Below are 56,940 nucleotides of genomic sequence, written 5' to 3' on the forward strand. Positions count from 1 at the left end.
ACAACTCGACCTGCAGCAACGCCGCGAGGGCGACGTGTTGGGAGTCGCCCAGTCCGGCACGGCGTCGACGCTGCGGCTGCTCTCGCTCGTCGACGACGTGGAGGTCATCGCCGCGGCCCAGGCGTTCGCGCGGGCGGTCACCGACGAGGACCCGGGTCTGGACAAGCATCCCGGGCTCGCGCGGATGGTCACCGCGGCGCTCGACAGCAAGCGCGTCGAATTCCTCGAGAAATCCTGAGCCGCCGCCGTGTAACGTCCTGCGCACCGCGGGCACGGTCGGGCCGTGAGGTAACAGCGAGCACACCCGTCGTGTTACCCGTGAGTTACCGATCGGCGAACTGCATCGTTTCAGTCCGCTTTCCGGCCGCGCCGTCCCACAATGTGGAACGAGTCGGCAAATCGGCGTGTTTCGGCGCGGTACCGTCGTCCAATGTTCTCGAAAGTGCTTGTCGCCAACCGTGGCGAGATCGCGATCCGCGCCTTCCGTGCCGCCTACGAACTGGGCGCCGGGACCGTCGCGGTGTTCCCGTACGAAGACCGCAAGTCGCTGCACCGGCTGAAGGCCGACGAGGCGTACCAGATCGGTACGGAAGGCCATCCCGTGCGCGCGTATCTGTCGGTCGAGGAGATCGTTTCGGCCGCGAAGTCCGCGGGCGTCGACGCGATCTATCCCGGCTACGGCTTCCTGTCCGAGAATCCGGATCTCGCCGCGGCGTGCGCGGAGGCCGGCATCACCTTCATCGGACCGCCGGCCGAGGTGCTCGAGCTGACCGGCAACAAGGCCCGCGCGATCGCCGCGGCCAAGGCGGCCGGCCTGCCGGTGCTGGCCTCGTCCGAGCCCTCGTCCGACGTCGAGGCGCTGCTCGCGGCCGCCGAGAACATGGAATTCCCGGTGTTCGTCAAGGCGGTGGCCGGTGGTGGCGGACGCGGCATGCGCCGGGTCGCCGAGCGCAGCCAGTTGCGCGAATCCATCGAGGCCGCCTCGCGGGAGGCCGACGCCGCGTTCGGGGATCCGACCGTGTTCCTCGAACAGGCCGTCGTCGACCCCCGCCACATCGAGGTCCAGATCCTCGCCGACAAGCACGGCAACGTGATGCACCTGTTCGAGCGGGACTGCTCGGTGCAGCGCCGCCACCAGAAGGTCGTCGAGCTCGCGCCGGCACCGAACCTGCCGGAGGAACTGCGGCAGAAGATCTGCGCCGACGCGGTCGCATTCGCCGGGCAGATCGGCTACCAGTGCGCCGGCACCGTCGAGTTCCTGCTCGACAAGCAGGGCCGCCACGTGTTCATCGAGATGAACCCGCGTATACAGGTCGAGCACACCGTGACCGAGGAGATCACCGACGTCGACCTCGTGCAGGCGCAGATGCGCATCGCCTCCGGTGAATCCCTGTCCGATCTGGGACTGTCGCAGGACACCGTGGCGATCCGCGGTGCGGCACTGCAGTGCCGCATCACCACCGAGGACCCGGCGAACGGCTTCCGCCCCGACACCGGCCGGATCACCGGATACCGCACCCCCGGCGGCGCCGGCATCCGCCTCGACGGCGGCACCTCCGTCGGCGCGGAGGTCTCCGCACACTTCGACTCGATGCTCGTCAAGCTCACCTGCCGCGGCCGCAACCTCGAGGCCGCGGTCGCGCGGGCCCGGCGCGCGGTCGCCGAGTTCCGAATCCGCGGCGTCGCCACGAACATCCCGTTCCTGCAGGCGGTGCTCGACGACCCGGATTTCCGGGCGGGCAACGTGACCACCTCGTTCATCGAGGAGCGTCCGGAGCTGCTGACGCTGCGCTCGTCCGCGGATCGTGGCACCAAGATCCTGCGGTATCTCGCGGACGTGACGGTCAACAAGCCGCACGGCCAGCGCCCCACCACGGTGTACCCGCACGACAAGCTCCCCGCGATCGACCTGACGGCCCAGCCGCCGGCCGGTTCACGGCAGCGGCTGCTCGAACTCGGCCCCGACGGCTTCGCCCGGGCGCTGCGCGAGCAGAAGGCCCTCGCGGTCACCGACACCACCTTCCGCGACGCCCACCAGTCGCTGCTCGCGACCCGCGTCCGCAGCAAGGACCTGCTCACCGTCGCCGGGCACGTCGCGCGGATGACGCCCGAACTGCTGAGCATCGAGGCGTGGGGCGGTGCCACCTACGACGTGGCGCTGCGCTTCCTGCACGAGGACCCGTGGGAGCGGCTGGCTGCGCTCCGCGAGGCGATTCCCAACATCAACCTGCAGATGCTGCTGCGCGGCCGCAATACCGTCGGCTACACGCCGTACCCGGAGGCGGTGACCCGGGCGTTCGTGCAGGAGGCGGCGAGCACCGGCATCGACATCTTCCGGATCTTCGACGCGCTCAACAACGTCGACCAGATGCGCCCGGCGATCGATGCGGTCCGCGAGACCGGCACCACGATCGCCGAGGTCGCCCTGTCCTACACCGGCGACCTGTCGAACCCGAACGAGACGCTCTACACGCTCGACTATTACCTGAAGCTGGCCGAGCAAATCGTGGAGGCCGGCGCGCACGTGCTGGCGATCAAGGACATGGCCGGTCTGTTGCGCGCCCCCGCCGCCGCCACCCTCGTCTCGGCGCTTCGCAGCAACTTCGACCTGCCCGTGCACGTGCACACCCACGACACCCCCGGCGGTCAGCTCGCCACCTATCTGGCGGCATGGCACGCGGGTGCGGACGCGGTCGACGGTGCGTCCGCGGCCCTGGCCGGCACCACCAGCCAGCCCGCGCTGTCCGCGATCGTCGCGGCGGCCGCGAACAGCGAGTTCGACACCGGTCTGGACCTGCAGGCCGTGTGCGACCTCGAGCCGTACTGGGAGGCGCTGCGCAAGGTGTACCAGCCGTTCGAGTCCGGCCTGCCGGCGCCGACCGGCCGTGTCTACACCCACGAGATTCCGGGCGGGCAGCTGTCGAACCTGCGTCAGCAGGCCATCGCGCTCGGTCTCGGTGACCGTTTCGAAGACGTCGAAGCGGCCTACGCCGGTGCCGATCGGCTGCTCGGGCGACTCATCAAGGTCACCCCGTCGTCGAAGGTCGTCGGCGACCTCGCACTGCACCTCGTCGGTGCCGGCGTGTCCGTCGACGCCTTCGCCGCCGACCCGGGCCGCTTCGACATCCCGGATTCGGTCGTCGGATTCCTGCGCGGCGAACTGGGCACCCCCGCCGGCGGCTGGCCCGAACCGTTCCGCAGCAAGGCACTGGCCGGTCGCAGCGAACCGAAGGCCGAGCCGCAGCTCGCGCCGGAGGACGAGAAGTCGCTGGGAGGCGGCTCGCTCGAACGGCGCCGCACCCTCAACCGGCTGCTGTTCCCGGCCCCGACGCGCGAGTTCGAAGAGCACCGCGACGCCTACGGCGACACCTCCGAACTGTCGGCCAACCAGTTCTTCTACGGTCTGCGCCAGGGTGAAGAGCATCGCGTCAAGCTCGACAAGGGCGTCGAACTGCTCATCGGCCTCGAAGCGATCTCGGACGCCGACGAACGTGGCCTCCGCACCGTGATGTGCATCCTCAACGGTCAGCTGCGCCCCGTCTCGGTGCGCGACCGCTCCATCGCCAGCGAGGTTCCGGCCGCGGAGAAAGCCGACCGGAACAACCCCGGTCACGTGGCCGCGCCGTTCGCCGGCACCGTCACCCTCGTCGTCGGTGAAGGCGACAAGGTGGCCGCGGGCGACACCGTCGCCACGATCGAGGCCATGAAGATGGAAGCGGCGATCACCGCGCCGCGCGGCGGGCAGATCACCCGCCTCGCGATCGGTGGCGTCCAGCAGGTCGAGGGTGGCGATCTGCTGGTGGTCGTTGCCGCCGAGGAAAGCGCCGAGTGACACGGATAGTCGCGGGGCGGGCCGGGGGGCGGCGCCTGAAGGTGCCGCCCCGCGGTACCCGGCCTACCTCCGAACGTGTGCGCGAGGCACTGTTCAGTTCCCTCGACGCGCGCATGGACCTGGAGGGCGCCGCGGTCCTGGACCTCTACGCGGGATCCGGTGCCCTCGGCCTCGAAGCCCTGTCTCGCGGCGCCGCGCAGGTGCTGCTCGTCGAATCCGACGCCAAGGCCGCGGCCGTGATCCGGCAGAACATCGCCGAGATCGGCCTGCCAGGCGCGGTGCTGCGCGCGGCACCGGTGTCCACCGTGCTGGCCGGCACCCCGGACCGCGTCTACGACCTCGTGCTGGCGGATCCGCCGTACGCGATCGGTGAGGACGCGGTGTCCACCGTGCTGGCCGCTCTCGTCGACGGTGGATGGGTCGGTGACGGCTCGGTGGTCGTGCTCGAACGGTCCTCGCGGTCGCCGGAAACGGTGTGGCCGGACGTCCTCGAGGCGGGGCGGGTCCGCAAGTACGGGGAGACCCGGATCGAGGTCGCCACCTGCTACGGTGCTGAATCATGAGCAGCGCCGTCTGTCCCGGATCCTTCGACCCTGTCACCAACGGACATCTCGACGTCATCGGCCGAACCGCCCTGCAGTTCGACGAGGTCGTCGTCACCGTGCTGATCAATCCGAACAAGCAGGGCATGTTCACCGTGCCCGAGCGCCTCGAGATGCTCGCCGAGGCGACCTCGCATCTCGGGAACGTCCGGGTCGACGCCTGGCAGGGGCTGCTCGTCGACTACGCGAAGGCCAACGGCATCACCGCGATCGTCAAGGGCCTGCGCGGTGCCAACGACTTCGACTACGAGCTGCAGATGGCGCAGATGAACCACAAGCTCACCGGCGTCGACACCCTGTTCGTCGCCACCAACCCCGCCTACAGCTACCTGTCGAGCTCGCTCGTCAAGGAAGTCGCGACCTACGGCGGTGACGTCTCGGACATGCTCCCCGCGACGGTCCACAAGCGGCTGCTCGCGCGGATCGCCGAACGGGCCGCGGCGAAGTAGCGCCGGCCGTCCCGGGCAGGTAACGGTTTCGACAACTCGGGCACCGGTTCGCCGACACGCCCGCGAGCGTTGCGCCGCACCGCTCCGCCTGCGGCAGACTGGCAGCTGGCCGCGGCCGCACCGGCCGGGCCGGACGAGGATTGGGGTTGGGCGTGTACCGGGTATTCGAGGCACTCGACGAACTTGTGGCGATCGTCGAGGAAGCACGCGGTGTTCCGATGACCGCCAGCTGCGTGGTGCCGCGCGGGGACGTTCTCGAACTCCTCGATGACGTACGGGACGCGCTGCCCAGCGAGCTGGACGACGCGCAGGATGTCCTCGACCACCGTGACCGCCTGGTCGGCGACGCGCGGGCACTGGCCGACAAGACCGTCGGCGACGCCGACGACGAGGCGCGCGCCTTGCTTGAACGGGCCCGTGCCGATGCGGACCGCATGCTCGCGGATGCGAAGGACCAGGCCGACCGGATGGTGCAGGAGGCACGGGCGCATGCGGACGAGCTGGTCCGCAACGCGCGGGCCGAGGCCGAGGACACCGTCGCCGAGGGCAAGCGGCAGTACGAGGCCGTCACGGGCCGGGCCCGCGCCGAAGCGGACCGCATGATCGAGTCCGGCAAGGCGTCCTTCGAGCGGGCCGTCGCGGACGGCGAGGCCGAGCAGGCTCGCCTGGTGTCGCAGACCGAGGTCGTGCAGGCGGCTCACGCCGAATCGGCACGGGTGATCGACGGCGCACACGCCGAGTCGGACCGGCTGCGCACCGAATGCGACGAGTACGTCGACGGCAAACTCGCCGATTTCGAGGAGATCCTCAACACGACGCTTCGCTCGGTGGGGCGAGGTCGGCAGCAGCTGCGGACCGCCGGGGCCCCGGACTATGCGGAGGCGGACTGGCGCGCAGATCGGCGCCGCTGACGCTCGCCACCGGGCGGATTTCCCCCCAGCACGTCCCGTCGCGTACCATCGGGGGGTTGCCCAGTACAACTGGACGGCTACGTGCCGTCGATCCGAAAGCGAGTTCCAGTGTCTTCCCGTCATCGCAGTGCGCCTCGTCCCGCCCGGGACGAGGGATTCGTGCTGGACGTGATCTCTCTCGGTCGTCGGCCGGGGTCGATGCGTACGGTGAACCGGGTCGTCCCGTCGCCGTCACGCATCGGTCTCGACCTCGTCGCGATCGAGGAGGGCGCGGATGTGGAACTCGATCTGCGACTCGAGGCTGTGTCGGAGGGGGTGCTCGTGACGGGCACCGTCCGTGCCGGCACCGTCGGCGAGTGCTCGCGGTGCCTCGAGCCGTTCACCGGCTCGGTGGACCTGTACCTCACGGAGTTGTTCGCCTACCCGAACAGCGTCACGGAACAGACCACCGACGAGGACGAGATCTACCGGATGGTGGACGACGAGATCGATCTCGAACCGGTCATCGTCGACGCCGTCGGACTGGAGCTTCCGCTGCAGCCGTTGTGTAACGACGACTGCGCGGGACTGTGCCCCGAATGCGGCATTCGCCTGGCGATTGCGGAATCCGGGCACGGGCATGAAATAATCGATCCTCGCTGGGCTGGGTTGGCAGCTGCCTACGGCGCAGGATCCGAAGAACCCAGCAGTGCACCTGACAGCAAGATCAACGAGGAGAAGTAGACGTGGCCGTCCCCAAGCGCAGAATGTCGCGTTCCAACACCCGGTCGCGGCGCAGCCAGTGGAACACCACTGCGCCGACCCTCGTCACCTGCCCGAACCGTGGCTGTGGCGAGAAGAAGCTGCCTCACGTGGCGTGCCCGTCGTGCGGCACGTACAACGGCCGTCAGGTGACCGCTGCCGTCTGATCCGGTTGGCATCGTGACGAACGAATCGATGAATACATCGTCCGTGGGCGGCGAGGAGGATCATGCGTCTCTCCTCGCCGCTCTCGGCGTGACTCTGGACCAGGGACTTCTGACGCTGGCGCTCACGCACAGGTCGTACGCCTACGAGAACGGCGGGCTACCGACCAACGAGCGCCTCGAGTTCCTCGGCGACGCCGTTCTCGGCCTCACCGTCACGGAGAAGCTGTACCTGACGCACCCGGACCGGTCCGAGGGCGAACTTGCCAAGATCCGTGCGAGCGTGGTCAACATGCACGCCCTCGCGGAGGTCGCGCGAGGCCTCGGCGACGGGGGTCTGGGTGTACACCTGTTGCTGGGTAAAGGTGAGGAACTGACCGGCGGCCGCGACAAGGCGAGCATCCTCGCCGACGGTATGGAATCGCTGCTCGGCGCCGTCCACCTCGAACACGGCATCGACGTCGCGCGTGGCGTCGTGCTGCGATTGTTCTCCGAGCTCCTCGAGCGCGGTCCGCGACTCGGAGCCGGACTGGACTGGAAGACCAGCCTGCAGGAGCTCACCGCAGAACGCGGCGCGGGTGTGCCCGTCTACGAGATCTCCGCGACGGGCCCGGACCACGACAAGGAATTCACGGCGACGGTGCTCGTTGCCGGTTCCGCGCTCGGAGTCGGTGTCGGCCGCACCAAGAAGGAAGCCGAGCAGAAGGCTGCGTCCACCGCGTGGCAGACGCTGACGGACGGCACGGCGACCGACCGGACCGCCGCCGACGAGACCGGCACCGAACAGAACTGATCCGCGGTGCCGGAACTCCCCGAAGTCGAGGTGGTCCGTCGCGGCCTGCACGAGCACGTGCTCGGTGCGACGATCGAATCCGTGCAGGTGCTGCATCCGCGTGCGGTGCGGCGGCACGAACCCGGCCCGCGCGATCTCGCGCTGCAATTGACCGGTCAGACGGTCGCGGCCGTGCAGCGGCGCGGCAAATACCTGTGGCTCGTGCTGGAACCGGCCGATGTGGCACTCGTCGTGCACCTGGGTATGAGCGGTCAGATGCTCGTGCAGCCCCCGTCGGTGCCCGACGAGAAACACCTGCGCATCCGCGCCGTGCTCGACAACGGCGCGGATCTGCGGTTCGTGGACCAGCGGACCTTCGGAGGCTGGGCGCTGGCGCCGCTCGTCGAGGTCGACGGCGATCTGCTGCCGGTGCCGGTCTCGCACATCGCCCGCGACCCGATGGATCCCCGATTCGATGCCGACGCGGTCGTGAACATCCTGCGGGGCAAGCACACCGAGATCAAACGCGCGCTGCTCGACCAGACCGTCGTCTCCGGCGTCGGCAACATCTACGCCGACGAATCCTTGTGGCGCGCAGAGCTTCACGGCAATCGGATCACCGACACGCTGTCGCGTCCCAAACTGAGGGCGGTGCTCGCGGCGGCGCGGGAGGTGATGGGGGAGGCGCTCGCCCAGGGCGGCACCTCGTTCGACGCGCTCTACGTGAACGTCAACGGTGAATCCGGCTATTTCGACCGATCCCTCGACGTGTACGGCCAGGAGAATCGGCCGTGCTCGCGATGCGGCGCCGCGATCCGCCGTGAGAAGTTCATGAACCGCTCGTCCTACAGTTGCCCGAGGTGCCAGCCGCGACCGCGGGTCCGGCGCGCCTGAACGCACCGCGGGCCCGCTCGAGTTGGTCGCCGAGCCGCTCGGCATCGCTGAGGGTGTCCTCCCCGGCACGTGTCGAATCCACTGTTCCGATCTTTGCCCGAGTGGAAAGTCCGGTATCTGGATCGGGGGCACAATCGACGTATGGCGGTCTCCACCGGAGGCGAAGACCTGGGGAAGCGGATGGCCCAGCTCGCCCGAGAATTCGCTGCCCCCGACGAGGTCGACGATGTTCTGCGTCGGGTCACCCACGCCGCGGTCGAGCTGATTCCGGGTGCCGACTGTGCGGATGTTCTCGTCGTCGGCGGCCGCAGGCAATTCGAATCGAAGGCGGCGACCTCGGATCTGCCCGCCTACCTCGCCGCCGTGCAGATCGCACTCGGTGAGGGGCCGTGCCTCGACGCCGCCACCCGCGACGCGACGGTACGAGCCGACGACCTGCGCGGCGAAACGCGTTGGCCCCGATACGCGTGCGCCGCAGTCGAGGTCGGTGTGCTGAGCATGCTGACGGTCCACCTGTACAGCCACAGTTCGACTGTGGGGGCGCTGAACCTGTACAGCTTCCGTGTCGCCGGATTCGACCGCGGTGACGAAGCCACCGCCGAGATGCTCGGCACCCACGCCGCTCTGGCGACCGCGGCAGCATCCGCCCACCGGCAGATGACCTCCGCCCTGGCCAGCCGTGACCTGATCGGCCAGGCCAAGGGCATGCTGATGGAACGGTTCCACATCGATGCCATCCGGGCCTTCGAGCTGCTCCGGCGGCTGTCGCAGGAACGCAACACCCCGCTGGTGCGCATCGCCGAGGAACTCGTCGCCACCGGATCCCGCCTCGCTTCGTCCCGATCGGCCGATCGGCCGGCTGCCGACGATCCTCGGTGACGGCGTCGTCGGTGTGCCGTGGCAGGATTCGAGCCATGGCTGACCAGACACCCGACACCCCTCCCACCGAACTCTGGGTCGAGCGCACCGGCACCCGCCGCTACACGGGGCGCAGCTCGCGCGGCGCCGAAGTGCTCATCGGCTCCGATACCGTCGAAGGCGTGTTCACCCCCGGTGAGCTGCTGAAGATCGCTCTTGCCGCCTGCTCCGGCATGAGCTCGGACTTTCCGCTGTCGCGCCGGCTCGGCGACGACTACGACGCCACCATCAAGGTCTCGGGCGCCGCGGACCGGGAGAACGAGGTGTACCCGCATCTCGAGGAGGAGCTGATCCTCGACCTGTCCGAACTCGACGCCGACGCGCAGCAGCGCCTGCTCACGCTCGTCGAGCGGTCCGTCGACAAGGTGTGCACCGTCGGCCGTACGCTCAAGACCGGCACGAAGGTGAGCCTGACGATCACCTCGGACGCCTGATCGACCGCAGGCAGTAGACCGAAGGGGGATCGATGGGGACAGGCACTATTCGGGTCGCAGTCGGGGCCGCGGCCGCGGCCGTGCTGGGGATGGTCGCGGTTCCGTCGGCGCACGCCGGAGCGACGCGGCCGGCGACCGCCGCACCCACGGCGTGCGCACCGCGCACCGTGACCACGGTGACGTCCGGGCTCGGCGTGCTCGAGAATCTCGAATTCGACGGGCGCGGTGGGCTGCTCGTCTCCGAAGGCACGCTCGCCGGCGACGGCGCGTTGCGGCGTGTCACACCCGACGGCGCGATCGGCACGGTTCTGGACGACGTCACCGGTCCGGGTGGCATCGTCGTCGACGGTGACACCGTCTATCTCAACGTTGGTAACACCACCGCGTCCGGCGTGAACAACACGCCGGACGGCACCGTCGACACGATCGACCTCGACACCGGGGAACGCCGCACCGTCGCGACCGGCATCGTCATGCCGAACGGTCTCGGTGTGCTGCCCGACGGCTCACTGCTCGTCTCCCGCGACGTCGGCGCCGTCGGCCTGACTCACGCGGCCGGCGACGGGGGTGAGGCCACCGTGCTGCGCACGGATCTCGGCTCCGTCAACGGCATCGAAGTCGACGGCAGCACCGTCTACACCGTCACCACGTTCGAGCCGGTGAACCGGCTGCACGTGCTCGACGCCGCGGACCTCACCGGGCCCGTCCGCAGCATCGATCTGCCCGGCCCGGGCCTGCTGCAGGCACCGGACGACCTGACGCTCGGCCCGGACGGCGCGCTCTACGTCGCGCTGAACCCGGCCGGTGCGATCCTGCGCGTCGACCCGGAGACGGGCGAGACCTGCCGCGTCGCCGAGGGCATTCCGCTCATCTCGTCGGTCGCATTCGGGGCGGGACCGGGCTGGGATCCGAACACGATCTACACCACCGGGTTCGACGGCACCGTCCGGGCGGCACATCCGGTGACCGAACAGCAGACGGCCGAATAGAGGAGGCACCGTGACCACTCCTGCATCCGGCTCGGTCGAACGCCTGACCGCATGGGTCCACGGCCGCGTGCAGGGTGTCGGATTCCGGTGGTTCACCCGCGCCCGGGCGCTCGAACTCGGGCTGGTCGGGCACGCGACCAACCATCAGGACGGGCGTGTGCTCGTCATCGCGGAAGGCCCGCGCCCCGCGCTCGAACAACTCCTCGCGTGGCTGCGTTCGGAACAAACCCCCGGCGAGGTGCGATTCGTCGTCGAATCGTGGGATCCGGCGCGCGGAGATCTGACCGGGTTCGTCGAACGGTAGCGCGCGGGTAGGGTTTTTCCTCATGTATTTGAAGAGTCTGACGCTCAAGGGCTTCAAGTCCTTCGCGTCCGCGACGACTCTGCGTTTCGAACCCGGCATCACCTGCGTCGTCGGCCCCAACGGTTCGGGGAAGTCGAACGTCGTCGATGCCCTCACCTGGGTGATGGGGGAGCAGGGCGCCAAGGCGCTGCGCGGCGGCAAGATGCAGGATGTCATCTTCGCCGGCACCGCCGGCCGTCCGCCGCTGGGTCGCGCCGAGGTCACGCTGACCATCGACAACAGCGACGGTGCGCTGCCCATCGAATACTCCGAGGTGTCCGTCACCCGCCGCATGTTCCGCGACGGTGCCGGCGAGTACGAGATCAACGGCACCTCGTGCCGCCTCATGGACGTGCAGGAACTGCTGTCCGACTCCGGTATCGGCCGGGAGATGCACGTCATCGTCGGGCAGGGCCGGCTCTCCGCGATCCTCGAGTCGCGTCCCGAGGACCGTCGCGCGTTCGTCGAGGAGGCCGCCGGAGTTCTCAAGCACCGCCGCCGCAAGGAGAAGGCGGTCCGCAAGCTCGACGCGATGCAGGCCAACCTCGCGCGCCTGACCGACCTGACCGCTGAACTGCGCCGCCAGCTCAAGCCGCTCGGACGTCAGGCCGAGGTCGCCAGGCGTGCCCAGACCATCCAGGCCGACCTGCGCGACGCGCGGCTGCGCCTGGCCGCCGACGACCTGGTCTCCCGCCGCTCCGACTTCGCCGGACAGGACGAGCAGGAACGCATCGTGCGCGAACGCCTCGACCACGTGCTGGCCGCGTTCGACGATGCGAACGCCGAACTCGCCCAGCACGAACAGGCCGTGGCACGCCTGACACCGGGTGCCGAAGCGGCCTCCCAGACCTGGTTCCGGCTGTCCGCGCTCGCCGAAAGGCTCGGGGCGACCGTGCGCATCGCGCAGGAACGGGCCCGTCACCTCGACGAGGCACCGGCGGCCCGGCCCGGGCAGGATCCCGACGAGATGGAGGCGCGCGCCGACCGCATCGCGGAAGAGGAGGCCGAACTCCTCGAGGCCGTCGAGATCGCCCACGGCACCCTCGAGGCCGCGCGGGAACAGCTCGCGATGCAGGAGGACGCGGCGGCCACTGCCGAACGTGCACACCTGGCCGCGGTGCGGGCCGTCGCCGACCGCCGTGAAGGGCTCGCCCGGCTGTCCGGCCAGGTCGACACGATGCGCACCCGCGCCGAGTCCATCGACGCCGAGGTCGCGCGGCTCACCGTCGCCATCGAAGAGGCACGGCTGCGCGGCGTCGCGGCGCAGGCCGAGTTCGAGACCGCGCAGGCGCGCATCGACGACCTCGACGCCGGGGAAGTCGACGCCGACGCCCAGCACGAACGCGCCCTCGAGGCGCTGCGGATCGCCGACGAACGCGTCAAGGAACTGCAGGACGCCGAGCGTGCCGCAGGCAAGGAGGTTGCGTCCCTCGGCGCGCGCATCGAGGCGCTGTCGATGGGACTCGAACGCAAGGACGGCGCCGCCTGGCTCCTCGAACACCGGCCCGACACGGGTCTGCTCGGTCCGCTCGCGGAGCGCCTGCAGGTCGAACCCGGCTACGAGACCGCGGTCGCCGCGGCGCTCGGTCCCGCCGCCGACGCGGTCGCCGCCGAGTCGGTGCAGGCGGCGGTCGCCGCGGTCGCCGCCCTCGACGACGCCGACCAGGGCCGCGTCGCGTTCGTCGCGTTCGTCGCGGCCGGTGCCGGCGGACCGGGGGACGGCGGCGACCTGCCGGCCGGTGCGCGATGGGCCCGCGACGTCGTGCAGTGCGCCGCCGACCTGCGCGGCGGCGTCGATGCACTGCTCGCCCGCACCGTCGTCGTCGACGATCTCGCCGCCGCCACCGAACTGTGCGCCCGACGTCCGGAGCTGCGTGCCGTGACCCGCACCGGTGCGCTCGCCGGTGCCGGCTGGGTGCTCGGCGGCTCCGACCGAGTGCCCAGCACCCTCGAGATCCAGGCCGCGATCGACACCTCCGAACGGGGGCTCGAGCAGGCGACCCGCCGCTCCGAGGATCTCGCCGCGGCGCTGGCCGGTGCGCTCGCCGAGCAGGCGTCGCGCGCCGAGATCGCCGAACAGACCCTCGCGGCCCTCAACGAATCGGACGCCGAGATGTCCGCGGTGTACGAGCAACTCGGCCGGCTCGGCCAGGCCGCGCGCAACGCTCATGCCGAGTCCGACCGGCTCGCCGCGCAGCGCGCCAAAGCCGAGGAGGAGCGCGACGCGGCGCGGGAGAAGTTCGTCGAGCTCGAGGAGCGCCTGCGCCTGGCGGAGAACGAACGGTCCGGCAGCGGCGACGACACCGGCACCGACTCCACCGCCGTGGAACGAGAGGTCGCGGCCGCGGCGCTCGCCGAGGTCCGAGCCGTCGAGGTCGAAGCCCGGCTCGCCGCGCGCACCGCGGAGGAACGCGCGGAGGCGCTGCGCGGCAAGGCCGACTCGATGCGCCGTGCCGCGCAGGCCGAACGTGAAGCCCGTGCCCGCGCCGAACGCGCGATGCGCGCCCGGCAGCAGGCCGCGGCGGTCGCTGCCGCGGTCGCGGAGGCCGGCGCCCGGGTCGCCGCGCACCTCGACGAGGTCGTCGCCGGGGCGCTCGAGCACCGCGACACTCTCACCCGGCAGCGCGCCGAGCGCACCGAGCAGCTCGACCGGGTCAAGGAACTGGTCCGCGACCTGACGGCACAGCGCGACCAGCTCACCGATGCCGTGCACCGTGACGAGGTCGCCCGCGCCCAGGCCGCGTTGCGGATCGAACAGCTCGAGCAGACCATCCTCGAGCAGCACGGCATCGGCCTCGACGACCTGATCGCCGAGTACGGGCCCGACGTCCCGTTGCCGCCCAGCGCGCTGGAGATCGCCGAGTACGAGCAGGCCCGCGAGCGCGGCGAGCAGGTCGTCGCGCCCCAGCCCGTCCCGTACGACCGGCCCACCCAGGAGCGTCGCGCCAAGCGGGCCGAGAAGGACCTGACGACCCTCGGCAAGGTCAATCCGCTCGCACTCGAGGAGTTCGCGGCGCTCGAGGAACGCTACAACTTCCTGGCCACGCAGCTCGAGGACGTCAAGAACGCCCGCAAGGATCTGCTGTCGGTGGTCGCGGAGGTCGACGCGCGCATCCTGCAGGTGTTCACCGAGGCGTACGCCGATGTGGAACGCGAGTTCGAGCAGGTCTTCGCGAAACTGTTCCCCGGTGGCGAGGGCAGGCTCGTGCTCACCGACCCGTCGGACATGCTCACCACCGGCATCGAGGTCGAGGCACGGCCGCCGGGCAAGAAGGTCAAGCGGCTGTCGCTGCTGTCCGGTGGCGAGAAATCGCTGACCGCGGTCGCGATGCTCGTCGCCATCTTCCGTGCCCGGCCGTCCCCGTTCTATGTGATGGACGAGGTGGAGGCAGCCCTCGACGACACGAACCTGCGGCGCCTGATCGGCCTGTTCGAACAGTTGCGGGAGAAGTCGCAGCTGATCGTGATCACCCACCAGAAGCCGACGATGGAGGTCGCCGACGCGCTGTACGGCGTGAGCATGCGCGGCGACGGAATCACCCGGGTGATCTCGCAGCGGCTGCGAGGTCAGGATCTGGGTGGTCAGGACGTGAGCCGCACGCGGACGGACGCGGTCGAGGAGAACGCCGCCGACGGTGATCTCGTTCCCCGCGCCTGAAACCGGCGGTCGGGCCTGACAGTATGGGTGCGTGAGTACCGCAGCCTGGATAATCATCGCGGCCGTCTTGGCGGTCGTCCTCGTCGCACTCGTCGTCGGCCTGACCCTGTACCGGAGGCGGCAGGTGTCGCTGACGTCGGCGCCGACCCCGGAGCTCGAGGCCGAACCCAAGGACCGATCCGGTGGGTACAAGGCCCAGAGCGGATTCTCCTTCAGTCAGGGCTCGACCGCGACGGCACCGCCACCCGTCGAACGGCCCGCGCCCCGCCCCGAACCTCCGACGGTCAAGCTGCCGCAGGAGGTCACCGAGGCGCCGCCGGCACCGAGGCCGGCGCCGGCACCGGTGCCCGAGCCTGCGCCGGAAGAGGTCGCCGAGGAGAAGGTCGCCGAGGAGCAGGTCGCGGAGGAGGCACCCGCCGGGGTCGCGCCCGCACCCGAGGAAGCGCCCACACCCGAGGAAGCACCCGTCGCGGAAGTCTCGCCCGAGGTGGCTGCGCCCGAGCCGGAAGTGCTCGCGCCCGCACCCGAGACGGTGACGGTTCCCGAAGTCGAGACCGCGCCCGCGATCGAGGAGATCGCGCCGACCGCCGGTCGCCTGGACCGGCTGCGCGGCCGACTCGCCCGATCCCAGTCGGCGATGGGCAAGAGCCTGCTCGGCCTGCTCGGCGGCGGCGACCTCGACGAGGATTCGTGGGAGGAGATCGAGGACACCCTCCTCATCGCCGACCTCGGCGCCGCGACCACCACCAAGATCGTGGAGCGACTGCGACAGGAAATGGCGGCACGAAACGTGCGCACCGAAGCCGACGCGCGCGCGGTGTTGCGCGACGTGCTCGTCGCTGAACTGCACCCCGAGCTGGACCGGTCCATCCGGGCGTTGCCGCACGACGACCACCCGTCCATCCTGTTGGTCGTCGGTGTGAACGGCACCGGCAAGACCACGACGACCGGCAAGCTGGCGCGTGTGCTCGTCGCCGACGGGCGGCGCGTGCTCCTCGGGGCCGCCGACACGTTCCGCGCGGCCGCCGCCGATCAGCTCCAGACCTGGGCCGAGCGGGTCGGTGCGGAGGTCGTGCGCGGCAAGGAAGCCGGTGACCCCGCCGCCGTCGCGTTCGACGCCGTGTCCCGGGGCATCGAGAACGGCGTCGACGCCGTCCTCATCGACACGGCGGGCCGGCTCCACACCAAGACCGGCCTGATGGACGAGCTCGGCAAGGTCAAGCGGGTCGTCGAGAAGAAGGCCGGGGTCGACGAGGTGCTGTTGGTGCTCGACGCGACGATCGGCCAGAACGGGCTCACACAGGCCCGGGTGTTCGCCGAGGTCGTCGACATCACCGGTGTCGTCCTGACGAAGCTCGACGGGACCGCCAAGGGTGGCATCGTCTTCCAGGTCCAGCACGAACTGGGTGTGCCGGTGAAGCTCGTGGGCCTCGGTGAGGGCGCCGACGACCTGGCGCCGTTCGAGCCCGGTGCCTTCGTGGACGCTCTGCTCGGCTGAGAGCGGCGCAGCGCTCGTCGCCGTCGGCGGCGAGGCCCGGTGGACATGCCGCGCGACGACACCCACCGCCCCCGGCCGGGGGCGCGGAACACGTGTCGCGCGCGGCTTTTCCCATCTTTCGGACGCTTCGGACGAAGACCGCAAAGAGTGAAACAGAGCCGAAACACGGCGCGTGTTTCCGTTCACTCCACCGAAACAGGACGGCGCTTCCACGGAAACATCTCGGCAGCAAGCTTTCCTCAACCACGCGCTGACAGGCGCGGTACCTAGGGAGGTTGCAAGTGGAGGAAGTGGTGAACACCGGCGACGCGGCATGGATGCTCATGGCGGCATCGCTGGTGCTGCTGATGACACCCGGCTTGGCGTTCTTCTACGGCGGTATGTCGCGTGCCAAATCGGTCCTGAACATGATGATGATGTCGTTCGGCGCCATGGCGTTGATCGGCGTGATCTACGTCCTGTGGGGCTGGTCGATGTCCTACGGCACCGAAAGCGTCGGCGGCATCTTCGCCAACCCGTTCGAGTTCTTCGGTCTGCAGGGTGCGATCTACGACGAGGAGGGTGGATTCCTCCCCGGCCTGGGCAACTACCCGCAGATCATCGACATCGGCTTCCAGGTCACGTTCGCGATCATCACCACCGCGCTGATCAGCGGTGCCCTGGCCGAACGCGTGAAGTTCGGAACGTGGATGGTGTTCGCCGGTCTCTGGGTGACCTTCGCCTACTTCCCGCTCGCCCACATGGTGTGGGGTGGCGGTCTCCTGTCCGGTTCCGAGGACGGCATCGCGGCGAAGCTGTTCGGCACCGTCGACGACGGTGAGGGCGGCCTGACCGCCGCGGTCGCCCCGATCGACTTCGCCGGTGGCACCGTCGTCCACATCAACGCCGGTATCGCGGCTCTGGTCCTCGCTCTGGTCGTCGGCAAGCGCGCCGGTTTCGGCACGGTCGCGATGCGTCCGCACAACCTGCCGTTCGTGATGCTCGGTGCCGCGCTCCTGTGGTTCGGCTGGTTCGGCTTCAACGCCGGCTCCGCGTTCGCCGCCGACGGTATCGCCGGTCTGGCCTGGGTCAACACCACCACTGCTACCGCCGCCGCGATCCTCGGCTGGCTCCTCACCGAGCGCATCCGGGACGGCAAGGCCACCAGCCTCGGCGCCGCCTCCGGTGCCGTTGCCGGTCTCGTCGCGATCACCCCCGCAGCGGGTGCGCTCAGCCCCGTCGGTTCCATCGCGCTCGGCGCCGTCGCCGGTGTGCTGTCCGCTCTCGCGGTGGGCCTGAAGTTCAAGTTCGGCTACGACGATTCGCTCGACGTCGTCGGTGTGCACCTGGTGTCGGGCCTCTGGGGAACCATTGCGATCGGTTTCCTTGCCACCGACACCGGACTTTTCTACGGCGGCGACTACAAGCAGCTGGTCGTTCAGATCGTGATCGCCCTGGTCGCCCTGGTGTTCACCGCGATCGTCACCACCGTGATCGCATTCGCCCTCAAGCCGCTCGGCTGGCGGGTCTCGCCCGACGAAGAGGCTCGTGGTATCGACGAGACGGAGCATGCGGAGTCCGCATACGACTTCGTCTCGGCGCTCAGGTGATAAGAAGACGAACGTAGCGGCACGGCAGACTTGGGAAGGATGAGGAAATGAAGCTGATCACGGCAATTGTCAAACCGTTCACCCTCGAAGACGTGAAAGCAGGTCTCGAGCAGGCAGGCGTCCTTGGCATGACCGTCAGCGAGGTCCAGGGATACGGCCGGCAGAAGGGCCACACCGAGGTCTACCGCGGCGCGGAGTACTCGGTCGACTTCGTACCCAAGGTTCGCGTCGAGGTCGTCGTCGACGACGCCGCGGTGGACAAGGTCGTCGAGACGATCGTCGAGGCTTCGCGTACCGGGAAGATCGGTGACGGCAAGGTGTGGGTCACTCCCGTCGAATCGGTGATCCGAGTGCGCACCGGGGAACGAGGCACGGATGCACTCTGACCCCAAGGGGTCCGGAACTCGCGGCCCCGATCCCGCTGCTCGTGCAGCGGGATCGGGGCCGCCCGTGTCTTCCGGGCCGGAGACCTCGCCCGCCGCGTGCGGTGCTGCAGCCGACCTGGCCGTCGCGCGCGACCAACTGCTCGCCGGCGGCGTCCGCAACCGCCGCCTCGATTCCGCCGCGTTGCGGCACGCGCTGGTGGACCTGCACGAATTCTGGCTGACCACGAAGGGCGCCGAGGTCGGGATCGTCCCCGACTGCGGGTTCGCGATCGTTGCGGTCGGTGGCCTGGGCCGCCGCGAGATGCTGCCCTACTCCGATCTCGACCTCATCCTGCTGCACGACGACATGGAACCGGCTGCGGTCTCCGCGATCGCCGATCGTCTCTGGTATCCGCTGTGGGACGCGCACATCAAACTCGACCACAGCGTTCGTACGGTCCCACAGGCGTTGCAGGTCGCGGCGTCGGACGTGACCGCGGCGCTGGGAATGCTCGAGGCCCGGCACATCGCCGGGGACGTCGAGCTGAGCAACCTGCTGATCGGCGGGGTGCGCAGGCAGTGGCGGACCGGGATTCGAGGTCGGTTCGACGAACTCATCGAGCTCACCCAGACACGTTGGCAGCGCAGTGGACAGATCGCGCACCGTGCCGAACCGGACCTGAAGAGCGGCCGAGGAGGGTTGCGGGACGTGCAGTTGCTCAATGCCCTGTCCGTCGCGCAGCTCACCGACGGCATGCCGGGGTTGGGGCCGGAGGTGCCCGGCGGCGGACTCGCCGCCGCGCATCGGCGGTTGCTCGACGTGCGCACCGAGCTGCACCGTGTCGCGGGCCGCCCCCGGGACCAGCTGCGCGCGCAGGACGCCGACGAAATCGGTGCCGCGCTGCGCATCGGCGACCGGTTCGACCTGGCCCGGATGCTCACCGAAGCCGCGCGGACCGTCAGCTACTCCGTCGACGTCGGGATCCGCACCGCGGGCAACGCCCTGCCACGGCGCGGGTTGTCGCGGCTGCGCCGCGTCCCGGTGCGCCGCCCGCTCGACGAGGGCGTCGTCGAACACGCAGGAGAGGTTGCGCTCGCCCGGGACGCGCATCCCCGTAAGGACCCGGGCCTGATCACCCGTGTCGCCGCCGCGGCCGCGCAGGCCGGGCTGCCGATGTCGGCGTCGACACTGAACCGGCTCGCCGACAACGCCCCCGAACTGCGGGAACCGTGGCCACGGTCGGCGCTCAACGACCTGCTGGTTCTGCTCGGCTCCGGCCGGCGCGCCGTCGACGTCATCGAGGCACTCGACCGCACCGGGCTGTGGGGCCGGCTCCTGCCGGAATGGGGTGCGGTGCGCGACCTGCCTCCCCGAGACGCGGTGCACACCTGGACCGTCGACCGGCACCTGGTGGAAACAGCGGTGTACGCGGGCGGTCTCACGACCCGCGTCGCCCGGCCCGACCTGCTGGTGCTCGGCGCGCTGCTGCACGACATCGGCAAGGGACGAGGCGGGGACCACAGCGTCGTCGGCGCCGACCTGGCCACGCAGATCGGGCGGCGGATGGGACTGTGGCCGTCGGATCTCGCGCTCCTCACCGCGATGGTGCGGCACCACCTGCTGCTGCCGCACACCGCGACGCGCCGAGACCTCGACGATCCGGCGACCGTGCAGTCCGTCGTCGACGCTCTCGACGGCGACCCGGTGCTGCTGGAACTGCTGCACGCACTCGCCGAGGCGGATTCGCTGGCCACCGGTCCGGGGGTGTGGGGGGACTGGAAGGCGTCGCTGATCCGGGAACTGGTCCGGCGATGCCGGATGGTGATGGCAGGGGAGGAATTGCCCACCCCGGACGCGATCGATCCGGCACTCGCAGAACTGGCCGTCGACGGCGGCGTGCACGTGACGCTGCAGGCGGGCGAGGGCCCGCACTCGTACACGGTGTCCGTGGTGGCCCCGGACGAACCGGGGCTGCTCGCCGACGCCGCCGGTGTGCTGGCCCTGCACGGCTTACGTGTGCTGTCCGCCTCGCTCGGCAGCCACGCCGGCAGTGCCGTCAACACTTTCGTGGTGTCGCCGCGGTTCGGGACACCGCCCGAGGCCGGTTTGCTGCGACAGGAACTGATCCGTGCGCGAGGCGGCGACCTGGACCTGCCGGCCGCGCTGGACGCGAAGGAACAGGCCGCGCGGGACGCGCAGCTGCCGGAACAGCCGGAACGGGCCGTGCCGGTCGTGTATGCGCAGGCCCCGCCGCGAGTGATCTGGTTCGACGCCCCCGATCCGGGGCAGGTGATCCTCGAACTGCGCGCCGAGGACCGTCTCGGGTTGCTGTGCCGCCTCGCCGAGGCCTTCGAGTCCGTCGGCGCCGACGTGCGGTGGGCGCGGGTCTCGACCCTCGGCGCGTCGGTCGTCGACGCTTTCTGCATCGACCTCACCGGGACCGACACCCGGGCCACGCGGGAGCAGCTCGAGCAGGCCGTGCTCGCGGTGGTTCCGGGGGTCGAACCGAAGAAACCCGAGGCGACCGCCTGACCGGGTGCCGCCCGCCGTGACGTGACGGTCGCGGCGAGCGGCTACCCTGGATCGCAGCACTGTCCGTCTTTCGTCAGAACCCAGGAGCGCATTCGGTGTTCGAATCCCTTTCCGACAGGTTGACCGGGGTCCTGAAGGACCTGCGCGGCAAGGGGCGCCTCTCCGATGCCGACATCGACGCCACGTGCCGGGAGATCCGGCTCGCCCTGCTCGAGGCGGATGTCGCGTTGCCCGTGGTGCGCGCGTTCATCGCAAAGATCAAAGAACGCGCCAAGGGCGCCGAGGTGCACGGTGCCCTGAATCCGGCGCAGCAGGTCGTCAAGATCGTCAACGAGGAGCTCGTCGGGATCCTCGGTGGGGAGACCCGCCGGCTGCGGCTCGCGAAGAACCCGCCGACCGTGATCATGCTCGCCGGTCTGCAGGGTGCCGGTAAGACCACCCTCGCCGGCAAGCTGGCGGCCTGGCTCAAGGGCCAGGGGCACACCCCGATGCTGGTGGCGTGCGACCTGCAGCGTCCCGGCGCGGTCAGCCAGCTCCAGATCGTCGGTGAACGCGCCGGCGTCGCGGTTTTCGCACCGCACCCGGGCACGTCGATCGGGGGCGGCGACAACGCACTCGGTGTGTCGGCCGCCGACCCGGTCGCCGTCGCGAAGTCCGGCATCGAGGAAGCCCGCACGAAGCAGTACGACGTGGTCATCGTCGACACCGCCGGCCGCCTCGGCATCGACGAGGAACTGATGGCGCAGGCCGCGGGCATCCGCGACGCCGTGCAGCCGGACGAGACCCTGTTCGTGCTCGACGCGATGATCGGCCAGGATGCGGTGAGTACCGCCGAGGCGTTCCGCGCGGGTGTCGGCTTCACCGGCGTCGTGCTCACCAAGCTCGACGGTGACGCCCGAGGTGGCGCGGCGCTGAGCGTGCGTGAGCTGACCGGGCAGCCGATCCTCTTCGCGTCCACCGGTGAGAAGCTCGAGGACTTCGACGTCTTCCACCCCGAGCGCATGGCCAGTCGCATCCTCGGCATGGGCGACGTGCTCACCCTCATCGAGCAGGCCGAGCAGGTCTTCGACGCCGAGCAAGCCGAGCTCACCGCTTCCAAGATCGGTTCGGGTGAGCTCACCCTCGAGGACTTCCTCGAGCAGATGATGGCCGTGCGTAAGATGGGCCCGATCGCAAACCTGCTGGGTATGCTGCCCGGTGCCGGACAGATGAAGGACGCGCTCGCCAACGTCGACGAGAAGCAACTCGACCGCATCCAGGCGATCATCCGCGGCATGACCCCCGCGGAGCGCGCCGATCCGAAGATCATCAACGCGTCGCGGCGTCTCCGCATCGCGAACGGTTCCGGCGTGAAGGTTTCCGACGTCAACCAGCTCGTCGACCGGTTCTTCGAAGCGCGCAAGATGATGGCGGCGATGGCCGGTCGCATGGGTATGCCCGGTGCCCGCAAGAATCAGCGCAGCAACAAGAAGGGCAAGAAGGGCAAGAAGGGCGGTCGCGGACCGACCCCGCCGAAGGTCAAGGGCGGATTCCCCGGCGGACTGCCGGCCGGATTCCCCGGCATGGGCGGCGGCATGCCCGCCGGTTTCCCGGATCTGTCCAACATGCCGAAGGGGCTCGACGAACTGCCCCCGGGTCTCGAGGGCTTCGACCTGTCGAAGTTGAAGCTGCCGAAGAACTGACCCACCGCCTCCGCCGTCACCGTGTGTGACGGCGGAGTGCGTTTCGGGGTCACGCGTCGTGTTCGAGCTCCGTCCCGGCGGCTCGCCGCTCGAGGAGCGGGCCGATGTCCGCGGTTCCGCGGGCCAGTTCCACGGCGGTCGAGAGGTCCACGCGCAGTTCCGCATCCGGAGACGGTGCGTCGCCGTCCCGGTGGGTGATGCCCGCGGTCGTGACCACGATGTGGAATGCGGGTTCGGTGCCGATGCGAATGTTCACGGTGCGGACGGTCGGCGGGTCGAGCGCAAGGTGCGCGGCGATCGCACGTCCCAGCGGGAACGCGAGCCAGTGGGCGCGGACGGCATCCGTGTCGGCCCGGCCGTCGAGCCGGTCGGTGCCCCAGGCGGACAGGGCGTCGAGGACAGGCCGCAGGCGACGGCCCGATTCGGTCAGTTCGTACACCGACGCGCCGGCGCGCGGCCCGATCCTCCTGCGTTCGACGATCCCGTCCGATTCGAGGTCGCGGAGCCGGGCGGCGAGCATATCGGTGCTGATGCCGGGCAGGTCCGCGAACAGGTCGCTGTAGCGGCGCGGCCCGCCGCACAGTTCACGGACGACGAGCAGACTCCAGCGGTCGCCGACGCTGTCGAGTGCCTTGCCGACCGTGCAGTAGTGCCCGTAGCTGCGTCGTGTCATGCTGTGCATCCTAGCGGCTACTTGGAAAATCCAAGGACTTGCTTGGGTGATCCAAGTAAAGTGGTCGCGGACGCACGCGAGAAGGGACGTCGATGCAGGTCACGCAGTCGAGCAAGCTGGCAGGAGTGTCGTACGAGATCCGTGGACCGGTCGCCGAGCACGCCGCACGCCTCGAGGCCGAGGGGCATCACGTGGTCCGGCTCAACACCGGCAACCCGCTCGAGTTCGGATTCGACGCGCCGCAGGAGATGTTGTCGGACATCGTGCGGGCGTTGCCCACCTCCACCGGGTACACGACGTCGAAGGGGTTGCTCGCATCGCGACGGGCGATCGCGCAGTACTACGAGACCCGCGGCGTGGAGAACGTCGACGTCGAGAACATCTTCCTCGGCAACGGCGTCTCCGAACTCGTGATGATGGCGATGACGGCGCTGCTCGAGAACGGCGACGAGGTGCTCGTTCCCGCACCCGACTTCCCGCTCTGGACGGCCGCCCCGACGCTCAACGGTGGCAAGGCCGTCCACTACCTGTGCGACGAGGAATCCGAGTGGTACCCCGACCTCGACGACATCGCGGCGAAGATCACCGACCGCACCCGGGCGATCGTTGTCATCAACCCGAACAACCCGACCGGTGCGGTCTATCCGACCGAGGTCCTCGAATCGATCCTCGACCTCGCCCGCAAGCACCGGCTGATCGTGTTCTCCGACGAGATCTACGACAAGATCACCTACGACGACGTCGTGCACACGAGCACGGCGGCGCTCGCGCCGGACGTGCTGTGTGTGACGTTCTCCGGCCTGTCGAAGACGTACCGATGCGCGGGCCTGCGCTCGGGATGGATGGTGCTCACCGGCCCGACCTCGGGCGCCGCAAGCTACCTCGAGGGACTCACGATGCTCGCCGGCCTGCGATTGTGCGCGAACGTTCCCGCGCAACAGGCGATTCCGGTGGCGCTCGGCGGACGGCAGAGCATCCACGACCTGGTTCTGCCCGGTGGGCGGCTGCGTGAGCAACGCGACGCCGCGTGGGAGGCGCTCAACGCCATCCCCGGGGTCTCGTGTGTGAAACCGAAGGGCGCGCTCTACGCGTTCCCTCGCATCGACCTCGAGATGTACCCGATCCACAGCGACGAGAAGCTGGTGCTGGATCTGTTGCTGCAGGAGAAACTGCACATCGTCCAGGGAACCGGGTTCAACTGGCCGCGACCCGACCACTTCCGCATCGTCACGCTGCCGCACGCCGACGATCTCGAGGCCATCATCGGTCGGATCGGACGATTCCTGGCCAACTACCGGCAGCGTTGAGGGCCCCGGTGATTTCCGCCGGACCGGACGCTTCTGGCAGAATGGGTCGCTGTCGTCGCATCCGGTTCCGTACCGCGCGGCGGTCACAGGTTGGAGGCAAAACCGGGCGTGCCAGAAGGGCGCGTCGTCCGAATTGCACGTGACATGCGCGTTCGCGCGCTCGAAGGGAACACAGCAGTGGCTGTCAAGATCAAGCTCACCCGTCTCGGCAAGATCCGCAACCCCCAGTACCGCATCGTCGTTGCGGACTCGCGCACCCGCCGCAACGGCCGGGCCATCGAGACCATCGGCAAGTACCACCCGAAGGAAGAGCCCTCGCTGATCGAGGTCGACTCCGAGCGTGCGCAGTACTGGCTGGGTGTCGGCGCGCAGCCGACCGAGCCCGTTCTGAACCTCCTCAAGATCACCGGTGACTGGCAGAAGTTCAAGGGCCTGCCGGGCACCGAGGGCACCCTCCGCGTCAAGGAAGCCAAGCCGTCCAAGCTGGAGCTGTTCCAGGCCGCGCTCGCGCAGGCCGAGAACGAGCCGGCTGCCGAGGCCATCACGCCCAAGAAGAAGAAGGCCGCCAAGGAAGATGCCGCCGAGGCTTCCGCCGACGCTGCCGAGTCCACCGAGGCTGCCGAGTAATGAGTGCCGTTGTCGCCGATGCCGTCGAGCATCTCGTTCGTGGGATCGTCGCCAACCCCGACGGCGTGCGGGTCGAGCTGATCACCGGCCGTCGGGGGCGCACCGTCGAGGTGCACGTGCACCCCGACGATCTCGGCAAGGTGATCGGTCGTGGTGGACGTACTGCGACCGCCCTGCGGACCCTCGTCACCGGCATCGGTGGTCGCGGGATCCGCGTCGACGTCGTCGACACCGACCAGTAGGCGAGCGGCAGTGGAGCTCGTCGTGGGTCGTGTGGTCAAATCGCACGGCATCAAGGGTGAGGTGGTCGTCGAGGTTCGCACCGACGAACCCGGTGAGCGCTTCGCTGTCGGCGCCGAGCTGCGTGGACACAAGGCCCGCGAGCAGACCCTGCACACGTACACGGTGGAGGCCGCCCGGGAACACTCCGGGCGGCTTCTGCTGCGTCTGCGTCAGGTCGCCGACCGCACCGCCGCCGATGCCCTGCGCGGCACGCTGTTCGTCGTCGACAGCTCCGAGCTGACGCCGAGCGACGATCCCGACGAGTTCTACGACCACGAACTCGAAGGACTCACCGTCCGTATCGTCGAGGGGCGTCCCGACGCCGGCACCGAGGTCGGTACCGTCCGTGAGGTGCTGCACACCGCCGCGGGCGAACTGCTCGCGATCCGGCCCGCCGGCTCCGAGCGTGGCGAGCTGCTGATTCCGTTCGTGACGGCGATCGTGCCGACCGTCTCGATCTCCACCGGGATCATCGAGATCGACCCGCCGGAGGGGCTGCTCGATCCCGATTTCGGCGAGCCGCCGTCTCGCGGAAAAAGCAAGGGAGACAAGTAGTTCCGTGCGACTCGACGTCGTCACCATTTTCCCCGAGTACCTCGAGCCGCTGCGCGCGGCACTGCTCGGCAAGGCCATCGACAAGGGCCTGATCTCCGTCGGCGTCCACAATCTGCGCGATTGGACCCATGACGTCCACAAGGCTGTCGACGACTCCCCGTACGGCGGTGGACCCGGCATGGTCATGAAACCGACCGTGTGGGGACCGGCCCTCGACGACGTCCTCGCCGGACGTGGTGACGAACCGGGCTCCGGCGGCGAACCCGACCCCGATGTGCTGCTCGTCGTCCCCACCCCGGCCGGGGTGCCGTTCACCCAGGAAACCGCACACCGCTGGTCCGGCGAGAAGCGCATCGTGTTCGCGTGCGGCCGCTACGAGGGCATCGACCAGCGGGTGTTCGACGACGCCGCGCGGCGCGTCCGGGTCGAAGAGGTCAGCATCGGCGACTACGTGCTCATCGGCGGCGAGGTCGCCGTCCTCGTCATGGTCGAGGCGGTCGTCCGGCTGCTGCCGGGCGTGCTCGGCAATCAGCAGTCGCACCAAGAGGATTCGTTCTCCGACGGCCTGCTCGAAGGACCCAGCTACACGCGTCCGGCGAGTTGGCGCGGCCTCGATGTCCCGCCCGTTTTGATGTCCGGTGACCATGCGAAGATCGCGCAGTGGCGGCGCGAGCAGTCCCTGATCCGCACCCGGGAACGTCGTCCCGATCTCCTGCCGGACGACACCGGGGACTGAACTCGGCCCCGCCGGTTCCGATCAGTGCGCGGACCGGCCGAACGCCTCGTCGACCACCAGGGTGAGCGTGTCGCGGGCGTGCTCGGCACTCGTATCGCCGGTCACATCGACGAGCGCGGTGTCCGGCAACGGTGACCACTCGTTCGGTGCCGCGTCACCGTAGTGCACCTTCTCACGGGAGAGCACCGCAACGACGTACCGATGGTCCTCGCCGAAGAACCCGGTCGACAGATGGATCCAGCTGCCGTCCACGCAGCACATCCAGCCCTGCTTGACACCCAGTCCGGTCGCGTCGGGCAGCCCGTCGGGCAACCCGAAACGCTGGTCGTAACCGTCGGTGCCCAGCGATTCGAATTCGAGCAGGTATCCCACGATCGTCGCGGTGCCGCGCTCGTCCAGCCCCGAAGTGCCGCCCAGCACCCTGTCGTACCAGGTGAGCAGATCGGAGGCGGTGGTGACCGTGTTCCACCAGTTTCCGTCGGCCGGAGCTCGGGTGGCGGTGAGGCCGTGCCGTTCGACGACCCGATCGACGATATCGGTCTCGCCGTAGCGCGACCACAGATCGCTCGCCGCCGAATCATCCGAGCGCGACAACATCGCCGCGATCTCGTCGTACTCGCCCTCGCCGAGCGCGATCTCGCCGATACCCACGCGGAACAGCAGATCGTCGGCGATGAACAGCTTGACGACCGAAGCCGTTTCGATCGGCTCGTCCGCGCCGGCCACCGTGCGCGTCCCGGTTTCGCGATCGAGCAGCGCGACGGTCACTCGCGCGCCGCGCTCCGTCTCCGCCCGTGCGGCTGCGGCGACGATCCGCTCCGACAGTGCCTGGACCTTCGCCGCGTCGGACACCGGTTCGGGAAGGGGAAGGAACTGCGCGACCGGGTCCGGGGCGGTGATGCCTGCCATGACAACACCCGGCTCGGATACCGACGAGCTGCACGCCACCGCGGTCGCTGCCGCGAACAGCAACGAGACGATCGATCGGCGCGTGCCCCGAGGCCCGGACATCAGGTGCTCCTGCTTCCATTGTGCGGCGACACCGACGTCCCCGTATCCAGTTTCATCGCGCGTCGCACGAAGATGACGCGATGAGGATAACGGTAGGGTTCGACGGCGTGACGACTGCTCTCAAGACCGTTAACCAGCGCCTCGCCGAGGAACTCGACGTCCGGGAGAATCAGGTGGCCGCAGCGGTCGACCTGCTCGACGGCGGAGCCACGGTGCCGTTCATCGCGCGGTACCGCAAGGAAGTGACCGGAGCCCTCGACGACGCCCAGCTCCGCCAGCTCGACGAGCGGCTGCGCTACCTGCGCGAACTCGACGAGCGACGCGACGCGATCCTCGAATCGATCGAGGGACAGGGCAAGCTCGACGACAACCTGCGTGGACAGATCATGCTCGCCGACACCAAGGCGCGGCTCGAGGACATCTACCTGCCGTTCAAGCCCAAGCGGCGCACCAAGGCACAGATCGCGCGGGAAGCCGGGCACGAACCGGTTGCCGACGCCCTGTTCGACGACCCCAACACCGATCCCGCCGGATACACCGCCGAGCAACTCGACGGTGCCCGGGCGATCCTCGTGGAACGGTTCGCCGAGGACGCCGACCTCGTCGGGGAACTGCGTGAGGCGATGTGGGCGCGCGGCCGGCTGGTCTCGGCCGTCCGGCCGGGCAAGGAGACCGACGGTGCCAAGTTCGCCGACTACTTCGAGTTCTCCGAGCCGTTCGCGGACCTGCCGTCGCACCGCATCCTCGCGGTGCTGCGCGGCGAGAAGGAGGAAGTGCTCGGTCTCACCCTCCAGCCGGACAGCGACGAACCACAGCCGGGGGAGCGTACCTACTTCGAGGGCCGCATCGCCGCGCGTTTCGGCATCGCCGACCAGGGCCGCCCCGCCGACAAGTGGCTGCTCGACACTGTGCGCTGGGCGTGGCGTACCAAACTGCTCGTCTCGCTCGCCCTCGACACCCGGATGCGGCTGCGGCAGTCCGCCGAGCAGGACGCCGTCGACGTGTTCGCCGCGAACCTGCGCGACCTGCTGCTGGCCGCACCAGCGGGCACTCGCCCGACGATGGGTCTGGACCCCGGTTTCCGGACCGGCACGAAGGTCGCGGTCGTCGACGCGACCGGCAAGGTCGTCGACCACACGACGATCTATCCGCACCAGCCGCACAACAAATGGGATCAGGCGCTCGCGACGATCGCTGGTCTCGTCGCGAAGCACGGTGTCGAACTCATCGCGATCGGCAACGGCACCGCGTCCCGCGAGACGGACGCCCTCGCCACCGAGCTGATCTCCAAATCCGGTGCGGCGAACCTGACGAAGATCGTCGTGTCGGAGGCCGGTGCTTCCGTGTACTCGGCATCTGCCTACGCCTCGCAGGAGCTGCCGGACCTGGATGTCTCGATCCGTGGCGCGGTGTCCATCGCCCGACGCCTGCAGGACCCGCTCGCCGAACTCGTGAAGATCGACCCGAAGTCCATCGGCGTCGGCCAGTACCAGCACGACGTGTCCGAGACCCTGCTGGCCCGTTCACTCGGAGCGGTCGTCGAGGACGCCGTGAACGCGGTCGGTGTGGACGTGAACACCGCGTCGGTGCCGCTGCTTGCGCGCGTATCGGGTATCGCCGGGTCGCTCGCCGAGAGCATCGTCGCGCACCGCGACAAGAACGGCCCGTTCCGCACCCGCGCGGCCCTCAAGGACGTGGCGCGGCTCGGCCCGAAGGCGTTCGAGCAGTGCGCGGGCTTCCTGAGAATCCCCAACGGCGACGATCCGCTCGACGGTTCCGCGGTGCACCCGGAGGCGTATCCGGTGGTGCGGCGCATCGTCGACCGCACCGGCAGCACCGTGCGGGAACTGATCGGCAACACCACCGCGTTGCGGGCGGTGCGACCCACCGAGTTCGTCGACGACCGGTTCGGTCTGCCGACCGTCACCGACATCATCGCCGAACTCGAGAAGCCGGGCCGCGACCCGCGACCGGAGTTCAAGACCGCGACGTTCGCGGCCGGCGTCGAGAAGGTCGCCGACCTGAAGCCGGGCATGGTGCTCGAGGGCGTGGTCACCAATGTCGCCGCGTTCGGTGCGTTCGTCGATGTGGGCGTTCACCAGGACGGACTCGTGCACGTATCGGCGATGTCGCGCAGCTTCGTCAAGGATCCGCACGATGTCGTCAAGTCCGGTGAGGTCGTCAAGGTCAAGGTGCTCGACGTGGACGTGCCCCGTCAGCGCATCAGCCTGACGCTGCGCCTGGACGACGAGATCGCCGCCGGGGGTGCCGACGACGGAGCCGCACCGTCCGCGCGCGGGGGAGCCCGGCCCGGTGGTCAGCAGCGCCGTAACCCGAGCCAGGGCGGTGCGAACCAGGGCGGTGCGAGGAATCCGGGCGGTGCGAACCAGGGCGGCGGCGGCCGGCAGGGCGGGGGACGGCAGGGGTCGCGGGACCGTCGCTCCGATCCTGCTTCCGCCTCGGGGTCGATGGCCGACGCGCTGCGCCGCGCCGGATTCGGGAAATAGCCGGACAGTCTGCGGGCCGGGTCCGTGTCGGGTCACCGGCGCGGCCCCGGCCTGACATGCTGGGGGACATGCGGTCGACGGTGGCGCCATGAGCGACTGGCTCCGGCACGAGATCATCGAGAAGGGCCGGCTGCCCCTGCTGTTCTTCCTGCTGGGATTCCTCGCCGCGTTCCTGTTCATCCGGTTCAGCGTGCGGCTCATCCGCGCCCAGGTGAGCTGGTGGCCGGGGAACGTCACGCCGGGTGGTCAGCACGTGCATCACGTGGTCTTCGGCGTGGTCACCATGGTGATCTCCGGGGGTGCGCTCATCGCCGTCTACGAGAACGGCGGTCAGATCACCGGCGCCGTGCTGGCGACGTTGTTCGGGATCGGCGCCGCCCTCACCCTCGATGAATTCGCACTGATCTTCTACCTCAACGACGTCTACTGGGAAGAGGAAGGCCGGGTCTCGGTCGACGCAGTCTTCGTCGCGCTGGCCGTCACCGGCTTGGTGCTGCTGGGCCTGCAGCCGCTCGAGCTGGCCGATATCACCGATTTCCACGAGAGCACCTCGTGGGGTGTTCGTGCGGGCATCATCGCCTCGTCGCTGATCAACCTGGGGCTGGCCGCGATCGTACTGCTCAAGGGCAAGATCTGGACGGGCCTGGTCGGCCTGTTCTTCCTGCCGCTGCTGCTCGTCGGCGCGATCCGCGTGTCACGTCCGGGAGCTCCGTGGGCGCGGTGGCGCTACCAGGGACGCCCGCGCAAGATGCGCCGCTCCCTTGCCCGCGAACGCCGCTACCGGAGACCGGTGATCCGGGCGAAGATCTTCGTGCAGGACCTCGTCGCCGGGCAGCCGACGCTCAGTACTGTGCGGGACAGTGTGGAGCATTCGAGGGTCGCCGCCGAAGCCGAACTCGATCGCACCGTCCATGCGGCGCCACCACCGATTTCATCGACCGGGGTTGCGTCTGGCACAATTGACGGGTTGCCCGGATCGGGCACGCCTACCTGACCTGGGTACGAACCAGTCGAGCCCCGCCTCTACGGCGGCCGCCGCTCGGTTCCTCTGCTCGAGCGAACAAGAGGATGAACAACCGATGAACACCCTGGACTTTCTGGACGCCAAGTCCCTGCGCGACGACATCCCGGAGTTCCGCGCCGGTGACACGCTGAACGTGCACGTCAAGGTTATCGAGGGCTCGAAGGAGCGCGTGCAGGTCTTCAAGGGCGTCGTGATCCGGCGTCAGGGCGGCGGCGTCCGCGAGACCTTCACCGTGCGCAAGGTGTCGTTCGGCGTCGGCGTCGAGCGGACCTTCCCGGTCCACAGCCCCAACCTCGCCAAGGTCGAGGTCGTCACCCGCGGTGACGTGCGTCGCGCGAAGCTGTACTACCTGCGCGACCTGCGCGGCAAGGCCGCCAAGATCAAGGAAAAGCGCTGAGCGCTCACGCCTGATCTCCACAGGTACACGCGAAGCCCGGTCCGGACTTTCCCGGACCGGGCTTCGTGCTGCCTGTGGTGTCCGTGCGGTCGAGCGGATCCCAGACGCTAATCTGATCCGGTGGCAGAAACACCGCAGGATCCGGCCGTGCCGGAGTCTCAGGACCGCCCCGCCCAGCGGGGATCCGGGCACCGACTGAACACCGGTTCCCACGAGCGGAAGGAATCGGGGGACACCAAGAAGCAGAAGTCGTTCTGGCGCGAACTGCCACTGCTCATCGTCGTCGCGCTCGTCCTGAGCTTCCTTCTCCAGACATTCATCGCACGGGTCTACCTGATCCCCTCGGAGTCGATGGAACCGACATTGCACGGATGTCCGGGCTGCACCGGCGACCGCATCGTCGTCGAGAAGATCAGTTACCGATTCCAGGACCCGCAGCCCGGTGACGTCATCGTCTTCAAGGGACCCGATTCCTGGTCCACCGGGTACGTGTCGACGCGATCGGACAACGTCGTCATCCGTGGGATCCAGGAGGTCGGTTCGCTGGTCGGCCTCGTCCCGCCGGACGAGAACGACCTCGTGAAGCGTGTCATCGCGGTCGGCGGGCAGACCGTCGAATGCTGCGACGATCAGGGCCGGGTCCTCGTCGACGGAAAGCCGCTCGACGAGCCGTACATCAAGATGGACTACCCGTTCACCCCGGGCGTGCTCACCTGCGAGACCGAGATGAAGTCCGGCCGGTGCTTCGGCCCGGTCACCGTGCCCGAGGGCCACGTGTGGGTGATGGGCGACAACCGCAGCAACTCGGCCGATTCGCGTTATCACGTCGGTGACGAGAACCAGGGCACCATCCCGTTGGACAATGTGATCGGAAAAGCCCGCATGATCGTGCTGCCGCCCGGTCGCTGGGGCATGATCGACTCGCCGGAGATCCAGTAACCGTGAACCGTTGGCCACCCCGACCCGTTGTCCGCCGATCCTCGGGCCTCTGGACGATGGAATCGACGCTGATCCGCTGCGGACTCGGACCCGTCGCCGGTGTCGACGAGGCCGGTCGTGGTGCGTGTGCCGGGCCGCTGGTCATCGCGGCGTGCGTCCTCGGGCCGAAACCGCATCCGTCCCTTGCGCGGCTCGACGACTCGAAGAAGTTGACCGAGAAAGCACGCGAGGAGTTGTACCCGATCATCCGGCGCCGCGCGGTCGCGTCCAGCGTCGTCGTGGTTCCCGCCGCGGAGGTCGACGCCATCGGAGTGCATGTCGCCAACATCGAGGGCATGCGCCGCGCGGTCGCCGGACTGGCTACTCCGCTCGGGTACGTTCTCACCGACGGTTTCCGGGTACCGGGCCTGCCGGCGGCGTCGCTGCCGGTGATCGGCGGGGATGCCGCTGCCGCCTGTATCGCGGCGGCGAGCGTGCTCGCGAAGGTCACCCGGGACCGGATGATGATCGAACTCGACGACGAACTGCCCGGCTACGGATTCGCCGTGCACAAGGGTTACAGCACCGCCTTCCACATGGCTGCGCTGCACGAGCTGGGGCCGAGCCGCGAGCACAGGCGGTCCTGGGCGAACGTCGAGTCGGTCGTCGCCGCATGGGAGAACGCACGACGATTCGATTCCGACGAGGCAGATGCGGGATGATGGCAGGACACACCAGAGCGGGAGGACACCGAGACCGATGAGTGCCGAGGATCTCGAGAAGTATGAAACCGAGATGGAACTCTCGCTTTACCGGGAGTACCGGGACATCGTCGGTCAGTTCGCGTACGTGGTGGAGACCGAGCGTCGCTTCTACCTGGCGAACGCTGTCGAGCTGATCCCGCAGAACGTGGGCGGTGAGGTCTACTTCGAGGTGCGCATGTCGGACGCGTGGGTGTGGGACATGTACCGGCCCGCACGTTTCGTCAAGCACGTCCGGGTCATCACCTTCAAGGACGTCAACATCGAGGAACTGGACAAGCCGGAGCTGCGGCTGCCCGACAAGCTGGGCTGAGCCCGGCGTGCTTGCCGGTCCGGGGCGTGGTCCGGCCGGGGTCGACGAATTCGAGTGGGTCGGTGTTGTAGTGATCCCGGGGCCGGCGAGGGTCTGACCCAGGTGCACCGAGCGATGATGCCCCAACCGGCGTGCATTGTCCCGCGCAAGCAACGCCAGATCTCTGGCGACTGTTCCGTCCGCTTCGCCTCATCGGCGTTTCTGTCGGTGGGCCCCGCTATGATTCGAACATGCTTTCGAACTGGGTGGGCGGGGACACGATCGAGGCGGCTGACCGCCCTCGACGGCCTGCTCGTCGACGGCCTGCTCGGCGACGACCTGTCCGGCCTGTCGAACGACGACATCGTCTAGGTCCTGCAACGACTGGAAGCCGCGTTGCGCACGGCCACGGCGGTCGGGCACCGCCTCATCGTGGAATCGCCCGAACGGATGGTCCCGGGTCGTCTCGGCTGCCGGTCGACGGGCGACTTCCTCATCGGCACCCCGCGGATCTCCGCCGCCGACGCCGCCCGGCGGGTCACGGGCGCGAAGAAGACCGGCACCTGGCATTCCCTCGACGGCGAGCAGGTCGACCCGCAACTCCCGGCGACCGCCGCCGCCCAACGCGCCGGGGCGATCGGACCCGATCACGTCGCCGCGGTCGCCCGCCCGATGCGCAAGGTTCCGTACGGGGCCGGGATCGGCGAGAGCACCGTCGCCGAGAAAATCCTGGCCGACGCCGCCTGCTCCGTCACCCCCGAGGAGGTCACCAAACTCGGCGCGCATCTGCTCGCCTACCTGAACCCGGACGGGGACATCCCCGACGAGAAGGAACGCCGACGCCGACGCGGCCTGCGGATCGGCAAACAAGGCACCGACCTCATCACCCCGATCTCCGGGCTCCTCGACCCCGAGACGCGGGCGCTGCTCGAACCGATCCTGGCGAAACCGGCCCGGCCGGGCATGAACAACCCCGACGACCCCGACTCCCCGCGCGGGGATGTCGAACCCGCAACCCTGGACCGGGACGCCCTCGCGAAGGCCACGGCCCGCGACACCCGCACCGCGGGGCAACGCAACCACGACTGGAAGGACGGCGGCGCCCCACCGACATCACCAACGAGGACCTCGCCTGCGACGCCTGCCACGCACTCGTGTACGAGGGACCCGGCGGCTGGCAAACGAGAGTCGCACCAACAGAGTCGGAGTATCCGGGCCGCACCGACTGGATCCCGCCCCCGCACATCGACTCGGACCGGACACCGCGGGTCAACCACCGGCACCGCCTCGGGGATCTGCTGGCCGCGGCGTTGGCGCACCACCGCGCCCGCCGCGACACCGAGCTGCGCGAACACCGGCGACGGTGGCTGCGGGACGAGGCCGGAGAAACCGGTGGTGGCGACGGTCCGTTGTAGCACGAGGAGAGTGGCGGTCGCGGGGCATTCCTCCGCGCCGATCGACTCGCCACGGGGCGTGACGTGGGCAACGTCGCTGTGCAGCAGACTATCCGGGATGCAGTTGTCGGCAGCCGCTGGTCCTGCGCATCGCCGTCACCTGGCGGTCCCGAATGTTCGGACGAACACCGAGTTCAGTTTCGGCAATGTCGCGAGGCGCTGTCCTACATCGTCTTCGGGTACGAGGTGCGCGGTGCCGGAATGCTACCTGCCGTGATAGCGGGCTCGTACCCTCGGGTCGGCGACGGGGTTGCGGACGTAATCGGGGCTGGTTCCGGGGTTCGACACAATCCAGAACTCGGAACCGATGATGTAGCCGCCGAACGGGGTTCGCCGGACCGCGCCACTGCGCCGCCCGATGGTCTCGAGCATCGTCCGGTTGGGGAGGCGAGCCGCGACCGGATTCGTCAGCTACTTGTGCATCCAGTCGTCACAACGTCGTCTGAAGTCCCGCATCGACCGGCGGAAACCGGCTCTCATCCGTCGATCGTAGGCCGTCCCCCAGGGGTTGCCTGGAGTGCATACACGACATGACCGACAGTTTCCGGTCGGCGGCCTTCCTCGAATGGGGTTGTCCACAGATGGGTGATCCATCCACAGATTCCGCCGAATCCGGCGTCTCGGCCTCTGCGGCGCCTCCTGCTTCCGCACAGTGGACAACACGCAGGGAGGAGAGTGCGGATGGGACGCAATCAGCAATTGGGGGCGCTCGGGGAAGACCTGGCCGCCGAGTTTCTCGAATCCATCGGAATGACGGTGCTCGAACGTAATTGGCGGTGCCGCTACGGCGAACTCGATCTGATCGCGCGGGACGGTGCGGTGCTCGTGTTCGTAGAGGTCAAGACGCGCACGGGTCTCGGCTACGGCAGTCCCGCCGAGGCGGTGACACAGGCAAAGGCCGACCGGATCCGTCGCCTCGCCGGGCTGTGGCTGGCCGGGCAGGAGACACGATGGCGTCGCATCCGCGTCGATGTCGTCACCGTCCTGGTCGGCGAGTCCAGTGCGCCGATGATCACACATCTGAAGCAGGTGCTGTGATGGCGCTGGGCAGAGCATTTTCGGTCGCCGTCACCGGTGTCGACGGTCAGGTCGTGGAGATCGAAGCCGATATCGGCCGGGGACTGCCCGGCGTGAAGATGGTTGGCCTGCCTGACACGGCACTGCAGGAATCCCGCGACCGGGTGCGGGCTGCGGTCACGAATTCCGGTGGGGAATGGCCGGATTCGAAGGTGGTGCTGGCGTTGTCGCCCGCGACATTGCCGAAGGTCGGCAGTGTGTACGACGTTGCTCTCGCGTGCAGCGTGCTCAATGCCGCGAAAGCGCTTCCGCTGGAGGCTTTGGCGAAGACGATTCTGGTTGGGGAACTCGCGCTCGACGGACGGATCCGCCCGGTCCGCGGGGTGCTTCCGGCGGTGCTCGCGGCGGCTCGTGCGGGATGGGCGCGCATCGTCGTGCCCACGGCGACGATGGCCGAGGCCGGCCTGGTCGACGGCATCGACGTGTTCGGCGCCGACTCCCTCGCCGAGGTCGTGCTGTGGCTGCGTGGAGACGGGCCGCTGCACCGGCCCGATGCGAGGCCGGTGCTGAAACGCCCGGTGCGGGCGGATCTGAGTGAGGTGGTCGGGCAACTCGAGGCGCGCCGCGCCATCGAGGTCGCCGCCGCCGGAGCACATCACCTGATGCTCACCGGACCGCCCGGAATCGGGAAAACAATGTTGGCTCAACGTCTTCCGGGAATCCTTCCGACTCTGTCCGAGGAGCACGCACTCGAGGTCACCGCGATCCACTCGGTCGCAGGCACGCTCAGCGCGGATAGGCCCCTGGTCCTGGATCCGCCGTTCATCGCTCCGCACCACACGGCATCGGTCAGTTCACTCATCGGTGGCGGCACCGGCATGGCGAAACCCGGTGCAGTGAGCCGCGCACACCGCGGTGTGCTGTTCCTCGACGAGGTCGCCGAAATGGGTACCAAGACTCTCGAAGCGCTCCGTACTCCGCTCGAGGACGGGGAAGTGCGGATCGCGCGTCGCGACGGAGTTGCCCGCTATCCGGCGAGGTTCCAGCTGATCCTCGCCGCCAATCCGTGTCCGTGCGCGCCTCCGCGTGACGTGGATTGCGTGTGCGCCCCGACCGCACGTCGCCGCTACCTCGGCAGGTTGTCAGGGCCCCTGCTCGATCGCGTCGATCTGCGGGTGCGGATGGAATCGGTCGCGACCAGCGCGTTGATGGGCGACACGGGGGAGAGCACCGAGGATGTCCGCGCTCGCGTCGCGCAGGCCCGCGCGGCCGCCGCGGACAGATGGTCGGGGTTCGGCTGGTCCACCAATGCGGAGGTTCCGGGACCGGCGCTCCGGCAGCGCTTCCGCTTGTCCCCGGCGGCGCTCAAGCCCGTGGAATGGGCGTTGCGGAAGGGTGCGATCACCGCGCGGGGAGCCGACAGGGCAATCAGGGTGGCCTGGACCGTCGGGGATCTGGCCGGGCTCGACAGGCCAGGGGAGACGGAGGTCGCGGCGGCGCTCGACTTCCGGGATCGAGGTGTCGCATGAGCGCGCCGGACTCGCGTCGCCTCGCGTGGGCGTACCTGTCGACGGTGGCGCAGGGAGCGTCGCGAAGGCTGGCGGACGCGGTTGCGCAGCACGGACCCGAAGCCATCGCCGAGGCGGTGCGTGACGGAACGCACGGAGCGGAGGTCTCCCGGCGTACCCGGGCGCGGTCGCACCTGGACACCGCCGCCGCGGATCTCGAGATGGTTGCCCGGTTGGGTGGACGGCTGGTCACGCCTGATGACGCGGAATGGCCTGCGTGGCATCTCTTGTCGTTCGATTCGCTCGCCGGTCGCGCCGATTCGGACGCCGGTCCGTTGGCGTTGTGGGTGCTGGGTAGCCGTCCGCTCGACGAATTGTTCGAGCGTGCGGTCGCGGTCGTCGGCACGCGCGCCGCGAGTGGTTACGGCGAATACGTCACCTCGGAGATCGCCGGTGATCTCGCGGTCGACGGCTGGACCGTGGTGTCGGGCGCGGCATTCGGGGTCGACGCCGCGGCGCACCGGGCGGCGCTCGGAGTCGGCGGCACCACCGTCGCGGTACTCGCGTGTGGTGTGGACCGGGCGTATCCGTCGGCGCACACGGTGATGCTGCGCAGGATTGCCGAGCAGGGGGCGGTGATCAGTGAGTATCCACCCGGCACCACGCCGGCCCGATACCGGTTCCTGGCGCGCAACCGGTTGGTCGCGGGGACGAGCAGCGCGGTCGTGGTCGTCGAGGCCGGTTGGCGCAGCGGTGCACGCAATACCGCGTCGTGGGCCCGGCGGCTCGGGCGTCCGGTGCTGGCGGTGCCGGGGCCGGTCACGTCGGCGGCGTCGCAGGGATGCCACCGGATGATCCGGGAAGGGGAGGCGACGCTCGTCGGGAACGCCCGCGAAGTGGTCGAGGCGGCCGGTGCGATCGGCGTCGCCGACGACGAGGACGCGTCGTGGCGCCGGGCACTGGACGGAATGTCCGGCGACATGGAGGTGGTGTACGAGGCGTTCCCCGCGGTCGGGGCGTGCTCTGTCACGGAGCTGTCCGAGTCGTGCGGCCTTGACGTCGACCGGGTGCGCGCGGCATTGCCGATGCTGGAGATGGCCGGATTGGTCTCGCGCGACGACGTGGGGTGGTCGCGCGGCAGTGGGCGGAACGAGGTGGCCGGCATGTAATGTCGGTCGAGTTAGGTAACCCTGATTAATGGAGGTGGCAGGTGGCCCGAAAGGCACCGAAATCGACGGAACTGACCGTGTTGCGGACCGAACGATTTTCCGACCACCTGACGCGCGTGTACTTCGGGGGTCCAGGATTCGCACAGTTCGAACCCAGCGTCTTCACCGATTCCTACGTCAAGATCGAACTCGAATCCGCGGGCGAGACCGTCGTGCGCACCTACACGGTGCGCTTCGTCGACTCCGAGCAACGCGAGATCGCGATCGACTTCGTCGTCCACGGGGATCAGGGCGTCGCCGGTCCCTGGGCCGTGTCGGCACGGCCGGGGGACACCGTCGTCGTGCGTGGACCGGGCGGCGCCTACCGACCCGACCCGGATGCCGACTGGCACCTGCTCGCCGGCGACGAGACCGCGATCCCCGCGATCGCGGCCACACTCGAATCCCTCGCGCCCGACGCGACCGGCCGGGTGTTCCTCGAGGTCGCCGGGGCCGACGACGAGATCGCGTTGACCGCACCGGCCGGTGTCGAGATCACCTGGCTGCACCGCGGAACCGATGCGGGATCCGTCGGCGCGGGCTGCTCGGGGGCGAATGCACCGCTGGTTGCCGCGGTGACCGGTGCGCCGTGGCTGCCCGGTGAGGTGCACGCCTTCGTGCACGGCGAGGCCGAGACCGTGATGCATCACCTGCGCCCGTACATCCGCAGGGAACGTGGCGTACCCGCGGCGCGCGCGTCGATCTCCGGCTATTGGAAGCGCGGCCGCACCGAGGAGACGTTCCGCGAGTGGAAGCGCGAACTGGCCGCGAACGAAGCCGGCTGAGGCGTCATTCTCCGACGGTGCGGTCGCGGGGCTCGCGTGTCAGCGTCAGCAACGAGGTGAGCGCGAGTCCCCCACACACCACGATCGTGAGGGCCATCGGCACGGCGGTGTCCTCGCCGCCCAACCCGACCAGCGGGGAGACGAGCGCGGCGAGCCCGAACTGGGATGCGCCCATGACGGCCGAGCCGGTGCCGGCGGCCGAAGTAACTTGGGACTGACCCAGTGCGGTCGCGTTGCCTATGACGAAACCGAGGCTCGAGACGCACGTCCACAGCAGCGGCAGGATCACCCACCGTTCGGTGCCCGCGACGATCGCCGCTGTCAGCAGCAGGATCCCGGATGTGCAGAGCAGGGTCACGCCGAACCGCAGGAGTGCGCGCACCTCGATGCGCCCGATCAGTCGCGTGTTGACGACGTTGGCGCCGACCAGTCCGATCGAGTTGGCCGCGAAGACCATCGAGAACTGGCCCGGTGACAGCCCCAGCAGATCCTGGGTGACGAACGCCGACGCCGAGAAGTAGGCGAACATCGCGCCGAAACCCAACGCGAACGTGGCGGCGTAGCCGACGAAGCGGCGATTGCGGACGACATAGCTGAAGTTCCGGGCGAGCGCGCTCAGCCCGCCGCTGTGGCGCTTCTCCGGGGGCAGCGATTCGGGAACGAAGGCGAGCACGCCGATGGTCATCACCACGGCCACGGCTGCCAGAACCCAGAAGATGCCGCGCCACCCGATCGGGCCGAGCAGGACGCCGCCGAGCAGTGGCGCGACGATCGGTGCGGCACCACCGATGATCATCATGATGCCGAACAGTTTCGCGGCCGAATTGCCCCGCGCGCGGTCGGCGATGACCGCACGCGCGAGCACTATACCGATGCCGCCACCGAAGCCCTGGACCAGTCGAGCCGCCACCAGCACCTCGATCGTCGGCGCCGTCGCGCACAGGACACTGCTCAGTGCGAGTACAACGGTGCCGGACAGCAGCAGGCGCCGGCGTCCCCAGCTGTCGGACAACGGTCCGACGATCAACTGTCCTGCGCCGAGCCCGGCCATGAACGTCGTGAGTGTGAGCTGCACTCCGACGGTCGTGGTACCCAGGCTCTCCGACATGATCGGCAGGCCGGGCAGATACATATCCGTGGCCAGCGGCGCCGTCGCCGACAACAGCGCCAGCGCGAACAGCATCGGCAGTGGAATTGTTTTACTCACGAACTAACTCTAGTGGTCGGTCATCCACGCGCCGCGGTCCCCGTTCCACGGCGCGGGAACTTGCGTGCGCCCGCTCCGCCGAGCACCGTGGCATCATGACCGAGCTCCCGGCCCCGCTCGCGGTGCACCTCGAGGAATTCGCCGAACATCTCGAATTGCAGGGTGGTCGCTCCGCGAACACGGTCCGCGCCTACACCACGGATATCCGCTCCCTGCTCGAACACCTCGAATCGATGCACCCCGGTGCCCGGATCGCCGATCTGACCCTCGACGTGCTGCGGGCGTGGCTTGCCGCACAAGTCACCGCCGGCGCCGCCCGCACGACCCTGGCCCGCCGCACCTCGACCGCCCGGACGTTCACCGCGTGGCTCGTGCGGACTTCTCGCCTCGATCACGACCCAGCGGCGCGGCTCGTCGCGCCGCGCGCACATCGCGTCCTGCCCGCGGTGCTGCGGACCGATCAGGCGCGCGAACTCATGGAGGCCGCGGAATCCGGTGCCGCCGAACAAGACCCCGTGGCGATCCGCGACCGGCTGATAGTCGAGCTGTTGTACGCGACGGGAATTCGGGTCGGGGAACTGTGCGGACTCGACATCGACGACGTCGACGCGGACCGCCGTGTGCTTCGGGTGCTCGGCAAGGGCAACAAGGAAAGAGTTGTGCCCTACGGTGTTCCGGCCGCAGCGGCGATCGAGGAATGGCTGCTTCGCGGACGGCCCGCACTCGTGCGCCCGACCTCCGGCCCGGCGCTCCTGGTGGGCAAACGTGGCGGCCGGATCGACCAGCGCCAGGTGCGCACCGTGGTGCACGACGCCGTCACCGCGGTACCCGGGGCCCCGGATCTGGCGCCGCACGGGCTCCGACACAGTGCGGCGACCCACCTGCTCGAAGGTGGTGCCGACCTGCGTGTCGTCCAGGAAGTCCTCGGCCATGCGAGTCTGGCAACGACCCAGCTCTACACGCACGTCTCGGTCGCGCGGCTACGTGCCGCCCACGAGCAGGCGCACCCGCGTGCCTGATCCGCCCTGACGGCATCGGACGGATTTGGTAGCGTCCCCGCGTATTCGATCCGGGGGGAATCTGTGAAAAGCGACGAGTCGACGCATGCTCTTCCGGCCTGGCTTCAGGAGGAGCCGTCGCCGGAACCGGAAGCCACACCTGCCCGACGCGGCTTCCGCCGCTCGGGCCGGTCCGCGGGGCCGGCCGGCGCGCAGCCTGTTCCGCCCCAGCCTGTTCGGCCCGCCGATGCGGTGCCGCAGACGGCGGATGCGGCACCGAGTACCGAAGCACCGCCGGTCGTTCCGTCGACCCCGATCGCGTCCGTTCCGTTCGGGGCGCCGCCGGTGATGCCTCTTGCCGCGGCTGCTCCGACTGTCGGCGGTCCGGAGGAACCGGCTCCGAGTCCGGCAGATCGCGGTGGCTCTCCCGGCCCGGGCGAGGCGGTGCCTGTCGTGGAGTCGGGACCGCCCGTGCCCGCACCGGCTGAGCCGGTGTCGTGTCCGGTCCCGGATCCGGACCGGGCACCCGAGCCGAGTCCGAAGGGGGCGCGGGACGTTCCACCGGCGGCGCCGCCGATCGATCGGTCGCCGCAACCTTCGCGCCCACCTGTGGAGCCTCGGATGACGGTTCCGGTGGAACCGCGGGTGACGCCGCAGCCGGCCGGGCGCCGGCCACCGCAGGTCGAGCAGCAGGCACCGCAGGTCGAGCAGCAGCCGCCGTCGGCCGGGCAACCGCCGCAGCCGCTTGCGCCGGGGTTCGATCATCAGCCGTCGAGCCTCGACCTCGAATCGGGGGTGCTCGTCAAACGTTCTCGTCGGTCGCCGTCCAGCGGGTGGCGGCGCAGCGTGCACCGGCTGACCGGTGGCATCCTCAGCCCGGGTGAATCCGCCGGCGAATCCCACGAGCAGGACCTGGTCGATCGGATCCGCCAGCCGATCGGGGGCGACTACCGCATCGCGGTGCTGTCGCTCAAGGGCGGCGTCGGCAAGACCACGACGACCGTCGGGCTCGGGTCGACGTTCGCGTCGCTGCGCGGGGACTGCGTGATCGCCGTCGATGCCAACCCCGACTTCGGGACGCTGGCGCAGCGGTTGCCGCAGCAGACGCGCTCGACGGTTCGGGATCTGCTCGCCGCCGCGCCGAACATCGAACGCTATTCGGACGTGCGTGCCCACACGTCGCAGGCGTCGAGCCGTCTCGAGGTGTTGGCCAGCGAACGCGATCCCGCGGTGTCGGAGGCGTTCAGCGAGTCCGACTATCGGCAGGTCATCGAGGTCTTGCAGGTCTACTACAACATCATCCTCACCGACTGCGGGACGGGCATCATGCATTCGGCGATGCGCGGGGTGCTCGACCTGGCGAACGCCCTGGTGCTGGTCAGCTCGCCCGCGATCGACGGTGCCCGCAGTGCCGCCGCGACCTTGGACTGGCTCCAGCACCACGGTTTCGAGGACCTCGTCGCCCGCACCGTCGTCGTGGTCAGCGCGGCGCGCCCGGGAGCGTCGAACATCGACATGGAGGCGCTCACCGCGCATTTCCTCGCGCGATGCCGCGCGGTGCAGGTGGTGCCGTTCGACGAGCACCTCGCCGAGGGCGCCGAACTCGATCTCGAGTTGATGCGTCCGGCGACGCGACGGGCGTTCGCGGAACTCGCGGCGATGGTCGCCGACGACTTTCCGCCCGCGTCCGGTCGTCATGCCGTGGGGTGGTGAGCGGATCCCGGCCCTACACCGGTTCGAGCCGGATGACGGTGGGCCGGACCAGCGGTAGCGGATCGAGGTAGTCGTCGCGGTCGCGGCGCAGCCCCCAGTGCAGGCATGCCGCGACCCGACAACCTTCGTGCCCGGGCTCGAGGGTGCCGATCGGGTCTCCGCGTGCGATCCGCCGACCCGGCACCACGCTCGCGGTCACCGGTTCGTAGGTGGTGCGCAGACCGCCCTCGTGAGCGACCGACACCACCGGTTTGCCGCCGACGACCCCGGCGAACATCACCGTGCCGTCCGCGGCGGACCGCACCACCTGCCCGATGGATCCCGCCAGATCGACGCCGCGGTGTCCCGGCAGCCAGTCGTGTTCGGGCGGGTCGAACGGGCGGGTCACCGTCGGCCGCGGGTGCAGCGGCCAGTCGTAGTCGGCCGGTTCGCCGTGCGCGGCCGGGGCGCATGCCGGCGCCGCTGTGAACGCGACGACGAACGAGACGGCGACCGCCGGGACGATTCTCATTCGTCGAGCGTGGCCCGGTGGCGGTGGCCGGGACAGCCCGCTTCCCGTGATTGTGGACAACGTGTGCCCGGTCCACAGAGTCACCGCGCGGGAGTCGCTCACCGGCGGGTTTACGGTGCGGGCGGTGAAGGCCGTACACTTGTCGGGCGGTCTGCGTTCGCGGATCGACTTCGCGCGTCCGCGCGCCGATCGTGCTGCGAGTTTCGGGCACGTCGGAAGATGGCCATCGGCTGGTCCCGTAAGGGTTCGGTGGGCATGCGGGCGCCAGGGCGGGCATCGTGCCCGCAGCAACCGAAACGAAAGAAGAGAAACACCCATGCCTGTAGTGACAATGCGGCAGCTGCTCGACAGCGGCGCCCACTTCGGCCACCAGACCCGTCGCTGGAACCCGAAGATGAAGCGGTTCATCTTCACCGACCGCAACGGCATCTACATCATCGATCTGCAGCAGACGCTGACCTACATCGACAAGGCCTACGAGTTCGTCAAGGAGACCGTCGCCCACGGCGGCACGGTCCTGTTCGTCGGCACCAAGAAGCAGGCCCAGGAGTCCATCGCGGAAGAGGCGACCCGAGTCGGGATGCCCTACGTGAACCAGCGCTGGCTCGGCGGCATGCTCACCAACTTCTCGACCGTCCACAAGCGCCTGCAGCGCCTGAAGGAGCTGGAGTCGATGGAGCAGACCGGTGGCTTCGAGGGTCGCACCAAGAAGGAAATCCTCATGCTCACGCGTGAGAAGACCAAGCTGGAGCGCACGCTCGGCGGTATCCGGGACATGGCCAAGGTTCCGTCGGCCATCTGGGTCGTCGACACCAACAAGGAGCACATCGCCGTCGGTGAGGCTCGCAAGCTGAACATCCCGGTCATTGCGATCCTGGACACCAACTGCGACCCGGACCTCGTCGACTACCCGATCCCGGGCAACGACGATGCGATCCGTTCCGCGGCGCTGCTGACCAAGGTTGTCGCGTCCGCCGTCGCCGAGGGCGTGCAGGCCCGTGCCGGCCAGAGCGCCGACAAGGACGCCAAGCCCGAGGCCGGCGCCGGTGAGCCGCTCGCCGAGTGGGAGCAGGAGCTGCTCGCGCAGGCGACCCCGGCCGCCGAGACCGAGGCCCCCGCTGCGGACGCAGCCCCCGAGGCCTGATCCGTTGCACGGCCCCGACCGCTCGATCGCGAGATCATGGTCGGGGCCGTTGCACTGCGGGCGGTCCCGCGCCGGTGCCGCTCGCACCCGATGAACTTTTCCTTCACAGACACAGGAGGCTCGCTCACCATGGCGAACTACACCGCCGCCGACGTCAAGCGTCTCCGTGAGCTCACCGGCTCCGGAATGCTGGACTGCAAGAACGCGCTCGCCGACAACGACGGCGACTTCGACAAGGCTGTCGAGCAGCTGCGCATCAAGGGCGCCAAGGACGTGGGCAAGCGCGCCGAGCGCTCCACGGCCGAGGGCCTGGTCGTCGCCAAGGACGGCGTTCTGATCGAGCTCAACTCGGAGACCGACTTCGTCGCGAAGAACGACGAGTTCCAGGCTCTCGCGGACAAGATCGTCACCGCGGCTGCTGCGGCCCGCCCGGCCGACCTCGAGGCCCTCAAGGCCGTCGACGTCGACGGCAAGACCGTCGGCACCCTGGTCGAGGAGCTTTCGGCCAAGATCGGCGAGAAGCTCGAGCTGCGCCGCGTCGCCGTTGTCGACGGCCCGGTCGCTGTCTACCTGCACAAGCGCGCCACCGACCTGCCGCCGGCCGTCGGCGTGCTCGTCGCCTACTCCGGTGAGGGCGACGCTGCCGCAGAGGCCGCTCGTGCCGCCGCTATGCAGGTCGCGGCCCTCAAGGCCAAGTACACGACCCGCGACGAGGTTCCCGAGGACATCGTCGCCAACGAGCGTCGTATCGCCGAGGAGACCGCCAAGGCCGAGGGCAAGCCGGAGGCTGCTCTGCCGAAGATCGTCGAAGGCCGCGTCAACGGCTTCTTCAAGGACGTTGTGCTGCTCGAGCAGTCGTCCGTGACGGACTCGAAGAAGACCGTCAAGGCGATCCTCGACGAGGCCGGCGCCACGGTGTCCAGCTTCGTTCGCTTCGAGGTCGGCGCCAGCTAGATCCACCTGTTCCTCGACCCCGCCGGCCCGTGCCGCGCGGGGTCGAGGCACGTCACGGCCCGTCTTTGGCCGGTCGTGACCCTCGCGCCCCGGTCTCGGCCCCACGGCGGTGATGAGGCAGGATGATAGGGCCGATCCTCCGCGATCCGCGATCCGTCCCAACCAGAGGAGAGTCATGTCCGACCACGCCCACGACCGGCCCGGTTTCCACCGGGTGCTCCTCAAGCTCGGTGGCGAAATGTTCGGCGGCGGGAAGGTCGGACTCGATCCCGACGTCGTGACGACGGTCGCGCAGCAGATCGCAGAGGTTGTCCGCAGCGGCGTCGAGGTCGCGGTCGTGATCGGTGGCGGGAACTTCTTCCGCGGCGCGGAACTGCAGCAGCGCGGCCTCGAACGTGCCCGCTCCGACTACATGGGCATGCTCGGCACGGTCATGAATTCCCTTGCACTGCAGGACTTCCTGGAGAAGGAAGGCATCGACACCCGAGTGCAGACGGCAATCACCATGGGACAGGTGGCCGAGCCGTACCTGCCGCTGCGCGCCCGCCGCCACCTCGAGAAGGGCCGGGTCGTGATCTTCGGCGCCGGCATGGGTATGCCGTACTTCTCCACCGACACCACCGCCGCACAGCGCGCCCTCGAGATCGGCGCCGAGGTCGTGCTCATGGCCAAGGCCGTCGACGGTGTCTACTCCGCCGACCCGCGGGTCGACGCCGACGCGACGATGTTCACCGAGATCACCCATCGCGAGGTCATCGAGAAGGACCTCAAGGTCGCCGACGCGACCGCCTTCAGCCTGTGCATGGACAACGACATGCCGATCATGGTCTTCAACCTGCTGACGAAGGGCAATATCGCCCGAGCGGTCGCCGGTGAGAAGATCGGAACACTCGTACGGTCATGATTGGACAACGGAACATGGAGGAACTGCCGTGATCGATGAAGCCCTCTTCGAGGCCGAGGAGAAGATGGAGAAGGCCGTCACGGTGGCCAAGGACGACCTCGGTGGCATCCGTACCGGTCGGGCCAACCCCGGCATGTTCAATCGTATCGTCGTCGACTACTACGGTTCGCCGACGCCGGTCACCCAGATCGCCAGCATCAACGTGCCCGAGGCGCGCATGGTGATCGTCAAGCCCTACGAGGCATCGCAGCTGGGCGCGATCGAGACCGCGATCCGCAACTCGGATCTCGGCGTCAACCCCACCAACGACGGCAACATCATCCGCATCTCCGTTCCGCAGCTCACGGAGGAGCGCCGTCGCGAACTGGTCAAGCAGGCCAAGGCGAAGGGCGAGGACGCGAAGGTCGCGGTGCGTAACGTCCGCCGCAAGGCGATGGACGAGCTGAACCGCATCCAGAAGGACGGCGAGGCCGGTGAGGACGAGGTGAACCGCGCGGAGAAGGATCTCGACAAGACCACCGCAAAGTACGTGGCGCAGATCGACGATTTGGTCAAGCACAAGGAAGCCGAGTTGATGGAGGTCTGACAGTGGGTCGAGCCGACGGGCCCTCCGGCCCGCAGCTTCCACTCGATTCCGGTGACACCACCGGAGTCACACCCGCTGCTCCGGCCGCGGAACACTCACCTGCACCGGAGAAGCCCTCCAAGGCCGGCCGGAACCTCCCGGCCGCGATCGGTGTCGGCGCCGCACTCGGTGCGCTCGTCATCGGCATCCTGCTGTTCGCGCCGACCGCCTGGCTCGCGGTCGTCGCGTGCGCGATCGCGATCGCCACGTGGGAGGTCACCAAGCGACTGTGCGAGGCCGACGTCCGCGTGCCGCGGATCCCGCTGCTGGTCGGCGGGCAAGCGATGATCTGGCTCGGCTGGCCGTACGACACCACCGGGGTGCTGGCCGCGTTCGCCGGCACCGTCGTCGTCTCCATGCTCTGGCGGCTGTTCGAGCGGGGCCTCCACGCGCAGCCGCACAATTTTCTCCGCGACACCGCGGTCACCGTCTTCACGGCCGCGTGGCTGCCGCTGCTCGCGTCCTTCGCGACGCTGATGGTCCTCGAGGATCAGGGTGCGCAACGCGTGTTCTGTCTCATGCTCGTGTCCGTGTCGTCCGATATCGGTGGCTACGCTGCCGGGGTCCTGTTCGGCAAGCATCCGATGGCCCCGGCGATCAGCCCGAAGAAGTCCTGGGAAGGCTTCGCCGGCTCGCTGATCGCGTGCGTCGTCGCGGGTGTGCTCACCGTGACGTTGATGCTCGATGCAGCGTGGTGGATCGGGGTCCTGCTCGGTTTGCTTCTGGTGCTGTCCGCCACCGCCGGTGACCTCATCGAATCGCAGGTCAAACGCGACCTCGGCATCAAGGACATGGGAACCCTGCTGCCCGGCCACGGCGGAATCATGGACCGGCTGGACTCGATCCTGCCGTCCGCGTTCGTGACGTGGCTGGTCCTCGCGGCGTTCGTGTAGGCGCCGTGCAACGCGCCGGCCGTACTGTGAAGGGGCGCGGGGTGATCGCCAGCCCGAACATCTGGCATTGGCCCGCGGTGTACGAGGAGGAGAACCGCGCCCAGGACACCCGTGGTGCCGTGTACGCGGCGCTGCGGGAATCCGTCGACTGGTCCGGTGCCGACGTCGTCGACGTCGGGTGCGGCAGCGGGTTCCACCTGCCGATGTTCGCGCAGGAGGCACGCGCGGTCACCGGTGTGGAACCGCATCCGCCGCTCGTCGACCTCGCCCGCCGCCGCACCGCAGCCGACGGGACGATCACCGTGCTTCAGGGCGACGCGGAACAACTGCCGCTCCCGGTGAGCAGCGTCGACCTGGTGCATGCCCGCACCGCCTACTTCTTCGGACCCGGCTGTGGAGCCGGGATCGCCGAGGCCCTGCGAGTGCTCAGGCCCGGCGGGGCGCTGGCCGTCGTGGACCTCGACGCGACCGCTCATCCCTACGGTCGGTGGATGCGCGAGGACCTCCCGCACTACGACCCCTGCGCGGTGGAGGCATTCTTCGCGGCGCAGGGCTTCGACCTGCGCCGCATCGATACCGAATGGTCCTTCCCCGACCGGGACGGCCTCGAACGCGTCCTCGGCATCGAATTCTCGCCGCGCATCGCCGACCGGGCAGTGCGCGAAACCCCGGGTACCACCCTCACCGTCCGCTACCGGCTGCAGATCCGCCGCAAACCGCGGGGCCTCGAGCTGTGACGGCGCGACCCGGCGGGCCGACCTATCCGGAGATCGGTGCGACCGCGGGAATCCTCCCGGACGGCTACGGCCACACGGTGCGCTCCCGCATCCTCGGTGCCGGTGAGGGCACCTTCCAGCGGGCAGCCGACCGGATTCTCCGATGGGAACTGCATCGTCGCGCCGGCATGGGGGTGCGGGCGGACTCGGCGACGGCGGTGCCCGGGGCCCGGGTGAACGTGCGGATCGGGTGGGGTCCCGTCGGCATCACGGCACCCTGCGAGGTCGTGTACGTCGTCGACGAGCCGCGACGGCGAGGCTTCGCCTACGGCACCCTGACCGGCCATCCCGAGCGGGGCGAGGAGTACTTCGGGGTCGAATGGCGGGCGGACGACACCGTCGTCCTCACGATCCGGGCGTTCTCCCGTCCCGCCGCGTGGTGGGCGCGTGCGGGCGCCCCCGTTGCCCGGCTGGTTCAGCGGCGCATCACCGACCGCTACCTGCGTTCCCTCGACGATTGACCGCGATACCGAATGCCCGCGCCAACTTCGTGATCTTCTTCGCCTTGGCCAGTTTCGGTAGGTCGCTGCCGTCCTGGACCCCGCTCCCATCCTCGCCGAGCCGGTCGATTACCTCGTGTGCCCAGGTCACGTCGTCGGGGCTCGGGCTCAGCGCGGCATTCGCGTAGGGGGCGCGCTCCGGCGTCATACACAGCTTCCCGGTCATCCCCATCGATCGAGTCAGCTCGGCCTCCCGCTCGAGAGCGCCGGGGTCGTCGGTGAGGGACGGGCCGTCGATGGGCCCGGCCAGGCGCGCGGCCCGGCTCGCGATCACCAGCCGCGAACGCGGATACGCAAGAGCGAGCGGCGAGTCGCCGACCCCGGTATCCCGGCGGAAGTCGCCGCTGCCGAACACCAGCCGGAACGTGCCGTCGGCACGGGCGATCTCCGGGGCCGCCTCGAGGCCCATCGCGGATTCGATCAGCACCAGGATCCGGGTGTCGTCCGGCAGCCGGTCGGCGGTCGCGTCGACCTGTTGCCCGCTCTCGGTCTTCGCGAGCATCACGCCCTCGAGGCCGGGTAGCCCCGCCACCGCTTCCAGGTCGTCGGCCCAGTAGACGGTGGTGGCATCGTTGATCCGTATCCACGCCTTGCCGCCGCCACGCATCCAGTCGACGACCCCAGCGCGCGCGCCCGGCTTGTCGGCGGCCGGCACGGCGTCCTCGAGATCGAGCACGACCGCATCGGCGGGTGAGGTCACGGCCGCGTCGAATCGGTCCGGTGCGTGCCCGGGCACGAGCAGCCAGGATCGGGCGAGTTCGGGTCGGATTCGGGTGGACATCCTTCGATGGTCTCGCGGTTCCGGACGCCGCGCGGCGAACCGGGCACAATCGGGTTACCGATCGCACACCGGGGCACTGCCCGCATCATGGGATAATCGGTGATTATGGCTTCTTCCCTGCCCCTGGTGTTCGACGCGCCCAAGCGCGGCATGCCCCCGCGTCACCTCGCCGACCTCGACTCCGAGCAGCGGCGTGAGGCGGTGCGCGAACTCGGGCTGCCCGCGTTCCGCGCCGACCAGCTTGCCCGGCAGTACTACGGGCGGCTCGAGGCGGACCCGGAGAAGATGACGGATCTGCCCGCGGCGATGCGGGACAAGGTCGGTGAGGCGTTGTTCCCGACGCTGCTGACCCCGGTCAAGCACATCGCCTGCGACGGCGGCGAGACCCGTAAGACGCTGTGGCGGGCCGGCGACGGCACGCTGCTCGAGAGCGTGCTCATGCGCTACCCGGAGCGAGCCACCCTGTGCATCTCCAGCCAGGCCGGCTGCGGCATGGCCTGCCCGTTCTGCGCGACCGGGCAGGGTGGCCTGAACCGCAACCTGTCCACGGCGGAGATCGTCGACCAGGTCCGGGCCGCGGCGGCTGCCCTGCGCGACGGCGACGTGGCCGGAGGGCCGGGCCGGCTGTCCAATGTGGTTTTCATGGGGATGGGGGAGCCGCTCGCGAACTACAAGCGGGTCGTCGCCGCAGTGCGCCGCATCACGTCCCCGTCGCCGGAGGGACTCGGATTGTCGCAACGGTCGGTGACCGTGTCGACGGTCGGGCTGGCCCCGGCGATCCGCCGACTCGCCGACGAGGACCTGCACGTCACGCTCGCCGTCTCGCTGCACACCCCCGACGACGAACTGCGCGATACCCTCGTCCCGGTGAACAACCGCTGGCCGGTCGCCGAGGTGCTCGACGCGGCCCGGTACTACGCGGACAAGACCGGTCGTCGCGTGTCGATCGAGTACGCGCTGATCCGCGATATCAACGACCAGCCGTGGCGCGCCGACATGCTCGGCAAGAAACTGCACAAGGCGCTCGGCCCGCTCGTGCACGTGAACCTCATCCCCCTCAACCCGACCCCGGGCAGCAAGTGGGATGCCAGCCCCAAGGACGTGGAGCGCGAATTCGTGCGTCGCGTCCAGGCGCAGGGCGTCTCGTGCACCGTGCGCGACACCCGCGGCCAGGAGATCGCGGCAGCCTGCGGTCAGCTCGCCGCGGAAGGCTGATCCGCCGGATCCGTTCCCGCCTCGCGGAAAAATTCTGCGGCGCAGTGTAATTCGGCGCTCACCGCGGCAAGGAGCGGATGTGACCGGCTACCCGCGCGGTACGCGATGCGGGTCCGCCGTCCGATCGGCAGAGCTGTGAGCACGACGCCCTCGGGTACGTCGATCAGTCCGAGCTGCGGAACCAGCGCTACCCCGGCGCCCGCCGAGACGAGCCTCAGCACGGTGGCGAAGTCGTCGACGTGATGGGCCACCTGCGGTTCGAAACCGTGGTTCAGGCAACTGCGCACCGCCATGGTGTGGCACAGGGTGCCGGGGTTGCCGACGATCCAGCGACTGGTGGCGTGGCTGCCGATCGCTGTGTCCGCGGGCTCACCCGGAGCGGTCTGCGAGGCCAGGTACACGGCCTCGTCGAGCAGCGGTTCGAGTTCGATGCCCGCGCCCATCGTGGACGGTACGTTGTCGTATTCGTGCACGAGCGCGATGTCCAGGTGATCTCCGCGGAGCAGATCCGGCACGTCGGCCGGGTCGACCTCGGTGACCGTCGGCTCCAGGCCCGGCTCGGTGCGTCCCAGCTCGATCAGGGCGGGCAACACGATCGCCCGCAACGCGGTCGGAAACGCGCCGAGCCGAACCGATCCGGTCAGGCGCGTCTCGCTCGCCGCGAGCGCGGCCAGCGCTCGTTCCAGGTCGGCCAGGATCACCTCGGTGTGCTCGACGAGGACCGCTCCGGCCACGGTGAGGCGAACGCGGCGTCCCGTGCGGACCAGCAGCGGCTGTCCGGCTTCGCGTTCGAGAGCCGACAGTTGCTGGGATACCGCCGAGGGCGTGTAGGAAAGCGCGGCCGCGACCGCTGCGATGGTGCCGCGATGGGCGAGTTCGCGCAGCAGCCGGAGTTTACGGAGGTCGAGCATCAGTTCAGCTTACGTTCGGCGTCATGAAGAGTAACTGGACCTTTCGGAGGGGCGGCTGAAGGCTGGGGGAATGACCTTCCGTCCCTCAGGAATCCTCGTTCCGCTCGTCACTCCCTTCGCCGACTCCGGGCACGTCGAGGCCGCAGACCTGCACCGCCTCGCACAGACCGTGATCGACGACGGTGCCGCCGGACTCGTCGCGCTGGGCACCACCGCCGAGGCGGCAACCCTGAGCCCGCAGGAACGCCGCGACGTCGTGCGGGTCTGCGCTGCGGTGTGCCGCGAGCGTCGGGTGCCACTGTTGGTGGGCACCGGAACCAACGACACGGCCGGAACCGTGCGCGCCCTGAACGAAGTGGGGGAGCAGCCCGACGTCGCGGGTGCCCTGGTGGTGGTCCCGTATTACACGCGCCCGACCGAGGCCGGTGTCGTCGCACACTTCGAGTACGTCGCCGATCGCAGCCCGGTGCCGATCGTCCTGTACAACGTGCCGTATCGCACCGGCCAACAGCTGGGCTGGGAGTCGGTCGTGCGGCTGTCGGAGCATCCACGGATCGTCGGCGTCAAGCAGGCCGTCGGCGCGATCGACACCGATACCGCGCGCCTGCTTGCGGAATGCCCCGCAGAATTCTCGGTGCTCGCGGGGGAGGACACGCTGGTCTCGCCGCTGCTCGCGATGGGGGCAGCGGGAGCAATCGCGGCGACCGCGAATGTCTGTGCCGCCGAGTTCGCCGGCCTGTTCCGGTCCTGGAGCGCCGGCCGGGTCGAGCAGGCACGCGACCTGGGTAATCGGCTCGCAGCTCCCGTCTCCGCGCTGATGTCCGGTCCCAACCCGACCGTCATCAAGGCGGTACTTCACGCGCAGGGGAAGATCTCGTCCTCGAATGTCCGGTTGCCACTGCTTCCGGCCGACGACGCCGCGGCGATCGCCGGGGTACTCGCGCACCTGTCCGCCCAGGTGGGGCGCTGACGGCGCGTCTCGTGACCCGTGAGTTCCCACCCTGACTTGTCGAGCGAATGTATCGTCCGTCTCCTTCAACCGACCGAACGGTACGTTCGCTCGACGTGTCCCCGGGCGGGGGCTGCACGCGCGCCGGTGCGGGCGGCCGGGGCGGGCAGACGCAGAGTGAACCGGGCCCCGGCCCCTGCTCCGGCGCTCGAGGCGGTCAGGGTGCCACCGTGGGCCTCGACGAGGGCACGGGCGATGGTCAGTCCGATGCCGCTGCCGCCCTCCTGGTGGCGGCGGGCGGTGTCGGCGCGGTAGAAGCGATCGAACAGGTGCCCCAGGTGCTCGGGCGCGATGCCTTCGCCGGTGTCGGTGACGGTGATTCCGGCCCACCCGTCGCCGGCATCGGCGGTGACGGTGACAGCGCCCCCGGTAGGAGTGTGGCGCAGGGCATTGTCGAGCAGGTTACCCAGCACCTGCCCGATCCGGTCCGGGTCGACGGTGACAGCGGCGGGTAGTTCCACGCGATCGATCAGGGCGACATTCTTGGCGGCGTAGCGGTCGCCGGCGGCGCGTATCGCGGTGGCGACCAGTGTCGCGGTGTCGGTGGCAATGGGGTCGATGCTCAGCCGGCCCTCTTCGGCGCGGGAGACGGCGCCCATGTCCTCGGCCAGTCGTTCGAGTCGGGAGGTACTCGACCGGAGGATCGTCAGCGTTTCGGTGTCGGCGACGCGGATGCCGTCTTCGAGGGCTTCGAGGTGGGCGTCCAGGGTTGCCAGCGGGGTGCGCATCTCGTGCGCGAGGTCCGAGAGCATGCGGCGGCGCGTGGTTTCGATCGAGTCCAGCCGATGGGCGAGCCGGTTGATCGTCTCGGCGAGCTGGTCGAATTCGCGCCCGAGGCCGGGACCGGTCAGCCTGGAGCTGTACCGCCCTCCGGCGATGTCGGTGGCGGATGTGGCGACGGCTGCGATCGAACGCTGCACCCGGCCGGTGAAATACCAGCTCACGGCCAAGGCCATCAACACCGAGACCAGCAGCGCAATAGCCAGCGAGATGATCATCGCCGACGCGAACGCCTCCTCGACGTGCGCCGCCTCGGTCGAGACGTGCTCGATGCCCGCCTGCTGGAGATGATTGTGGAACAGCCCGGGGGCGACGGCGGCAGCAACCAGCCAGGCGCTGAGCGCCCCGCCGAGCACGACCAGTGTCTGGGCGGCGAGCAGCCGGCTGCCGAATCCGAAACCTGTGCGTGGGTGTGCCGGGCCGGTGACCGGTCGGGGCGGTGTGCTCATCGGCCGGCTCCCATCCGGTAGCCGACACCACGCACGGTGCGCACGAAGATGCCGCGGGTGGCGTCGTCGCCGAGTTTGCGACGTAGATGCCCGATGTGCACATCGACGAGGTGCTCGTCGCCGACCCAGCTCGGCCCCCACACCGCGGCGATCAGCCGGGTTCGGGTGAAGACCACGTTCGGGTACTCGGACAGCGCGGCGAGGATGTCGAATTCGGTGCGGGTCAACGAGACCGAAGAACCGTCGACCCACACCTCGCGGCCCGCCGGATCGATTGTCAACGGACCGAAGGTGCGGCGCGGGGACAGGTCGGCGGAGTGGGCGTTCCCGCCCCCGGTCGAGGGCCGGGGGCGGCGCAGCATGGCCTGGATGCGGGCGATGAGTTCACGCGGGCTGAACGGTTTGGTCATGTAGTCGTCGGCCCCGACCGAGAGTCCGACCAGAGTGTCGATCTCGTCGGCCCGTGCGGTGAGCATGACGACGTAGGCGTCGGAGAACGTACGCAACTGCCGGCAGACCTCGATCCCGTCCAGGCGCGGTAGCCCCAGATCCAATACGACGACATCCGGATCGACCTGCCGGGCCCGGGCGACGGAGTCGAGCCCGTCGTGCACGAGTGCGACCTCGAACCCGGCGCGTTCGAGGTAGGTGCCCACGACCGTGGCCAGCGCCACCTCGTCCTCGACGACGAGCGCGCGCAGACCGGTGGGTGGGGCCACCGGAACGGGGAGAGAGGCAGGGGTGAGCTGACCGGAATCGTGCGCCATCTCTCCATCGTGTCCGGTCCCGCGGTGTGGGTCCACTTCTCTTCAGAGAACCTTCATCGAACACCCATGCCCGGCCCCGGGTCGCGCACCCACACTCGTATCGGAGCCGGAGGAGGAAGGGACGGTCGTCATGTGGGACGCGATGGGCTGGGCGGGCTGGACGGTCATGTCGCTGGTCATGGTCGGCTTCTGGGTGCTGGTGGCGGCCGGCATCGCCGCGTTGTTCCGACCCGGCCACCGGACCGAACCACCGGTGCGGCCGAGGTCATCGGATCCGTGGGGTGCCCTGGACGAACGGCTGGCTCGAGGGGAAATCGGCATCGACGAATACCGGGCGCAGCGGGGAGGACCGGCATCCGCCCGGCCGACCCGGGGTGCGGGAGAAGGCTGACAGCGACGAGGGTCCACGCAGGACCGACGGAGGTTTCCGAGCGTATGGACAACACCACTGTTCTCGAAGTGGGCGGGCTGCACTGGGCGACATCGACGGCGACGATCGAATCGGTGCTGCGCCGCCGCCCCGGCGTCGTTTCGGTGCATGCGAACGCGGTCAACCAGACCGCCTCCGTCACCTACGATCCGGACCGGACCTCGGTCGCGGAGCTCTCGAAGTGGGTGCGGGAGTGCGGCTATCACTGCGCCGGCCGTTCGGTGCCCCAGCACGTGTGCGACCCGATGGCCGAACCGGCGACCGCCACCGCACATCCGATGCCGGCGGTGCACGCCGGGAACGGCATGCCCGCCGGGCACGCACCGCAGGAGACGATGGGCCACGGCGGGCACGCCGGGATGTCGATGGACGCGATGGTGCGCGACATGCGCGATCGCTTCCTGGTGGCGCTGGTGCTGTCGATCCCGATCATGCTGTGGTCGCCGATGGGCCGTGACATGTTCGGGTTCACGGTGCCGGCCCCGTTCGGCCTGCGCGACGACGTGTTCGCGCTGCTGCTGAGCCTGCCGGTGGTCTTCTACTCGTCGTGGATCTTCTTCGACGGTGCCTACCGGGCATTGAAGGCCCGCACCCTGGACATGATGGTGCTCGTGGCCGTCGCGATCGGCGCCGGCTGGCTCTACAGCGTCGGGGTGACCCTGACCGGCGGTGGCGAGGTGTTCTACGAGGCCGCTTCGGTGCTGGCGACCTTCGTGCTGCTCGGACACTGGTTCGAGATGCGCGCCCGCGGCGGTGCGAACGACGCGATCCGCACCCTGCTCGAACTCGCTCCACCGAAGGCGGTGGTGCTGCGGGACGGCGAGCCCGTGGAGGTCCCCACCGCCGAGGTCGTGGTGGGGGATGTGCTGCTGATCCGGCCGGGTGCGAAGGTCCCGGTCGACGGTGTCGTCGCCGACGGCATCTCCGAGGTCGACGA

58 protein-coding genes (2 of these 58 running past the window's edge) are annotated in these 56,940 nt (G+C 69.2%); 49 read left to right on the plus strand and 9 right to left on the minus strand.

From position 1 onward, the window contains the following. From recG to ffh, 19 genes are all read left to right on the plus strand, one after another. Positions 1–238, plus strand: partial view of an ATP-dependent DNA helicase RecG gene (recG, locus tag RZ1_RS07960; RefSeq protein WP_072810771.1) — the 3' portion only. Its footprint begins 2,111 nt before the window's first position; only the last 238 of its 2,349 coding nucleotides appear in the window; its start codon lies off the left edge, out of view; it ends in the stop codon at positions 236–238. Between the two features lie 192 nt (positions 239–430). Then, entirely contained in the window at positions 431–3,832 is a 3,402-nt protein-coding gene (locus tag RZ1_RS07965; RefSeq protein WP_072810773.1) for a pyruvate carboxylase, read from the plus strand. Continuing rightward, the gene (gene rsmD / locus RZ1_RS07970) at positions 3,829–4,395 is read left to right on the plus strand and encodes a 16S rRNA (guanine(966)-N(2))-methyltransferase RsmD (RefSeq protein ID WP_072810775.1); all 567 of its coding nucleotides are present in this window, start codon (positions 3,829–3,831) and stop codon (positions 4,393–4,395) included. The genes RZ1_RS07965 and rsmD overlap by 4 nt, the downstream gene beginning before the upstream one ends. Next, positions 4,392–4,883, plus strand: coding sequence for a pantetheine-phosphate adenylyltransferase (coaD, locus tag RZ1_RS07975; RefSeq protein WP_072810776.1), 492 nt, complete (start codon positions 4,392–4,394; stop codon positions 4,881–4,883). Before rsmD ends, coaD begins: the two co-directional genes overlap by 4 nt. Before the next feature lie 152 nt (positions 4,884–5,035). Continuing rightward, on the plus strand, positions 5,036–5,794 hold the full coding sequence (locus RZ1_RS07980; protein WP_072810778.1) for a DivIVA domain-containing protein: 759 nt from the start codon (positions 5,036–5,038) through the stop codon (positions 5,792–5,794). A 159-nt stretch (positions 5,795–5,953) separates the two neighbouring features. Next, positions 5,954–6,517 (plus strand): YceD family protein, encoded by a 564-nt coding sequence (locus RZ1_RS07985; protein ID WP_072810780.1) that lies wholly within the window; start codon positions 5,954–5,956, stop codon positions 6,515–6,517. Positions 6,518–6,519: 2 nt separating this feature from the next. Continuing rightward, positions 6,520–6,702 carry a 50S ribosomal protein L32 gene (gene rpmF / locus RZ1_RS07990; protein ID WP_003939052.1) on the plus strand — a complete coding sequence of 61 codons (183 nt, stop codon included), beginning with the start codon at positions 6,520–6,522 and terminating at the stop codon, positions 6,700–6,702. A gap of 28 nt (positions 6,703–6,730) precedes the next feature. Next, positions 6,731–7,492 carry a ribonuclease III gene (gene rnc / locus RZ1_RS07995; protein WP_283235920.1) on the plus strand — a complete coding sequence of 254 codons (762 nt, stop codon included), beginning with the start codon at positions 6,731–6,733 and terminating at the stop codon, positions 7,490–7,492. A 6-nt stretch (positions 7,493–7,498) separates the two neighbouring features. Continuing rightward, positions 7,499–8,365: a bifunctional DNA-formamidopyrimidine glycosylase/DNA-(apurinic or apyrimidinic site) lyase gene (mutM, locus tag RZ1_RS08000; RefSeq protein WP_072810784.1), complete on the plus strand. Its 867-nt coding sequence runs from the start codon at positions 7,499–7,501 to the stop codon at positions 8,363–8,365. 141 nt (positions 8,366–8,506) lie between these two features. Beyond that, positions 8,507–9,244, plus strand: a complete 738-nt coding sequence (locus RZ1_RS08005; RefSeq protein ID WP_072810785.1) for a GAF and ANTAR domain-containing protein — start codon at positions 8,507–8,509, stop codon at positions 9,242–9,244. A 35-nt stretch (positions 9,245–9,279) separates the two neighbouring features. Continuing rightward, a complete protein-coding gene (locus RZ1_RS08010) occupies positions 9,280–9,717 on the plus strand; it encodes an OsmC family protein (protein ID WP_072810787.1) in 438 nt (145 codons plus the stop codon). A gap of 32 nt (positions 9,718–9,749) precedes the next feature. Further along, entirely contained in the window at positions 9,750–10,706 is a 957-nt protein-coding gene (locus RZ1_RS08015; RefSeq protein ID WP_072810789.1) for an SMP-30/gluconolactonase/LRE family protein, read from the plus strand. A gap of 10 nt (positions 10,707–10,716) precedes the next feature. Then, positions 10,717–11,010 (plus strand): acylphosphatase, encoded by a 294-nt coding sequence (locus RZ1_RS08020; protein ID WP_238071847.1) that lies wholly within the window; start codon positions 10,717–10,719, stop codon positions 11,008–11,010. Positions 11,011–11,032: 22 nt separating this feature from the next. Then, positions 11,033–14,707 carry a chromosome segregation protein SMC gene (gene smc, locus RZ1_RS08025; RefSeq protein WP_083583578.1) on the plus strand — a complete coding sequence of 1,225 codons (3,675 nt, stop codon included), beginning with the start codon at positions 11,033–11,035 and terminating at the stop codon, positions 14,705–14,707. Positions 14,708–14,738: 31 nt separating this feature from the next. Beyond that, on the plus strand, positions 14,739–16,205 hold the full coding sequence (gene ftsY, locus RZ1_RS08030) for a signal recognition particle-docking protein FtsY (protein WP_072810790.1): 1,467 nt from the start codon (positions 14,739–14,741) through the stop codon (positions 16,203–16,205). A 281-nt stretch (positions 16,206–16,486) separates the two neighbouring features. Further along, complete coding sequence (locus RZ1_RS08035; RefSeq protein ID WP_072810792.1) at positions 16,487–17,794, plus strand: ammonium transporter; 1,308 nt, start codon at positions 16,487–16,489, stop codon at positions 17,792–17,794. Positions 17,795–17,841: 47 nt separating this feature from the next. Beyond that, the gene (locus RZ1_RS08040; RefSeq protein WP_068160495.1) at positions 17,842–18,180 is read left to right on the plus strand and encodes a P-II family nitrogen regulator; all 339 of its coding nucleotides are present in this window, start codon (positions 17,842–17,844) and stop codon (positions 18,178–18,180) included. Continuing rightward, positions 18,170–20,692, plus strand: a complete 2,523-nt coding sequence (locus RZ1_RS08045) for a [protein-PII] uridylyltransferase (RefSeq protein ID WP_072810793.1) — start codon at positions 18,170–18,172, stop codon at positions 20,690–20,692. Before RZ1_RS08040 ends, RZ1_RS08045 begins: the two co-directional genes overlap by 11 nt. A 95-nt stretch (positions 20,693–20,787) precedes the next feature. Beyond that, the gene (gene ffh, locus RZ1_RS08050; protein WP_072810795.1) at positions 20,788–22,374 is read left to right on the plus strand and encodes a signal recognition particle protein; all 1,587 of its coding nucleotides are present in this window, start codon (positions 20,788–20,790) and stop codon (positions 22,372–22,374) included. A 49-nt stretch (positions 22,375–22,423) separates the two neighbouring features. Here the strand turns inward: ffh and RZ1_RS08055 are convergent, their stop codons facing one another. Beyond that, positions 22,424–23,047 (minus strand): winged helix-turn-helix transcriptional regulator, encoded by a 624-nt coding sequence (locus tag RZ1_RS08055; protein ID WP_072811002.1) that lies wholly within the window; start codon positions 23,045–23,047, stop codon positions 22,424–22,426. A 92-nt stretch (positions 23,048–23,139) separates the two neighbouring features. On the opposite strand from RZ1_RS08055, the gene RZ1_RS08060 reads away from it, so the two are divergent. The 5 genes from RZ1_RS08060 (at position 23,140) to trmD (ending at position 26,554) form a co-directional block, all read left to right on the plus strand. Further along, the gene (locus tag RZ1_RS08060; RefSeq protein WP_072810797.1) at positions 23,140–24,354 is read left to right on the plus strand and encodes a pyridoxal phosphate-dependent aminotransferase; all 1,215 of its coding nucleotides are present in this window, start codon (positions 23,140–23,142) and stop codon (positions 24,352–24,354) included. 177 nt (positions 24,355–24,531) lie between these two features. Beyond that, the gene (gene rpsP / locus RZ1_RS08065; protein WP_072810798.1) at positions 24,532–24,981 is read left to right on the plus strand and encodes a 30S ribosomal protein S16; all 450 of its coding nucleotides are present in this window, start codon (positions 24,532–24,534) and stop codon (positions 24,979–24,981) included. After that, the gene (locus RZ1_RS08070) at positions 24,981–25,223 is read left to right on the plus strand and encodes an RNA-binding protein (protein ID WP_072810800.1); all 243 of its coding nucleotides are present in this window, start codon (positions 24,981–24,983) and stop codon (positions 25,221–25,223) included. Before rpsP ends, RZ1_RS08070 begins: the two co-directional genes overlap by 1 nt. Positions 25,224–25,233: 10 nt before the next feature. After that, positions 25,234–25,818 carry a ribosome maturation factor RimM gene (gene rimM / locus RZ1_RS08075; RefSeq protein ID WP_072810802.1) on the plus strand — a complete coding sequence of 195 codons (585 nt, stop codon included), beginning with the start codon at positions 25,234–25,236 and terminating at the stop codon, positions 25,816–25,818. A 4-nt stretch (positions 25,819–25,822) separates the two neighbouring features. Next, positions 25,823–26,554: a tRNA (guanosine(37)-N1)-methyltransferase TrmD gene (trmD, locus tag RZ1_RS08080; protein ID WP_072810804.1), complete on the plus strand. Its 732-nt coding sequence runs from the start codon at positions 25,823–25,825 to the stop codon at positions 26,552–26,554. Between the two features lie 21 nt (positions 26,555–26,575). Here trmD and RZ1_RS08085 read toward each other — a convergent pair whose 3' ends face one another. Beyond that, positions 26,576–27,565 (minus strand): serine hydrolase family protein, encoded by a 990-nt coding sequence (locus RZ1_RS08085; RefSeq protein ID WP_072810806.1) that lies wholly within the window; start codon positions 27,563–27,565, stop codon positions 26,576–26,578. 107 nt (positions 27,566–27,672) lie between these two features. Between RZ1_RS08085 and RZ1_RS08090 the strand changes: the two genes are divergently transcribed. From RZ1_RS08090 to RZ1_RS31755, 8 genes are all read left to right on the plus strand, one after another. Continuing rightward, complete coding sequence (locus tag RZ1_RS08090) at positions 27,673–30,072, plus strand: Tex family protein (protein WP_072810808.1); 2,400 nt, start codon at positions 27,673–27,675, stop codon at positions 30,070–30,072. 88 nt (positions 30,073–30,160) lie between these two features. Further along, the gene (locus tag RZ1_RS08095) at positions 30,161–31,066 is read left to right on the plus strand and encodes a hypothetical protein (RefSeq protein WP_072810810.1); all 906 of its coding nucleotides are present in this window, start codon (positions 30,161–30,163) and stop codon (positions 31,064–31,066) included. 85 nt (positions 31,067–31,151) lie between these two features. Beyond that, positions 31,152–31,493 (plus strand): 50S ribosomal protein L19, encoded by a 342-nt coding sequence (rplS, locus tag RZ1_RS08100; RefSeq protein WP_072810811.1) that lies wholly within the window; start codon positions 31,152–31,154, stop codon positions 31,491–31,493. Positions 31,494–31,688: 195 nt separating this feature from the next. Then, entirely contained in the window at positions 31,689–32,432 is a 744-nt protein-coding gene (gene lepB / locus RZ1_RS08105) for a signal peptidase I (RefSeq protein WP_072811004.1), read from the plus strand. Between the two features lie 2 nt (positions 32,433–32,434). Beyond that, complete coding sequence (locus tag RZ1_RS08110; protein WP_072810813.1) at positions 32,435–33,133, plus strand: ribonuclease HII; 699 nt, start codon at positions 32,435–32,437, stop codon at positions 33,131–33,133. Positions 33,134–33,170: 37 nt separating this feature from the next. Next, positions 33,171–33,485, plus strand: coding sequence for a DUF2469 domain-containing protein (locus RZ1_RS08115; protein ID WP_068160521.1), 315 nt, complete (start codon positions 33,171–33,173; stop codon positions 33,483–33,485). 219 nt (positions 33,486–33,704) lie between these two features. Beyond that, entirely contained in the window at positions 33,705–33,836 is a 132-nt protein-coding gene (locus tag RZ1_RS31630; RefSeq protein WP_280522816.1) for a hypothetical protein, read from the plus strand. Positions 33,837–33,896: 60 nt separating this feature from the next. Continuing rightward, the gene (locus RZ1_RS31755) at positions 33,897–35,135 is read left to right on the plus strand and encodes a DUF222 domain-containing protein (RefSeq protein WP_307718280.1); all 1,239 of its coding nucleotides are present in this window, start codon (positions 33,897–33,899) and stop codon (positions 35,133–35,135) included. Here RZ1_RS31755 and RZ1_RS08125 read toward each other — a convergent pair. Continuing rightward, entirely contained in the window at positions 35,123–35,329 is a 207-nt protein-coding gene (locus RZ1_RS08125; RefSeq protein WP_307718281.1) for a nitroreductase/quinone reductase family protein, read from the minus strand. The two genes, RZ1_RS31755 and RZ1_RS08125, sit on opposite strands and share 13 nt — an antisense overlap. A gap of 270 nt (positions 35,330–35,599) precedes the next feature. Here RZ1_RS08125 and RZ1_RS08130 point away from each other — a divergent pair, with 270 nt between their 5' ends. The 4 genes from RZ1_RS08130 to RZ1_RS08145 are packed head-to-tail and all read left to right on the plus strand — an operon-like array spanning position 35,600 to position 39,436. After that, a complete protein-coding gene (locus tag RZ1_RS08130) occupies positions 35,600–35,956 on the plus strand; it encodes a YraN family protein (RefSeq protein WP_072810815.1) in 357 nt (118 codons plus the stop codon). Next, complete coding sequence (locus RZ1_RS08135) at positions 35,956–37,464, plus strand: YifB family Mg chelatase-like AAA ATPase (RefSeq protein ID WP_072810817.1); 1,509 nt, start codon at positions 35,956–35,958, stop codon at positions 37,462–37,464. Before RZ1_RS08130 ends, RZ1_RS08135 begins: the two co-directional genes overlap by 1 nt. Then, positions 37,461–38,612, plus strand: a complete 1,152-nt coding sequence (dprA, locus tag RZ1_RS08140; RefSeq protein WP_072810819.1) for a DNA-processing protein DprA — start codon at positions 37,461–37,463, stop codon at positions 38,610–38,612. Before RZ1_RS08135 ends, dprA begins: the two co-directional genes overlap by 4 nt. 41 nt (positions 38,613–38,653) lie before the next feature. Further along, positions 38,654–39,436: a siderophore-interacting protein gene (locus tag RZ1_RS08145; RefSeq protein ID WP_072810821.1), complete on the plus strand. Its 783-nt coding sequence runs from the start codon at positions 38,654–38,656 to the stop codon at positions 39,434–39,436. Between the two features lie 4 nt (positions 39,437–39,440). Here the strand turns inward: RZ1_RS08145 and RZ1_RS08150 are convergent, their stop codons facing one another. After that, a complete protein-coding gene (locus RZ1_RS08150; RefSeq protein ID WP_072810823.1) occupies positions 39,441–40,619 on the minus strand; it encodes a multidrug effflux MFS transporter in 1,179 nt (392 codons plus the stop codon). Between the two features lie 119 nt (positions 40,620–40,738). On the opposite strand from RZ1_RS08150, the gene RZ1_RS08155 reads away from it, so the two are divergent. Beyond that, the gene (locus tag RZ1_RS08155; protein WP_072810825.1) at positions 40,739–41,662 is read left to right on the plus strand and encodes a tyrosine recombinase XerC; all 924 of its coding nucleotides are present in this window, start codon (positions 40,739–40,741) and stop codon (positions 41,660–41,662) included. A 63-nt stretch (positions 41,663–41,725) separates the two neighbouring features. Next, positions 41,726–43,354, plus strand: coding sequence for a MinD/ParA family ATP-binding protein (locus RZ1_RS08160; protein ID WP_072810826.1), 1,629 nt, complete (start codon positions 41,726–41,728; stop codon positions 43,352–43,354). 13 nt (positions 43,355–43,367) lie between these two features. On the opposite strand, the gene RZ1_RS08165 is transcribed toward RZ1_RS08160, so the two are convergent. After that, positions 43,368–43,865, minus strand: a complete 498-nt coding sequence (locus tag RZ1_RS08165; protein ID WP_072810828.1) for a M23 family metallopeptidase — start codon at positions 43,863–43,865, stop codon at positions 43,368–43,370. A 316-nt stretch (positions 43,866–44,181) separates the two neighbouring features. Between RZ1_RS08165 and rpsB the strand changes: the two genes are divergently transcribed. The 7 genes from rpsB to RZ1_RS08200 all read left to right on the plus strand — a co-directional run bounded on the left by rpsB (position 44,182) and on the right by RZ1_RS08200 (position 49,622). Beyond that, positions 44,182–45,009: a 30S ribosomal protein S2 gene (gene rpsB / locus RZ1_RS08170; RefSeq protein ID WP_072810830.1), complete on the plus strand. Its 828-nt coding sequence runs from the start codon at positions 44,182–44,184 to the stop codon at positions 45,007–45,009. A gap of 129 nt (positions 45,010–45,138) precedes the next feature. Further along, entirely contained in the window at positions 45,139–45,963 is an 825-nt protein-coding gene (gene tsf / locus RZ1_RS08175) for a translation elongation factor Ts (protein ID WP_072811005.1), read from the plus strand. 175 nt (positions 45,964–46,138) lie between these two features. Continuing rightward, complete coding sequence (pyrH, locus tag RZ1_RS08180) at positions 46,139–46,867, plus strand: UMP kinase (protein ID WP_072810831.1); 729 nt, start codon at positions 46,139–46,141, stop codon at positions 46,865–46,867. Between the two features lie 28 nt (positions 46,868–46,895). Then, the gene (gene frr / locus RZ1_RS08185; protein ID WP_072810833.1) at positions 46,896–47,453 is read left to right on the plus strand and encodes a ribosome recycling factor; all 558 of its coding nucleotides are present in this window, start codon (positions 46,896–46,898) and stop codon (positions 47,451–47,453) included. Beyond that, on the plus strand, positions 47,450–48,385 hold the full coding sequence (locus tag RZ1_RS08190) for a phosphatidate cytidylyltransferase (protein WP_372481605.1): 936 nt from the start codon (positions 47,450–47,452) through the stop codon (positions 48,383–48,385). Before frr ends, RZ1_RS08190 begins: the two co-directional genes overlap by 4 nt. A 41-nt stretch (positions 48,386–48,426) precedes the next feature. After that, positions 48,427–49,122, plus strand: coding sequence for a class I SAM-dependent methyltransferase (locus RZ1_RS08195; RefSeq protein WP_072810837.1), 696 nt, complete (start codon positions 48,427–48,429; stop codon positions 49,120–49,122). Then, positions 49,119–49,622, plus strand: coding sequence for a DUF1990 domain-containing protein (locus tag RZ1_RS08200; protein ID WP_072810839.1), 504 nt, complete (start codon positions 49,119–49,121; stop codon positions 49,620–49,622). The genes RZ1_RS08195 and RZ1_RS08200 overlap by 4 nt, the downstream gene beginning before the upstream one ends. Here the strand turns inward: RZ1_RS08200 and RZ1_RS08205 are convergent. Continuing rightward, on the minus strand, positions 49,588–50,442 hold the full coding sequence (locus RZ1_RS08205; RefSeq protein WP_072810840.1) for an HpcH/HpaI aldolase/citrate lyase family protein: 855 nt from the start codon (positions 50,440–50,442) through the stop codon (positions 49,588–49,590). The two genes, RZ1_RS08200 and RZ1_RS08205, sit on opposite strands and share 35 nt — an antisense overlap. Positions 50,443–50,547: 105 nt before the next feature. Here RZ1_RS08205 and rlmN point away from each other — a divergent pair, with 105 nt between their 5' ends. Continuing rightward, positions 50,548–51,657 carry a dual-specificity RNA methyltransferase RlmN gene (gene rlmN, locus RZ1_RS08210; RefSeq protein ID WP_072810842.1) on the plus strand — a complete coding sequence of 370 codons (1,110 nt, stop codon included), beginning with the start codon at positions 50,548–50,550 and terminating at the stop codon, positions 51,655–51,657. Here the strand turns inward: rlmN and RZ1_RS08215 are convergent. Next, a complete protein-coding gene (locus tag RZ1_RS08215; RefSeq protein WP_072810844.1) occupies positions 51,636–52,568 on the minus strand; it encodes a LysR family transcriptional regulator in 933 nt (310 codons plus the stop codon). The two genes, rlmN and RZ1_RS08215, sit on opposite strands and share 22 nt — an antisense overlap. A 70-nt stretch (positions 52,569–52,638) precedes the next feature. Between RZ1_RS08215 and dapA the strand changes: the two genes are divergently transcribed. Next, positions 52,639–53,538: a 4-hydroxy-tetrahydrodipicolinate synthase gene (dapA, locus tag RZ1_RS08220; RefSeq protein ID WP_072810846.1), complete on the plus strand. Its 900-nt coding sequence runs from the start codon at positions 52,639–52,641 to the stop codon at positions 53,536–53,538. A gap of 65 nt (positions 53,539–53,603) precedes the next feature. Here the strand turns inward: dapA and RZ1_RS08225 are convergent, their stop codons facing one another. Both RZ1_RS08225 and RZ1_RS08230 read right to left on the minus strand, forming a co-directional pair. Then, on the minus strand, positions 53,604–54,806 hold the full coding sequence (locus RZ1_RS08225; protein WP_072810848.1) for a sensor histidine kinase: 1,203 nt from the start codon (positions 54,804–54,806) through the stop codon (positions 53,604–53,606). Continuing rightward, complete coding sequence (locus RZ1_RS08230) at positions 54,803–55,573, minus strand: response regulator (protein ID WP_083583580.1); 771 nt, start codon at positions 55,571–55,573, stop codon at positions 54,803–54,805. Before RZ1_RS08230 ends, RZ1_RS08225 begins: the two co-directional genes overlap by 4 nt. Positions 55,574–55,703: 130 nt before the next feature. Here RZ1_RS08230 and RZ1_RS08235 point away from each other — a divergent pair, with 130 nt between their 5' ends. Together RZ1_RS08235 and RZ1_RS08240 are read left to right on the plus strand one after the other, a co-directional pair. Further along, complete coding sequence (locus tag RZ1_RS08235) at positions 55,704–55,964, plus strand: SHOCT domain-containing protein (protein ID WP_072810850.1); 261 nt, start codon at positions 55,704–55,706, stop codon at positions 55,962–55,964. Positions 55,965–56,008: 44 nt separating this feature from the next. Next, a protein-coding gene (locus RZ1_RS08240) for a heavy metal translocating P-type ATPase (protein ID WP_072810852.1) crosses the window boundary here: on the plus strand, positions 56,009–56,940 show its start. It continues 1,456 nt past the right edge of the window; only the first 932 of its 2,388 coding nucleotides appear in the window; the start codon lies at positions 56,009–56,011; its stop codon lies off the right edge, out of view.

Origin of the sequence: Rhodococcus zopfii NBRC 100606 = JCM 9919 (genome assembly GCF_001895025.1) — a bacterium.
In the GTDB taxonomy this organism is placed as follows: Bacteria; Actinomycetota; Actinomycetes; order Mycobacteriales; family Mycobacteriaceae; genus Rhodococcus; species Rhodococcus zopfii.

Bases quoted from the DNA above. Each gene is read 5' to 3' on its own strand.
- coaD (WP_072810776.1), top strand. From the start codon at position 4,392: ATGAGCAGCGCCGTCTGTCCCGGATCCTTCGACCCTGTCACCAACGGA.
- tsf (WP_072811005.1), top strand. From the start codon at position 45,139: ATGGCGAACTACACCGCCGCCGACGTCAAGCGTCTCCGTGAGCTCACC.
- rpsB (WP_072810830.1), top strand. From the start codon at position 44,182: ATGCCTGTAGTGACAATGCGGCAGCTGCTCGACAGCGGCGCCCACTTC.
- RZ1_RS31630 (WP_280522816.1), top strand. From the start codon at position 33,705: ATGATTCGAACATGCTTTCGAACTGGGTGGGCGGGGACACGATCGAGG.
- pyrH (WP_072810831.1), top strand. From the start codon at position 46,139: ATGTCCGACCACGCCCACGACCGGCCCGGTTTCCACCGGGTGCTCCTC.
- RZ1_RS08045 (WP_072810793.1), top strand. From the start codon at position 18,170: ATGCACTCTGACCCCAAGGGGTCCGGAACTCGCGGCCCCGATCCCGCT.
- RZ1_RS08205 (WP_072810840.1), bottom strand. From the start codon at position 50,442: ATGTCCACCCGAATCCGACCCGAACTCGCCCGATCCTGGCTGCTCGTG.
- RZ1_RS08055 (WP_072811002.1), bottom strand. From the start codon at position 23,047: ATGACACGACGCAGCTACGGGCACTACTGCACGGTCGGCAAGGCACTC.
- RZ1_RS08150 (WP_072810823.1), bottom strand. From the start codon at position 40,619: ATGCTGTTCGCGCTGGCGCTGTTGTCGGCGACGGCGCCGCTGGCCACG.
- RZ1_RS08115 (WP_068160521.1), top strand. From the start codon at position 33,171: ATGAGTGCCGAGGATCTCGAGAAGTATGAAACCGAGATGGAACTCTCG.
- RZ1_RS08040 (WP_068160495.1), top strand. From the start codon at position 17,842: ATGAAGCTGATCACGGCAATTGTCAAACCGTTCACCCTCGAAGACGTG.
- dprA (WP_072810819.1), top strand. From the start codon at position 37,461: ATGAGCGCGCCGGACTCGCGTCGCCTCGCGTGGGCGTACCTGTCGACG.
- RZ1_RS08135 (WP_072810817.1), top strand. From the start codon at position 35,956: ATGGCGCTGGGCAGAGCATTTTCGGTCGCCGTCACCGGTGTCGACGGT.
- RZ1_RS08095 (WP_072810810.1), top strand. From the start codon at position 30,161: ATGAGCGACTGGCTCCGGCACGAGATCATCGAGAAGGGCCGGCTGCCC.
- RZ1_RS08005 (WP_072810785.1), top strand. From the start codon at position 8,507: ATGGCGGTCTCCACCGGAGGCGAAGACCTGGGGAAGCGGATGGCCCAG.
- RZ1_RS08155 (WP_072810825.1), top strand. From the start codon at position 40,739: ATGACCGAGCTCCCGGCCCCGCTCGCGGTGCACCTCGAGGAATTCGCC.
- rlmN (WP_072810842.1), top strand. From the start codon at position 50,548: ATGGCTTCTTCCCTGCCCCTGGTGTTCGACGCGCCCAAGCGCGGCATG.
- smc (WP_083583578.1), top strand. From the start codon at position 11,033: ATGTATTTGAAGAGTCTGACGCTCAAGGGCTTCAAGTCCTTCGCGTCC.
- RZ1_RS08215 (WP_072810844.1), bottom strand. From the start codon at position 52,568: ATGCTCGACCTCCGTAAACTCCGGCTGCTGCGCGAACTCGCCCATCGC.
- RZ1_RS08225 (WP_072810848.1), bottom strand. From the start codon at position 54,806: ATGAGCACACCGCCCCGACCGGTCACCGGCCCGGCACACCCACGCACA.
- rplS (WP_072810811.1), top strand. From the start codon at position 31,152: ATGAACACCCTGGACTTTCTGGACGCCAAGTCCCTGCGCGACGACATC.
- RZ1_RS08085 (WP_072810806.1), bottom strand. From the start codon at position 27,565: ATGTCCGGGCCTCGGGGCACGCGCCGATCGATCGTCTCGTTGCTGTTC.
- RZ1_RS08010 (WP_072810787.1), top strand. From the start codon at position 9,280: ATGGCTGACCAGACACCCGACACCCCTCCCACCGAACTCTGGGTCGAG.
- RZ1_RS08060 (WP_072810797.1), top strand. From the start codon at position 23,140: ATGCAGGTCACGCAGTCGAGCAAGCTGGCAGGAGTGTCGTACGAGATC.
- RZ1_RS08015 (WP_072810789.1), top strand. From the start codon at position 9,750: ATGGGGACAGGCACTATTCGGGTCGCAGTCGGGGCCGCGGCCGCGGCC.
- RZ1_RS08230 (WP_083583580.1), bottom strand. From the start codon at position 55,573: ATGGCGCACGATTCCGGTCAGCTCACCCCTGCCTCTCTCCCCGTTCCG.
- RZ1_RS08070 (WP_072810800.1), top strand. From the start codon at position 24,981: ATGAGTGCCGTTGTCGCCGATGCCGTCGAGCATCTCGTTCGTGGGATC.
- RZ1_RS07965 (WP_072810773.1), top strand. From the start codon at position 431: ATGTTCTCGAAAGTGCTTGTCGCCAACCGTGGCGAGATCGCGATCCGC.
- dapA (WP_072810846.1), top strand. From the start codon at position 52,639: ATGACCTTCCGTCCCTCAGGAATCCTCGTTCCGCTCGTCACTCCCTTC.
- RZ1_RS08165 (WP_072810828.1), bottom strand. From the start codon at position 43,865: ATGAGAATCGTCCCGGCGGTCGCCGTCTCGTTCGTCGTCGCGTTCACA.
- RZ1_RS08235 (WP_072810850.1), top strand. From the start codon at position 55,704: ATGTGGGACGCGATGGGCTGGGCGGGCTGGACGGTCATGTCGCTGGTC.
- RZ1_RS08130 (WP_072810815.1), top strand. From the start codon at position 35,600: ATGGGACGCAATCAGCAATTGGGGGCGCTCGGGGAAGACCTGGCCGCC.
- rnc (WP_283235920.1), top strand. From the start codon at position 6,731: ATGAATACATCGTCCGTGGGCGGCGAGGAGGATCATGCGTCTCTCCTC.